The 49,313-nt window shown below is 40.6% G+C and carries 35 protein-coding genes, 1 pseudogene and 1 CRISPR repeat array; of the genes and pseudogenes, 19 read left to right on the top strand and 17 right to left on the bottom strand.

Annotated elements, in window-relative coordinates; translation table 11 throughout:
- Window positions 1–120: 120 nt before the first annotated feature.
- From CDG79_RS19760 to CDG79_RS19750, 3 genes and pseudogenes are all read right to left on the bottom strand, one after another.
- A pseudogene (locus CDG79_RS19760) lies at window positions 121–1,149 on the bottom strand (pyruvate:ferredoxin (flavodoxin) oxidoreductase); the annotation flags it as partial.
- A gap of 962 nt (window positions 1,150–2,111) precedes the next feature.
- The gene (locus tag CDG79_RS19755) at window positions 2,112–3,551 is read right to left on the bottom strand and encodes an MlaD family protein (RefSeq protein ID WP_094343642.1); all 1,440 of its coding nucleotides are present in this window, start codon (window positions 3,549–3,551) and stop codon (window positions 2,112–2,114) included.
- Window positions 3,552–3,804: 253 nt separating this feature from the next.
- On the bottom strand, window positions 3,805–4,587 hold the full coding sequence (locus CDG79_RS19750; protein WP_094329172.1) for an ABC transporter ATP-binding protein: 783 nt from the start codon (window positions 4,585–4,587) through the stop codon (window positions 3,805–3,807).
- 775 nt (window positions 4,588–5,362) lie between these two features.
- Between CDG79_RS19750 and CDG79_RS19745 the strand changes: the two genes are divergently transcribed.
- Entirely contained in the window at window positions 5,363–6,406 is a 1,044-nt protein-coding gene (locus CDG79_RS19745) for a threonine aldolase family protein (RefSeq protein ID WP_094343641.1), read from the top strand.
- Window positions 6,407–6,504: 98 nt separating this feature from the next.
- Here CDG79_RS19745 and CDG79_RS19740 read toward each other — a convergent pair whose 3' ends face one another.
- From CDG79_RS19740 to CDG79_RS19730, 3 genes are all read right to left on the bottom strand, one after another.
- Entirely contained in the window at window positions 6,505–6,945 is a 441-nt protein-coding gene (locus CDG79_RS19740; RefSeq protein ID WP_223278218.1) for a thermonuclease family protein, read from the bottom strand.
- Between the two features lie 82 nt (window positions 6,946–7,027).
- Window positions 7,028–7,591 (bottom strand): HD domain-containing protein, encoded by a 564-nt coding sequence (locus CDG79_RS19735; protein WP_094343639.1) that lies wholly within the window; start codon window positions 7,589–7,591, stop codon window positions 7,028–7,030.
- Between the two features lie 83 nt (window positions 7,592–7,674).
- Window positions 7,675–8,955, bottom strand: coding sequence for a GAF domain-containing sensor histidine kinase (locus tag CDG79_RS19730; RefSeq protein WP_094343638.1), 1,281 nt, complete (start codon window positions 8,953–8,955; stop codon window positions 7,675–7,677).
- 560 nt (window positions 8,956–9,515) lie between these two features.
- On the opposite strand from CDG79_RS19730, the gene CDG79_RS19725 reads away from it, so the two are divergent.
- From CDG79_RS19725 to CDG79_RS19680, 10 genes are all read left to right on the top strand, one after another.
- Window positions 9,516–11,519, top strand: coding sequence for an amylo-alpha-1,6-glucosidase (locus tag CDG79_RS19725; RefSeq protein WP_094343637.1), 2,004 nt, complete (start codon window positions 9,516–9,518; stop codon window positions 11,517–11,519).
- 403 nt (window positions 11,520–11,922) lie between these two features.
- On the top strand, window positions 11,923–13,359 hold the full coding sequence (locus CDG79_RS19720; RefSeq protein WP_094343636.1) for a sensor histidine kinase: 1,437 nt from the start codon (window positions 11,923–11,925) through the stop codon (window positions 13,357–13,359).
- A gap of 52 nt (window positions 13,360–13,411) precedes the next feature.
- Window positions 13,412–14,092: a response regulator transcription factor gene (locus CDG79_RS19715; protein WP_094328596.1), complete on the top strand. Its 681-nt coding sequence runs from the start codon at window positions 13,412–13,414 to the stop codon at window positions 14,090–14,092.
- 50 nt (window positions 14,093–14,142) lie between these two features.
- Complete coding sequence (locus CDG79_RS19710; protein WP_094343635.1) at window positions 14,143–14,355, top strand: CopG family transcriptional regulator; 213 nt, start codon at window positions 14,143–14,145, stop codon at window positions 14,353–14,355.
- A gap of 597 nt (window positions 14,356–14,952) precedes the next feature.
- Window positions 14,953–16,182 (top strand): hypothetical protein, encoded by a 1,230-nt coding sequence (locus CDG79_RS19705; protein WP_094343634.1) that lies wholly within the window; start codon window positions 14,953–14,955, stop codon window positions 16,180–16,182.
- A 72-nt stretch (window positions 16,183–16,254) separates the two neighbouring features.
- Window positions 16,255–20,976 (top strand): response regulator, encoded by a 4,722-nt coding sequence (locus CDG79_RS19700; protein ID WP_094343633.1) that lies wholly within the window; start codon window positions 16,255–16,257, stop codon window positions 20,974–20,976.
- Window positions 20,977–21,235: 259 nt separating this feature from the next.
- Window positions 21,236–21,892, top strand: a complete 657-nt coding sequence (locus CDG79_RS19695; protein WP_094328600.1) for a hypothetical protein — start codon at window positions 21,236–21,238, stop codon at window positions 21,890–21,892.
- 87 nt (window positions 21,893–21,979) lie between these two features.
- Window positions 21,980–24,181: an OmpA family protein gene (locus CDG79_RS19690; RefSeq protein WP_094343632.1), complete on the top strand. Its 2,202-nt coding sequence runs from the start codon at window positions 21,980–21,982 to the stop codon at window positions 24,179–24,181.
- 47 nt (window positions 24,182–24,228) lie between these two features.
- Window positions 24,229–24,753, top strand: a complete 525-nt coding sequence (locus CDG79_RS19685) for a Rab family GTPase (protein ID WP_094343631.1) — start codon at window positions 24,229–24,231, stop codon at window positions 24,751–24,753.
- Window positions 24,754–24,757: 4 nt separating this feature from the next.
- Window positions 24,758–27,160, top strand: coding sequence for an ATP-binding protein (locus CDG79_RS19680; protein WP_094343630.1), 2,403 nt, complete (start codon window positions 24,758–24,760; stop codon window positions 27,158–27,160).
- Between the two features lie 14 nt (window positions 27,161–27,174).
- On the opposite strand, the gene CDG79_RS19675 is transcribed toward CDG79_RS19680, so the two are convergent.
- Window positions 27,175–27,591 carry an ATP-binding protein gene (locus CDG79_RS19675; RefSeq protein ID WP_094343629.1) on the bottom strand — a complete coding sequence of 139 codons (417 nt, stop codon included), beginning with the start codon at window positions 27,589–27,591 and terminating at the stop codon, window positions 27,175–27,177.
- Window positions 27,592–27,741: 150 nt separating this feature from the next.
- Here CDG79_RS19675 and CDG79_RS19670 point away from each other — a divergent pair, with 150 nt between their 5' ends.
- Window positions 27,742–28,932, top strand: coding sequence for a SpoIIE family protein phosphatase (locus CDG79_RS19670; RefSeq protein ID WP_094343628.1), 1,191 nt, complete (start codon window positions 27,742–27,744; stop codon window positions 28,930–28,932).
- A 43-nt stretch (window positions 28,933–28,975) separates the two neighbouring features.
- Here the strand turns inward: CDG79_RS19670 and CDG79_RS19665 are convergent, their stop codons facing one another.
- From CDG79_RS19665 to CDG79_RS19635, 7 genes are all read right to left on the bottom strand, one after another.
- Complete coding sequence (locus tag CDG79_RS19665) at window positions 28,976–29,302, bottom strand: STAS domain-containing protein (RefSeq protein WP_094343627.1); 327 nt, start codon at window positions 29,300–29,302, stop codon at window positions 28,976–28,978.
- 102 nt (window positions 29,303–29,404) lie between these two features.
- The gene (locus CDG79_RS19660; RefSeq protein ID WP_094343626.1) at window positions 29,405–30,112 is read right to left on the bottom strand and encodes a PIG-L deacetylase family protein; all 708 of its coding nucleotides are present in this window, start codon (window positions 30,110–30,112) and stop codon (window positions 29,405–29,407) included.
- Window positions 30,113–30,226: 114 nt separating this feature from the next.
- Window positions 30,227–32,233, bottom strand: a complete 2,007-nt coding sequence (locus tag CDG79_RS19655) for a glycosyltransferase (RefSeq protein WP_094343625.1) — start codon at window positions 32,231–32,233, stop codon at window positions 30,227–30,229.
- Window positions 32,234–32,316: 83 nt separating this feature from the next.
- A complete protein-coding gene (locus CDG79_RS19650; RefSeq protein ID WP_094343624.1) occupies window positions 32,317–33,819 on the bottom strand; it encodes a DUF3131 domain-containing protein in 1,503 nt (500 codons plus the stop codon).
- Window positions 33,820–34,947, bottom strand: coding sequence for a hypothetical protein (locus CDG79_RS19645; protein ID WP_223278217.1), 1,128 nt, complete (start codon window positions 34,945–34,947; stop codon window positions 33,820–33,822). It abuts the gene before it with no gap.
- Window positions 34,948–35,064: 117 nt separating this feature from the next.
- A complete protein-coding gene (locus tag CDG79_RS19640) occupies window positions 35,065–37,869 on the bottom strand; it encodes a DUF3131 domain-containing protein (protein ID WP_094343623.1) in 2,805 nt (934 codons plus the stop codon).
- Window positions 37,866–38,111, bottom strand: a complete 246-nt coding sequence (locus CDG79_RS19635) for a site-specific integrase (RefSeq protein WP_094343622.1) — start codon at window positions 38,109–38,111, stop codon at window positions 37,866–37,868. The genes CDG79_RS19640 and CDG79_RS19635 overlap by 4 nt, the downstream gene beginning before the upstream one ends.
- A gap of 356 nt (window positions 38,112–38,467) precedes the next feature.
- On the opposite strand from CDG79_RS19635, the gene CDG79_RS19630 reads away from it, so the two are divergent.
- Entirely contained in the window at window positions 38,468–38,791 is a 324-nt protein-coding gene (locus CDG79_RS19630; RefSeq protein ID WP_094328612.1) for a hypothetical protein, read from the top strand.
- A gap of 360 nt (window positions 38,792–39,151) precedes the next feature.
- A CRISPR array of direct repeats spans window positions 39,152–39,988; the repeat unit is 37 nt; unit sequence ATTGCAATTACCTAAAATCCCTATTAGGGATTGAAAC.
- A gap of 374 nt (window positions 39,989–40,362) precedes the next feature.
- On the opposite strand, the gene CDG79_RS19625 is transcribed toward CDG79_RS19630, so the two are convergent.
- Both CDG79_RS19625 and CDG79_RS19620 read right to left on the bottom strand, forming a co-directional pair.
- Window positions 40,363–40,686, bottom strand: coding sequence for a DUF1815 family protein (locus tag CDG79_RS19625; protein WP_094343621.1), 324 nt, complete (start codon window positions 40,684–40,686; stop codon window positions 40,363–40,365).
- A 135-nt stretch (window positions 40,687–40,821) separates the two neighbouring features.
- Entirely contained in the window at window positions 40,822–41,331 is a 510-nt protein-coding gene (locus CDG79_RS19620) for a gluconokinase (RefSeq protein ID WP_094343620.1), read from the bottom strand.
- 141 nt (window positions 41,332–41,472) lie between these two features.
- On the opposite strand from CDG79_RS19620, the gene CDG79_RS19615 reads away from it, so the two are divergent.
- From CDG79_RS19615 to CDG79_RS19600, 4 genes are all read left to right on the top strand, one after another.
- A complete protein-coding gene (locus CDG79_RS19615; protein WP_094343619.1) occupies window positions 41,473–42,501 on the top strand; it encodes a LacI family DNA-binding transcriptional regulator in 1,029 nt (342 codons plus the stop codon).
- A 189-nt stretch (window positions 42,502–42,690) separates the two neighbouring features.
- Window positions 42,691–44,127 (top strand): glucuronate isomerase, encoded by a 1,437-nt coding sequence (gene uxaC / locus CDG79_RS19610; protein ID WP_223278216.1) that lies wholly within the window; start codon window positions 42,691–42,693, stop codon window positions 44,125–44,127.
- A 335-nt stretch (window positions 44,128–44,462) separates the two neighbouring features.
- The gene (locus CDG79_RS19605) at window positions 44,463–45,299 is read left to right on the top strand and encodes an SDR family oxidoreductase (RefSeq protein WP_094343617.1); all 837 of its coding nucleotides are present in this window, start codon (window positions 44,463–44,465) and stop codon (window positions 45,297–45,299) included.
- A gap of 2 nt (window positions 45,300–45,301) precedes the next feature.
- Window positions 45,302–46,579: a lactate racemase domain-containing protein gene (locus CDG79_RS19600; RefSeq protein ID WP_094343616.1), complete on the top strand. Its 1,278-nt coding sequence runs from the start codon at window positions 45,302–45,304 to the stop codon at window positions 46,577–46,579.
- 221 nt (window positions 46,580–46,800) lie between these two features.
- Here CDG79_RS19600 and CDG79_RS43845 read toward each other — a convergent pair whose 3' ends face one another.
- Entirely contained in the window at window positions 46,801–46,950 is a 150-nt protein-coding gene (locus CDG79_RS43845; protein ID WP_223278215.1) for a hypothetical protein, read from the bottom strand.
- A 50-nt stretch (window positions 46,951–47,000) separates the two neighbouring features.
- Between CDG79_RS43845 and CDG79_RS19595 the strand changes: the two genes are divergently transcribed.
- Together CDG79_RS19595 and CDG79_RS19590 are read left to right on the top strand one after the other, a co-directional pair.
- Entirely contained in the window at window positions 47,001–47,864 is an 864-nt protein-coding gene (locus CDG79_RS19595; RefSeq protein WP_094343615.1) for an RnfABCDGE type electron transport complex subunit D, read from the top strand.
- Window positions 47,865–47,869: 5 nt separating this feature from the next.
- Window positions 47,870–49,249 carry a DUF2330 domain-containing protein gene (locus CDG79_RS19590; protein ID WP_094343614.1) on the top strand — a complete coding sequence of 460 codons (1,380 nt, stop codon included), beginning with the start codon at window positions 47,870–47,872 and terminating at the stop codon, window positions 49,247–49,249.
- Window positions 49,250–49,313 lie beyond the last annotated feature (64 nt).

The following is a 49,313-nucleotide window of genomic DNA, read 5'->3' as shown; positions in this document are numbered from 1 at the left end:
TCCATCTTGAAAGCTGAACAAAAATCTGAGGCTGATATTTGGGAACAGCGCGAAAGAATAGAACTGTTGCAGCAGAAGTTAGATGAAATTGTCACTTTCGATCCTAACCTCAAATCCAAAATCCAAATACAAAGGCTCCCCGGCGCTACCTGCTTCTTTGGTGCGGTCGAGAACTGCGATCGCCTTTACACTACTTGGCAACGCTGCAACAAACCTTTGCACATCAAAGGGGCGGTAAAGTCGCACTTTCACTACACCAAGTTTTTCACCACGGGCGTTAAGATAATCTATCGTTTCATGGACGGTTTCACAGCCTGAACCCATAAGAACGATAACGCGATCGGCATCCTTTGCACCGTAATATTCATAGATTTTATAATGCCTTCCCGTGCGTTCTCCAAACTCATCCATGATGCGCTGGACAATTTTTGGACAAGCGTTGTAGTAAAGGTTAGCACCTTCCCGTCCTTGGAAGTAGACATCGGGATTTTGGGCAGTCCCCCGCAAGACTGGACGATCTGGGGTCAGCGCCCGGCTGCGGTGGGCGAGGATGAGATTATCGTGGATGAGCGATCGCAAATCTCCATCTGAAAGCAGTTTGACTTTCTGGACTTCATGTGAAGTGCGGAAGCCATCAAAGAAGTGCATAAATGAGACTCGCGTCTCTAAAGTAGCAGCATGGGCGATGAGAGCAAAATCTTGACTTTCTTGCACCGAAGCCGAACACAGCAGGGCAAAACCAGTCGCACGAGCCGCCATCACGTCGCTATGATCGCCAAAAATTGATAAAGCGTGGGTAGCCAAAGAACGGGCTGCAACGTGAACCACAGCGCTAGTCAACTCACCAGCAATTTTGTAGAAATTGGGAATCATCAACAATAATCCCTGAGATGCCGTGAAGGTGGTACTCAGGGAACCTGTTTGCAATGCCCCATGCACGGCTGCTGCGGCTCCCCCTTCACTTTGCATCTGCACAACGCTGGGAATAGTGCCCCAAAGGTTAGGACGACCTTCGGCTGACCAAGCATCTGCCCATTCACCCATTGCTGAAGAGGGGGTGATAGGATAAATGGCGATCGCTTCATTTAATTTGTAAGCAACACGGGCGACAGCTTCATTCCCATCAATGGTTGCAAAGGTTTTGTTCATAATCTGATTTTTGTCCCCGTCTCTCAGTGTAAATAGAAGAGCAGAATTCAGGAGTCAGTCATCAAAGTAATTTTTAATTGATAATGACGCTTGCAGACTCGCTAACACAATTTGTAGTTCCATCAGTGTGACCTTCCGTACTCTCTTAGAGGTTGAATGAACAAGTATTTCCCTGTAGTTTTAGGCACTCTTAGATCCCCTCTAACCCCCCTTTTTAAGGGGGGAATCGGAATCAAAGTCCCCCTTTTTAAGGGGAGCCACTGCGTTGGGCGGGCAATGCCCCACTTAAAGCACGTGGCGTGGATTTAGGGGGATCTAAAACTTTGGATACCGACAAGATGACTTGTTCATTCATCCTCTTAATTACGAATTACGAATTAGTTTTGTACCTTACTGAATGACAAACTGCTGTATAAATAGCCAGAGCTAGGAAGTCAGGGTATTAAAATTTTAAAGTCAAAGAGTTCTCGGTAGGATTTACCATTGTTTAAATGATGATTTATTAATGGCTTTCGGCTCTTTAATTAACTTTAAATAAATACTTCATATATTAGTATCTCATCCTAAATGCTGCATCTATTGATATGTATTAATCATGTACTCAATAGCCAAAAGACTTATTAGATAAGGCTTTCAGTTAATAGATTATTTTTTGTGGGGTATAGGGTCGGGTTTCTGTATCGTTTTCATCCCCGTTAGGGGAAGTGGTTATGTAAAGAGTTACCTTTTGGAAACCTTACCCAGACTGAGTTTCAGATACCCAAATCGACACACCTCTGAAAAATGACAAAAAATCTTCAAAAAAGCATCAAATTTGTCGCCTGAAACCCTTGCTACAAGAGCAATCGACACACCTCAACGGAATTATGCGGTTTTCAAGGATCGGGCGAGGTGTGTCGATGAGTTTCAACACACTGTATAAACAGTAAAATATGTTACCTAAAATTCTCAAGCTGTATTGCTTATTTTCCTGTCTCTAGTTGCTCCCGTTGCTTACCATACTCCCGCAGCTGTTTCAACAGAACTTCTTGGGATGAGTTAGGGATAGACGGACTGGGGGTTGGTTCAAGAGTGATTTCAGCACTTTCAAAATTAGCAGGTGAAGGATTAACTCCATAGACAGGTAGCGACTTGTCATTAGACATCGCCTGTTTGGTTGGTACTGGGTTAGGAGTTAGATTCTTTTGTTTGTTCACAGCAGCTTTTACCGAATCTAGAGTAGTAGCAACTTGCACTTGTTGCTGCATATCTTGTGTAGAAGAGACTAAACCACTTAAACCATTCACCAATTGCCGTAAATTTTTGCGGAAATTAGGATCGCCTGTCAATTCATCTAAATCAGATGTAATTTTTTGGGTATTTTCAAAGGTGACTCGTGCTGAATCTAAAGTTTGTTGCAGCAACACCACATTCTTGGGATCGTTTAAAGTTTTAGAAGCATCGCGTAAATTAGCTGAGGCTTGGGCTGCATTTGCTGAAAGAGTTTCTAAATTGTTGAGTAATTCTCCTTGAGTCAATCGATTGATCGATGGTGATAGGCTACTGACTGTAACACGTAGTTGGTTGCTGGTTTGGGTAATATTGTTTAAAGCGCCAACCAGTGAAGAACGATTTGTTGTCAACAGATTATCCAGATTTTTGATCAAACGATTTGCTTGAGTTGCAGTATCACCAAATTTATTTACTGTTTGATTTGCGGATGTATTAAGTTGATTTGTCGCTCGTTGCACTGAATTAGCAGTGCTTGAAAATGTATTTAGTTGTTGTCGCAAGCTTTTGGTCAAACCTTGTAAATCCTGACTTAGTTCAGTAAAACTCGATGCTGCGCCTGTGGTAGTTTCTAGAACCCTATTGACATTTCTATAAAATTTGGGGTTATTGTATGCAGCAGATAGCTCAGTTGAACTGCGAATTAGTTCATCAACACTGATGCCAATCTGACCTTTTAAGCGAGAGCCATTACAGACAATGAGACTGGTATCACAACTTTTATCTAGGGGTTTAGCAAGCACACCCCCAGTAGGTAATGTTGTTTTTGGTGTGATATCGATAATACTTTCGCTAATTAATCCACTTTGATTAGCTTCCACCAGTACATTTCGAGGCATAATTAAGTCAGTTTGGGCAATTTCAATTTCTACATCGATAGCATTCGCCTTTGGTAAAATCTTGTCAATAGTTCCGACTTTAACACCTCGATAGCGAACTATTGCTCCCTTTTGCATTCCGCCAGCGTTAGCAAATTCTACAATAATTTTGTATGAACGGCCAGCAGCAGTAAATCTATTTAACCACAGAAAGAGTAACCCAAATACCCCTATTCCTAGCAGGAGCAACAACCCCACAGAGCCTTCTCTAAATGTTCGCCCAGACGCGAAGCGGCTTGTCATCAGACCTCGCATTTTTTTCCTCCACCCAATAATTAGTTATGAGTTGGAAGTTAGGAGTTATGAATTGAGAGTTAGGAGTCAGGGGCTAGGAATTGGGATTATGAGTTATGAGTTATGAGTTATGAGTTATGAGTTATGAGTTATGAGTTGAATTTAACCCTCGCTCCTTATTGTTAACTCCTCACTTTTAACTCTTAACTTCTCACTTTTAACTCCTCACTCCTAACTTCTCACTTTTAACTCCTCACTCCTAACTTCTCACTTTCTAACCGACGACTTGAATCGGCCCTTTCACACTTCCACTTATAAATTGTTTGATCAACGGATTTTCTGTGTTGTATATCTCACTAACTGTACCTTGCCACTGCACTTTGCCTTCATAGAGAAATATAAGTCTATCAGCTGTCCGGCGGATAGTGCTGTCTTGGTGGGTAACAACAGCATAGGTACTACAAACTCCATGTAAACATTGCAAATAGCGGATTAAATCTTCGATTACTGTTGAGGCGATGGGATCGAGTCCGGCTGTTGGTTCGTCGTATAGTAGAACTTCTGGGCCTTCTGAGGGATTATCGGGGTTAGACATAATCGCACGGGCAAAACTTACCCGTTTTCGCATTCCCCCAGAAAGTTCGGCTGGGTAAAGGTCACTTATTGATGGCAAACCTACCATCTCCAATTTTTCTCGTACCAAATCTCGAATACGCGATCGCGGCAGCTTTGAATTTTGATAAAGTAAAAATCCCACATTCTCCTCCACCGTCAGCGAATCAAATAGCGCCGCCTGCTGAAACACCATACCAATGCCAACCTGCTGGCCACCATCCTCAATCAAACCGTCTCGCCGCACCCCTTGCACATAAATTTCTCCTTCATCTGGACTAAGTAACCCCGCCATTACCCGTAAAATTGTTGATTTACCAGTCCCTGATGGCCCAATAATCCCCAGTGCTTCTCCCCGGTAAATGGTTAAGTCTACATTATCTAGAACTTTATGGCTACCAAAGGACTTAGAAACACCTTTCAGTTCAATCAATGGTTCAGTCATTAGTTATTAGTCATTAGTCATTGGTGAGCCAGTGCCTTGGGCGGGTTCCCCAATTTGTACTCTTACCAGGAAGCAAGTTACTGGCAGGGCATTGTATAGTACATTATAAGTATATGATTAGCGTTTTAATTAGCAAACTTTATTTTTCTAGCATAATATTTAGTTATTTGCCATTCTTGATGTCCCAGAATCCCCTGACCCCAAGGCTGAGGAATACACCGTAGTAACTTAACGTCTCAGTAAATGCAAACTAAAACTCCAGTTTTCTGTGGACATTAGCAGATTCATTTAATAGTATATTCATCCTATTAGAGGCTATAACTACTCAGAAAAAAGCTACAGAAAAAATATTTAACCATTTGATGTGAGGAGAGCAATTTTGTTTAAAAAATAAAAATTCTCAGACTAACAACTTATCTTAATATAGGAATCCGGTTTGATTTCTGAAAATATCCGTAGGATGTGTTCGCGACAGCGTAACGCATCAAACCCTTGATAATAGTGCGTTACGAACTCCGTTCTAACACACTCTACAATACCTAATTTCGTTCAAAAATCAAATAGTAATCCTATATCTGGGCTGGTATTTATTTGCAAGTAATTTATAACTATTCGATAAAAATTAATTTTATTCCCATCGGAAGTTATTGTAATTAGCATATTCATTATATAACTTAAGAAACTAATAACATTCTTACTCAATCTTAAAGTTGGCAATTCCTAAAATTATTCACTACTATTGTAACAATTACTAAGAAAAATCCAAGTAGAGATTATGAGTAACCACTCAGAGCAGTTTGCAAGTGATAATTCCTCTGGTATTTGTCCAGAAGCGCTGGAATATATGATTAGGGCAAATCAAGGTAGTGTTCCAGCTTATGGAAATGATGAATGGACTCAAAAAGCAACAGATTATTTTCGGGAACTCTTTGAAATTGATTGTGAAGTATTTTTTACCTTTAATGGTACAGCCGCCAATTCTTTATCTTTGGCAGCCCTTTGTCAGTCATATCACAGCGTCATTTGCCATGAAACATCTCACATAGAAACAGATGAATGTGGCGCACCTGAATTTGCATCTAATGGTTCTAAACTGTTACTAGCTCAAGGTAAAAATGGCAAGTTAACATCAGAATCGATAGAGGCAATTGTCACTAGACGGACTGACATCCATTATCCCAAGCCTAAAGTTATTAGTATTACGCAATCAACAGAATTAGGAACTTTATATTCTATTGAAGAACTTCTAGAAATTAAAGAAGTTGCGGAAAAATATAACTTAAAGATTCACATGGATGGCGCTCGTTTTGCAAATGCAGTTGCTGCGATGAATAAAAGCCCTGCTGAAATTACTTGGAAAACTGGAGTAGATGTATTGTGCTTTTGTGGTACTAAGAATGGAATGGCATTAGGTGAAGCGATTCTTTTCTTCAACAAACAGTTAGCAGAAGATTTTGATTATCGATGTAAGCAAGCAGGTCAGTTAGCCTCAAAAATGCGGTTTATTTCTGCTCCCTGGTTAGGTTTATTAGAAACTGGTGCTTGGCTAAAAAATGCCAGACATGCCAATCAATGCGCTGAATACTTAGAAAATCAACTATTAAATATAGAAGGCGTTGATTTGATGTTTCCCAGAGAAGCCAACGCCGTGTTTGTTAAGTTACCTGAACAAGTTATTCACAGCTTAAAAGCAAATAACTGGCAGTTTTATACATTTATCGGTGTGGGAGGAGTACGTTTTATGTGTTCTTGGAATACGACTCAATCAAGGATTGATGAATTGATTGATGATATAAAAAAAGCAACAATAGCTATGTGATTGGTAAATTCGCTTTGTCCAGATATCCGACTTATTTAAAAAGTCGAGTATCTAATATCTATTACATCTGAGTTTGCCCCAAACGACTGTAATTGATATTACTTGGCATGAAAATTTAATTGAACTTTTGATTGCTGCCACAATCCCAGGTGCTTATTTTTAGCATTAGCTTCTGCAATTAAAAACTGGGTTTTGCTCTCGTAGCAATTTTGTAAACATTCTTGGTCAACGACAGCATTACCCGACTCTACCAAAAGGAGATTTACTGACCGATTATCCACGAAAACTTCACCAACTGTAAGACCATTATCGAGTTGTTCTGTGCTTCTAATCACGACAGGAGTTTTAGGTGGTAGTAGCTGTTTTAACCTTTGAGTTGCCGCTAAAGTATACGCCTGTCCAGTCGCGTCTGGTGCTTTAATACACGCTAGTCTGACTGGAATTGTTTGTCCGCCATTATCTTTAACCAAAATTGTATTCCCGTCTGTAACACCAACTACTGTAGCTAGCACCAAGATTAGTTCAAGTAATTCCATCATTTTCTACGTAAGAATTTATGCATGTAGATAATGTTATTGCAGTGCTTAGATTGCTAGTGTGATTTGACTCACAAAAGTCTATTTACTTAATAAACGCTTTGTAATCTTCAATTAATTTTGCCAAGCGGGAAGCAAGAAATAGACTTGCATCCTGCAAAGCTTCATAAATCTGAATACCTTCTTCTCGATATCGAATAATTTTGTCTTGAGTCCAATAATTTGGTGGTGCTTGGAGGTTAGTGATTCTATCTGCTAATTTCACCATCCATATTTCTCGTGGTTGCTCCTTTATCCTTTGTAAACTATCTGTCATTTGGAGATGTTTTGCTAAACTTTCATCTTTAGTCAGTGCAAGTACACCATTAGCTACTGATTCACCAAATTCAGTTTTTATTTCCTCAAAGGTTGTATTAGTATCTTCAATTGTGTCATGCAAAATAGCACATTGAATGGCAAGATTTCCGTCATTTTCTGTTTCTATACTAAGGGCTGCAATTACTTCCCTGCTCACAAGATTCAAGTGCATAAGGTAAGGTATTTCGGAACCTGCCATTTTTTGACCTTGATGTGCGCGTGCTGCTTTATTTAAAGCTTTAATGTAAGTTTCTTGTGACCAGTTTATTGGACTAATTTGATGTCTTTCCATTTATCGATTTTTCTGATGAAGTGATGTAATACTGTATATCATAATCATAAATTATATAGCCGTAGCAGAAGAAGCAGTTGATATCAATTAAAAGCTCCAAAAGGAACTACAGGTAATTGAACACTTACGGTAGTACCTGTTAATAGGTCAGAACAGATTGACAGTTCTCCATTATGAGCATTGACGATGCGTTTGGTAATAGCAAGACCTAACCCAGTACCACCAGGTTTTGTGGAGAAGAATGGCTGAAAAAGTTTAGTTAAAACTTCTGATGGAATTGGTTCACCGCCATTGTGGACATTAATACAGACTTTATTAGTATGGGAAAAATCTACTTTCAACTTAACAATATCTCCTACTATAACTGCCTCACAAGCATTACGAACAATATTGATAAATACTTGTTTTAGTTTGTCCTTATCCCCCAAAATTTTTACCGTAGGCAACACCGGAATAAATTCAATTTGCCTTTCCACAGCTTCTGGCATTTCATGAATGCATAGCAACAACTCATAAATTAGTTCATTCACATCTAATTCATAAAGCTGTAATACTTGGGGCTTGGCGTAGAGCAAAATCTCACTTAGCAAACGCTCCAAACGACTAGCTTCGCTCAATGCCAACGCTAATCGTTCTTGAGCAGATTCAGTTAAAATGGTTTTTCGGAAATACTTTAATCCCATAATCATTGTAGTCAAGGGATTACGAATTTCATGCACAATCATGGCAGCAAACTCACCAATAGCCGCCAGTCGTTCCTGTTCTAAAAGCTTGGCTTGGGTTGTTTGCAGTTCTGCGGTACGTTTCTCTACCTCAGCTTCTAAAATATGATTAAATTTGCACTGTTGTTGATAAAGATGATAGTTGTCAATTGCTGTTGCAGCTCGTTCAGCAAACAATTCCACAATTTGGATGTCTTCTTTTGTAAAATCACGTGGTTGATGATTAAAAGAGCAGATAGTACCAATCACCTTATTTTCAGCAGTCCGCAATGGTATCCCTAAATATGCACAATAACCTTCTGGAGCTTGTCCATACTCTGGGTTTTTTTGAGCATCTTTCACGGCTAATGAGTGACCCATTTTAATAACAGTACCAGTTAGTAAACCATGTAATGAATAAACATGTTCACCCTCGCCCATTTCAAGACTACTAGCTAGAACAGTTTCAAACCCTTCTTGGCAAAAGGTAACAACTGTCCAATCAACTCCAATAAGTTCGCTGACTCCACAGGCAATATTGTGCAAATAGCTGCCCAGTTCGCCAGTTCGATAGTTTAAAGAAGACAAACGTATTATGATTTGTCGCTCGCGTTGCCAAGTTTGATTGTGCAACAATATTTCATCCTCACTAGTTTTGTTCATGGATACTTATTGCATTCGTTCTGAAAGTAATTTCAAAAATCTACTGGATAGTAATTTTGACCAAGCTGTTCTATTTTGAGAGAAAAATTCTACTATAGGACTAGTATTTGATTTTTGAAATATACGTAGGGTGCGTTAGTGTAGCGTAACGCACCATCCCATCATGGTGCGTTACGACGTTCCGTCTAACACACCCTACAAATACTTATATTTTTTCAAAAATCAAATATGATTCCTATAGAGACATTATGCTATTTACATACAAGAAACTGATTACTTTTTTATCGGTAGCAATAAGTGAATATCATCGTTTGCCGTCCCTAATTCCTTGAGGGTGTGGACTTCCACGATAAAGTTAAAAAATCGTTTAGAGGCATTTTAGCCTCTACTTACAGAAATGTCTTACTTAAGATACTAGTATTTAGTATTACTTAATCTCAAAGATTTTATTTAACCGCGATCGCCAGTTAAGATTTTAGAATTCTTAATATCATTCTCAGCACACTAGAGGATTGATAATCGATAATCCAAATATTGATCCCAAGGAAAAGTGTTGACTTATGTGTATGGAATTTGGGCGGGAAATCTGCGGCAATCTTGACACGGCAGAGTCACGGGAATGGTTAGTTAGTAACGGTATTGGTGGTTATGCTTCAGGAACTGTGGCTGGTTTATTGACCCGCTGCTATCATGGACTACTGGTAGCAGCATTGAAACCACCTTTAGGTCGTACCTTAATGCTGGCAAAACTAGATGAAACTGTCCTGTATGACAATCGCTCTTATTCTCTAGACACCAATCGTTGGGCAGATGGGACTGTTAGCCCCCACGGTTATCAAAGTATTGAACGTTTTTCTCTGGAAGGTACAATTCCCTTATGGCGTTTTGCTGTTGCCGATGCCTTGTTAGAAAAACGGGTGTGGATGCAACAAGGTGTTAATACAACTTATGTCCAATATACTCTGCGTCGGGCCACGCAACCTCTGAAGTTGACGCTCAAGGCAATGGTCAACTATCGCGATTATCACAGCGACACCCAAAGCAATGACTGGAAGATGTCTGTTGAGGAAGTGGAACAGGGGATTTGTGTAACTGCTTATCCGGGTGCTGTACCAGTCTATCTACTGAGCGATGGCGGGAGTGCATCTGTTGCTCATGATTGGTATTATGGCTTTGACTTGGCTGTTGAACGCTATCGGGGATTGAGAGATAAAGAAGACCATCTCCATGCTGCGACTTTTGAAGTTACACTGAATCCTGGGGAAGCGATGTCTACGACGGGCTGCGCCTACGCATTTGTAGCCAGTACAGAAAAGCAAGCAAATCTCAATGCCGAAGTTGCACTTAAGTTACGTCGCGCTCAAGAGCAGAAGCTCACAGGAATTTGGAAAACTAATCAACCACTCCAGACGAAGGAATCACCTATCTGGATCAAGCAACTAATACTAGCTGCTGACCAGTTTATTGTTGACCGTCCAATGCCAGAAGACCCCAACGGCAAAACCATCATCGCTGGTTATCACTGGTTTGGCGACTGGGGACGCGACACCATGATTAGTCTACCTGGTTTGACAATTTCGACTGGTCGCCCAGAGGTAGCACGCTCAATTCTCCGCACCTTTGCCAGGTACGTAGACCAAGGAATGTTACCAAATCGCTTTCCCGATGCAGGCGATCGACCAGAATATAATACTGTCGATGCTACTCTCTGGTACTTTGAAGCAGTCCGCGCCTACTACAGCGCTACGGATGATGATAATTTGCTTGCTGAACTTTTTCCTGTACTTGCAGACATCATCGATTGGCACTGTCGCGGTACACGCTACAACATTCATCTCGATCCGGCCGATGGCTTACTTTTTGCAGGCGTTCCAGGTGTACAACTGACTTGGATGGATGCCAAAGTTGACGATTGGGTAGTTACACCCCGAATTGGTAAACCGATTGAAGTTAATGCCCTCTGGTATAATGCTTTACGGACAATGGCCAAGTTTGCCCGTCACCTTGGTAAACCACACCAAGAATATGAGGCTATGGCAGAACGGGCTAAGTATAGATTTTCTCGCTTCTGGAATAAGGAGACAGGTTATTGCTATGACGTTCTAGATAGTCCTGATGGTGATGATGCGGCATTGCGACCTAACCAAATATTTGCTGTTTCATTACCAGAAAGCCCGCTCACACCTGCCCAGCAAAGGGGTGTGGTGGAAGCTTGCGGGCAAACGTTGCTAACTTCTCATGGGTTGCGATCGCTTGCCCCAGACCATCCTAAATATCAAGGTAAATACGGTGGCAATCAGTATCAACGCGATGGCTCTTATCACCAGGGGACAGTTTGGGGTTGGTTGTTGGGGCCGTTTGTCTTAGCACACCTGCGTGTTTACAAAAATCCCGATCGGTCTCGTCAATTTTTAGAACCAATGGCTAATCATCTTACTGCACACGGTCTTGGTAGTCTTAGCGAAATTTTTGATGGTGATGCCCCGATGACTCCACGCGGATGTATTGCCCAAGCGTGGACAGTGGCAGAGATTTTACGCGCTTGGTTTGCAACAGAGAGTTGATGCGGGGAATAACTATGAACTGCTTACCTTTCACCATACCCAAAGTTAAGCAAAACATTCAGCCGTCCATCCGACAATATCTGAATTCAACAGCAAGAGCTATTTTCAGTCATTCTATTCAAACAAGAATACAAAAGTAGAAAATTTAAGGTAATTCTCATCTGAAATTAATTTAATTCATAGTAAATTACCTTAATTTATTATTAGACAATAATTTACCGAGTTGAGAGATCGATTAAAGAAAAATCTTTTTGGAATGGCTGTACTTTTCACTGTAGGTATGCAACAGAGGTAAGTTGAAGTCAGCTATGACTAAAGATGTAGTAGTTAATAGTAACTTTATATTTAGGATTATGATTTTATTAATGTAGCCTGATTCAATACCTAAAATGTAACTATAACAGTGAAGCAAATCATAAAAATTTGGATAATAAATATAGACCCATTTTCATTACAGTCACGCCTCACAATTGGTATCGCTGCATTTTCGGCTTTGGTATTAGGTAGCTTCGCTACATGGACTAGTTGGAAAATGCAGCAAATCTTAGTTGATAGTCATAAGTATGGTATAGAAGAAATTGCCAAACGTTTGCCGCAAGATGTGCAAATTTATAGTGAAATGATGCAGCCTGAGACTGGATTACAAAAGGCCATCAATAACTTGGCAAATACAAACACATTATTATGGCTAAAAAGTCCCGATAATAAAATTTTAGTTAAATCTGCTACTTTGGATTTATTGTCTGATACTACGGTAGCTGAGTTAATGTCCCTGACTAAGATGCCGATTAAACCACAAGTTTATCAAATAAACCAAAGCTATTTTGTTTTATGTGGTAGTTCTGTACAAGTGCAGGGTAAGTTACTGGGTGAGTTATTTGTAGTCAAGGATATTACCCACGAACAGAGAATATTTGTGGTAATGGTGCAGAGTTTAGTTATTATTAGTTTTTTAGCAATTATTATTTTAACTGCTGCGATCGCATTTTATATTAGACGTTCTCTGCAACCTCTACGCCAGCTAAATCAAATGGCTTCTGTGATTTCGGCTGATGACTTAGGACAAGCACAGCTATATCTTGATAATGCACCGAGCGAAGTTAAAGAATTAGCTCAAACTTTAACCATGCTCTTATCTCGCTTATCCCAATCTTGGCAGCAAGAACGAGAATTCGTGAGTAATGTTTCTCATGAATTACGCACACCATTAACTATTGTACATGGTTACTTGCAAAGCGTCTTGCGAAGGCAAAATAACTTAACCCCAACCCAAAAAGAAGCTTTAGAAACTGCTGCATCGGAAGCAGAACGCACTATCCGTCTGCTACAAGACTTACTTGATTTAGCACGAGCCGATAATGGTTACTTATATTTTCAAATGAAATGTTATGTGCTAAATGACTTGGTTGAAGAAGTGGTGATGATGGCAGAAAAGTATAGCGATCGCATAATTAAAATCGATTCAGAAGTTGACCGAATTGAGGTGAAAGCAGACTATAGCCGTCTCAAACAAGTCTTATTAAATTTGATGGATAATGCTATTCAATATTCTGAAGCTGATACACCCATAGTTTTTAAATTGAATCAACTTCAAGATAAGGCAATTATTGAAGTTTGTGACAAAGGTCATGGTATTCCTTTGCAACAGCAAGCACGGATATTTGAGAGATTTTACCGCGTAGATGAATCCCGCTCTCACACTACTGGGGGTTGTGGTTTGGGTTTATCTATTGTCAAGACACTTGTAGAAGGTATGGGAGGTAGTGTCAGCGTGCAATCAAAGTTAGGTGAAGGGAGTACGTTTACAATCAGTCTACCTACATATAGCAGTTCTATCTGATTAGGGAAGTGTGGGTAGTTCAGAATTGCACCATAAACCAATACACAAACTTATGACAGTACATATCCTTTTGGTAGAAGATGAAGTCAAACTGGCACGATTTGTCGAATTAGAACTAAGTAGCGAAGGATACCAAGTAAGTGTAGCCCATGATGGTATTGCTGGTTTAACCTTGGCACGAGACTCATCGCCAGATTTAGCGATTTTGGATTGGATGCTACCAGGACTAACGGGTTTAGAAATTTGTCGCCGTTTGCGAGCAACGGGTAGTACAGTACCAGTGATTTTGTTGACAGCAAAAGATGAAGTGAGCGATCGCGTCGCCGGTTTAGACGCAGGAGCCGATGATTATGTAGTTAAGCCCTTCAGCATTGAGGAATTACTAGCTAGAATTCGCGCTCATCTGCGCCGCACCCAAGAAACAGACGAGGATGTGTTGCAATTTGAAGATTTAAGCTTAAATCGCCGCACTCGTGAAGTTTTTCGCGAAAAACGAAGCATTGAGTTAACAGCAAAAGAGTTTCATTTATTAGAATATCTCCTCTCACATCCCCGTCAGGTGTTTACAAGAGATCAAATATTAGAGAAAGTGTGGGGTTACGATTTCATGGGTGATTCTAATATCATTGAAGTATATATTCGTTATCTACGACTCAAATTGGAAGAGAATAATGAAAAGCGTTTGATTCATACAGTCCGTGGTGTAGGTTATGCACTGCGGGAGCAATCGTAATGACTTGGTGATTTCGACACAAAGCAACATATTAAAGACAAAATAGGATCATGAATAAAAAATGGGCTGTTAAACGACTAACAGTAAATCTCACAACCGAAGAAATGAAGAAACTTGAGAACTACTGTGCTTTGACAGGAAGGCCAGCAACAGATGTAATTCGAGAATTGCTCCGATCTCTTGAGGTTGAAAATTCTGAAAACTCTGAAGTGGGAACAGCAGACTCAAGAATAACAGTTGGCAGTGGATCGATATCACAGTAAATATTCACCAGAATATCCCGCCAAATCTCATCCGGCAGTTTTCTCTTGTATGAAGTACAAAGCTACGGGTTTTGAGGCAGTTATTGCTGGAAGCAAGAGATAGAAGCATCTTTATGCTTTATATCTGATTTTGAGTTGTGCATTTTGTACCTCACTTACTTGCAACCTGCGATAAATCTGCTATGTTGACTTACCGATAGGACTAAAGGCAATACTTCTTGGTTAAAGGGAAAAGGGTAAGGGATGAATTTCAACCCTTCTCGTTGTTCCCTTTAACTTTTTCTAGATCGCTCTCTTGAAGCGCGGGCAAGAACTGAGCGATCAATTCAAGGTGCGTTAAGCTAGGGCACAACATCTCCTACCCTACTTCCAACTTATATTTCTTCATATATATCAAATTCTTCTCGCTCACTACTTACTCGCCAAAAATACTAATTAGACAGTCAGGGAACAGCCCTATAAAAATAAAGCCTTTTTTCTTGGCGATGTCTTAACAAGCATCTATTTTGGGCATCATAATCCCAAGCCGAATACATCAGCTAGCAGCCAGAAACTCTTTGGCAGCAATTTTTTTATTTACAACTATAGTATCGACCAATGGCAGATAGTTTTATAGTTTATCTCTTTATTTCTCAACATAGGTCGTACACTGGGTTGATTTGGAGATGCCTACAGGTTCAATTGGGAGTAATCTGTAGCGTAGGGATTTGGACATTCTCAGAAGCTAAGTTACATGCTGCCCAAGCACATCAGATATGGAAATCACCTTCAGAATTGACTGAGGGAGTCACCAAAATAAATCCTGAGTCAACACCTATTTTGATGGCGGCACCCGAAAACTTCAATCCTGATTTGCAATTACCACCAGCGTTACCCGAACCACCCCAGAATTCTAGCCCACCAAAAACTTCCACCGAACCAAGAACGCCGGATGCAGTTTTGGAAAGCATTGATACAGACTATAGCTATGAGACAGATAACTTTGGCCAAACCAACTTCTTTTTTGAACCAACGGCTCAGTTTCGATTGAGTAATGGCAATAAAATATTTTTTAAGACAGGTTTTAACTTCTTTGAGCAACGTGGTGTTGAATCAATTACAAATTTCCCCTTGCAAGTTGGATGGCAAGGAAAAATTGGGCAAGTGACTCTGCAAACAGCAGCTGGAGTCGATGTCTTCAATCGTTTACCTACAGCTATTAATCTGAATGCTAAGGTGGAGGCTCCCATTTCGCCGCCGCAAGTTTCGTCATCTGGCCAATTGCTCTCGGTAGTAGTACTATCAGGTAATTTAGAACAAGGGCCTTATAAATCCAATGCCCGAACTTTAGAAAATCAAATTACTGCTTGGCGATTTGGGCCTGATTTATACTGGCAGATTGACCGTAAAACCAGTTTCTTTTCATCATTGCGTTTGGGTAGTTACAACGATGGTAATTCTGAGGTGCAGTCATTTAGTCGGCTAGAGCGCAAGTTCGGACAGTTTTCTCTAGCAGCTAACTTATTCACTTGGAATTTCGATCGCGATTTAGAACGCACAAGTGGCTATTTCTCCCCACCTGATTTTCTAGTTTACAACGCTGAGGTGGCTTGGGAAGGAGATATTGCTAATTTCTTATGCTGTCGCCTCGCTGCCAACTTAGGACAGCAGCGACTTAAAGGAGAATTTGACAACGCCAATACCTATCAAACGCGCTGTACGGTAAAGGTTTCACCAAGTATAGAGGCAGACCTTGGTTATAGCTTTAGTAATGTCCGAAATCAAGAAACCGGGGGAAGTGCATACGGTGGTAATTCCTTGACAGGACAATTGCGGGTCAGATTTTAGGAGGCAGGAGTTAAACCCTATAAATAATCTAAAATCCAAAATCTAAAATCCAAAATGGGATAAGGCTGAAGAATGAAAGCACCATTACCTGATAATGAAAAACAGCGAATCGAATCTCTTTTGGAGTATAAGATTCTCGATACTCGCTCGGAAGCGGCCTTTGACGATCTCACGCGTCTCGCCTCATATATTTGTGGAACTCCTATTGCCCTAATCAGTTTAGTTGATAGCGATCGCCAGTGGTTCAAGTCTAAAGTTGGTTTGGATGCCCTAGAAACCCCGCGAGATATGGCATTCTGCGCCCATGCGATTCTACAACCGGAGGTTTTTGTTGTACCTGATGCCACACTTGACGAAAGATTTGCGACAAACCCCCTAGTCACCTCTGATCCAAATGTTCAGTTTTATGCTGGTGTACCACTAACTAACCCAGAAGGATATGCACTAGGAACGCTTTGTGTAATTGACCATGTGCCAAGAAACTTGTCGCCAGAACAAGTTGAAGCATTACGAATTCTAGGTCGTCAAGTAATCAAGCAATTAGAAATGCGGCGCAATTTAGCAAGCTTAGTATTGGCGAATCATACACACAAACAGGCACAGAAGGGACGGAAACAATTTTTTAAAAGAGTAGCTGGAGGGTTTGGGTTAGCATCAGCAATTTTAGTTTTGATTGGCGTGATTTCTTATCAAAATACACGTATATTGATTAATACTAGTAATCAGGTACAAAAAACTCAACAGAAGATCAATAAACTGGAAGAATTACTGTCCGAGATGAAGGATGCGGAGACTGGACAACGCGGTTATATCCTTACTGGACAAGAAATTTATCTGGAACCTTATCAAGCAGTAGTTGCAAACATCGATCCAAAAATTGCCGAACTGAAGGATTTAATCGCAGATCAACCTAGCCAAGAAAAGCAGTTTGCGACCCTTGAATCTCTGATAGCTGCAAAGCTTGCCATCCTCAAGCAGACTATATACCTGCGTCAAAATCAGGGATTCGAGGCAGCATTGCAGGTAATCCAGACAAATCAGGGAAAATATCTCATGGATGATATCCGCAAAGTCATTAATGAGATAGAGAATGAGGATAAAAGGTTGCTTCAACAGCAATCACAAGCTGCAAAAGCTAGTGCAAACAACACAGTATTGACACTTGCGATCGCTATTTGCCTAAGTTTTCTGATTCTGGCCATAGTCTACTACTTCATTTATCGGGAGGGAAAAGAACGTAAATTAGCAGAGGAAACACTCAACCAAGAACGCAACTTTATTTCAGCAGTCCTTGATACAGCCAGTGCTTTGGTAATAGTCCTGGATACACAAGGGCAAATCGTTCGCTTCAATCAAGCTTGCGAACAAACAACTGGTTACTCATTTGATGAGGTGAGAGGAAGGCATTTCTGGAACCTGTTTCTAATTCCTGAAGAAGTAGAACCAGTTAAAGCAGTTTTTGAGCAGTTGCGAACTGGTGAAGGACTTAAAGAATATGAGAACTATTGGGTAGCAAAGGATGGCAGTCGGCGGCTGATTTCATGGGCTAACGCTATTTTGCAAGATGAAAATGGTAGCATTGAATACATTGTTAGCACAGGTGTTGACATCAGCGATGTCTACGACGAGCTTCGTCTACGCAAACGAGCAGAACAGCATCTCAAAGCTCAGTATTCTACAACACGCGTCTTAGCAGAGTCCACTACAATCAACGAAGCCATGCCCCAAATCTTGCAAGGAATCTGCGAGAGTTTGGGATGGGATTTCAGTGAAATTTGGATGGTAAATCAGCGAGTAAATCTACTGTATTTACTAAATTCTTGGTATAAACTATCTTCAAATATGCAAGAATTTGAAATCCTTAGTCAGCAGACCACCTTTGCACCAGGAATTGGCCTACCTGGTCGTGTCTGGGCAAGTGCTGAACCTGTTTGGATCGTTGATGTAGTTAAAGATAACGATTTCATCCGCTCTCAAATCGCTGCCCAAGCAGAATTGCACGGGGCTTTTGGTTTTCCGATCCATAGTGGTAAAAACATTCTTGGTGTCATTACCTGCTTTAGCCATGAAATTCAGCAATCCGACCCAGATTTGGCTAAAGTGATGAATTCTATTGGCGAACAAGTAGGGCAGTTTATTGAGCGCAAGCAGGCAGAAGAAGAACTCCAACGCCAAAATTTGCGATCGCAACTATTTACTGAAATCACCCTGAAAATTCGTCAGTCTTTGCAAATCAAAGAAATTCTCCAAATCAGTGTTACGGAAGTCCAAAAAATTCTCCATAGCGATCGAGTTTTGATTTATCAACCCTTGGCAGATGGATCTGAAAGCACTGTGGTTGAGGCAGTACTTTCTGGCTGGCTAGCAATTAAAGAGAAAAAGCTCACCGATGCTTACTTTCAAGCGGAATATGCACAGCAGTACTATTTACAGCAGTATCGTCAAAAACGCAATCTGGGGCTTGCTGACTTAGATATAGTAGAAGTCCAAAAAAGGCATGTAGAATTACTGGAACAATTTGCGGTCAAATCCAATTTGGTTATACCCATTCTTGTCAAAGAAGAACTCTGCGGTTTGTTGATTGTCCATCAGTGCGGCAATTCCCGCCAATGGTCTAGCTTTGAAACTCATCTTTTACGGCAAATAGCCGATCAAGTCGGTATTGCCTTAGCCCAAGCCCAAATGTTATATGCAGAAACTCAACAGCGAAAAGAACTCGAAGTTGCCCGCCAACAAGCTGAATTAGCTTCTAAAACTAAAAGTGCCTTTTTGGCAAACATGAGTCATGAAATTCGGACTCCGATGAATGCTGTGTTGGGGATGACAGGCTTAATGTTAGAAACTCCCCTAAACGCGGAGCAACAGGATTTTATCGAAACAATTCGCATTAGTGGAGATGCTCTTTTAAGCCTAATCAACGAAATTTTGGATCTGTCCAAGCTTGAAGCTGGGGAAATGGCACTCGAAACTCTAGATTTTGACTTATCTATCTGTGTAGAAGAGGTGTTGGAATTATTGGCTCCCCCAGCCCATAATAAGGGATTAGAAATTGCAGCATTTATCTATCCCAACGTTCCCACCCATCTCCAAGGCGATGCCGGCCGCCTGCGGCAAATTCTCATGAACCTGATTAGCAATGGGATCAAGTTTACCAGCAATGGAGAGGTAGTAGTCCGAGCAGAATTGCATTCGCAAACTTCTACTACAGCCACCATTTATTTTTCCATTACAGATACCGGTCTTGGCATTACCCCTGAAGACCAATGCAAACTCTTTACCCCATTAACCCAAGTAGATGCTTCCACCACTCGTAAATATGGCGGCACAGGTTTGGGATTAGCCATCTGCAAGCAACTAGTCAGCTTGATGGGAGGAGAAATTGGCGTAGAAAGTCGATTGGGGAAAGGATCTAAATTTTGGTTTGAAGTAACTCTCCCCCAACAACTTGACCCGATTCCCACAGAAAGGGATCGCTTTGCTACCGCCAAGGGCGATCGCGAACTTTTGCTGAATCGACGCTTGTTAGTTGTGGATGATAATGCCACTAATCGCAAAATCATCTACCATCAAGTTACCCGTTGGGGGATGTTGGTAGATCAGGCTGCTTCGGCTAGTATTGCACTCATTGCTATTCAGGAGGCTGCCAAGCAAAAAAACCTCTATGACATTGCTGTAATTGATATGCAGATGCCTGAAATAGATGGCATGACTTTAGGAGAACAAATTAAGGCAAATTCAGCGATCGCTGGGCTACCGATGATTATGCTTACTTCTACTAATCAACGCGATGAAATCCAACGGGCGCTAAAAATAGGATTTGCGGCTTATTTGGTCAAACCGGTTAAACCGTCCCGACTCCTCGATACCATCATGACTATTTTAGGAACGCAGTTGGCACAAGAGGAATCAGAATTGAGGGGTCATAAGTTAAAACTGAAAAATTACGAAAACAACAGCAACAATAATTCTCTTAGCTACCGCCTTCCGACTTATGACTCTCATAAATTAAGAATTCTCTTAGCTGAAGATAATCTGGTGAATCAGAAAGTTGCCTTGAAGCAACTCGAAAGCCTGGGTTATAGCGCTGATGTTGCTGGTAATGGGAAAGAAGTTTTACAGTTATTAGAAAAAATCCCCTACGATTTAATTCTGATGGATTGCCAAATGCCAGTTCTCGATGGTTTAGAAACCACAAAAGAAATTCATCGTTGGCAAGAAAGCAGCTTTGTTAGTGGTCGTCGTCCTGTAGTAATTGCGATGACAGCTAATGCTATGAAAGAAGACCAACAAATGTGTCTAGATGCAGGAATGGACGACTATCTGAGCAAGCCAGTAATCAAAGAAAAATTGGCGGCGGCGTTACGGCGTTGGGGAAGTATGATATTCATGGTAAAAGAAACAGATACCTTAGAGCAGACAGTTTATCCAACAGATATAAGTTCAGTTGACCTCCCAATTGATTGGGAACGTTTGCATCAACTCTCAGAAAACAATCCCGAATTTGAATTGGAACTACTGCAAATATTCGTTGAAGATATTCAACCTCGGCTAGAGGTAATTAAAATAGCGTTCGCAACTCATAATTTTGAGCAAATAGCGCAAGAAGCCCATCAAATCAAAGGTGCTAGTGCTAATGTTGGAGCTACAACTATGCATCTGGCAGCAGAAAAACTAGAACAATTATCTTACAATCAAGAGCGTCGAGGTAGTACTAACTTAATCTCGGAATTAGAAGAGTTTGTGAAACGCATCCAAGAATTTTTGAGCGGCGAAGATAATAACCCAAAAGTCTGATAAGTTAATAATATTTATTAACTTATCAAAAATGATATTTCTCTATGAGTAAGCATGAAAAATACTTATTCTAAATTTCTCATTACCCATTTCCTATTTTTAAGATAGAACTTGTGAATAATTGGGAATAATAACTTTGATGTACCAAATATAGGTTCGGTGAGTTAGCTGCATCTTATGCTGAGAACCTTTAGCCTAAATGCCAGTTCAATTCATACCTCCTATCCCCAATAAATTCCCGAAAAGTGAGGTTTTTCTGATGAGTCAGATGAGTAAAGACGATGTCCGAGAACGGCTTGGCAATATCGATCAGATCCGCGATATTATTTTGGGAACACAGCTAAGAGAGTACGAAAATCGATTTAGCAAGCTGGAGTCAGACATATCTCTGTTGCAACAACAAATGCGATCGCATGTCGAACAACTCAAATCTAACTTTTCGGCTGAACTAAAAGCAGGGTTTGAGGCGCTGGATAAAAAGCTGAAGTCACTCAACCTGACAACTCAAGAAGAAACTCTTGACTTACGGCAACAGGTTGATAGACTCAATAAAAAGTTCTCTAGCAGTGTTCAGTCCCTTGATGAAACATTAGATAACCAAACTAACTCAATTCGAGATGAAATCTTTCAAACTAAAGTCCATTTACAAGATGATGTCACAGCATTACGGGATCTGATTTTAGAAGAAATAGATCGACGCTTCTCGCAGTTAACAGACACTAAAGTTTCTAAAGACGATATGGCTGAAACTTTGTTTGCCTTGGGAATGCGCCTAAAAGAAACTGAATTTATTCCTAAATTACGAGAAGCAGCCGATGAACACAACGACAACTATACTGCTGTACCGCTTCTAGAAACTACAAAGTTGTCAAAAGTGTCAACTCACTCTAACAGTACAGCAGAATTACATTCGTAATCCACTCAAGAGGCAAAGGAAGATGAAAGAGACAATTCTTCACTCCTAACTCTCAACTCAGCACTTTTAAAGACAAAACTTACTGATATGACTCAGGTGGAAAATTCAATTTCTCAATCTGTTGAGTTAAAGCCAGAAGAAGCTATACAAATTGACAATTTAGTGCATCTACTTGTCGAACTCAAAATTATCGAACCACCTGAGCAATCTTTTTCTTCATTTTCATCTGAAACCGATCGTGGTGATGAGCATCTGACTACAACAAAATTTGAAGCATTGCAACTCACTCCAGTGACAATAGAAATATGTGAGGCTTATTTAGAATCGACTTTTAATTCTCGTCAAAATGCACCTAATTCAGCAAAATTTGTCGAAGACGAATTAGAGAAATCTATTGAGCTATTTGCAACTTTTGAGGAAAATACAGATAATTCAGATGATGCATTGCAAAAGTTAAAAGATATATTAGTCGGAGATGAATTATCACAAACAAATAATATTGTAGCTAAGTTTGAACAAAATTTAATAAAAATAGAGAATCAAATTTACGAACCTAAAGAGCTAATAAATCTACTCCTTCCATGTATTTCTGAGCTTTTAAGGCTGAAGATTGCAGAGTCTAGAGAGGAAATTGTACAGATAATTGCCCCGATTATCGATCAAACTATCCGCAGTCGCACTGAGCAAGATAAAATTAGCATGAGTGAAGCGATCGCACCTTCTATTCCCCTAGCTATTACTCAGCAGATTATTGTTGCTCCAGAGGAAGTTTCAGATGCGATCGCTCCTGCAATGGGACGAGCCATAAAAAAGCAAATTGAAATTGAACAGAATATTGTTGTGGATGCACTCTACCCAATTATTGGTAGTACCATAGCCAAATATATGGCAGAGACAATCCGTGCCATTAACCGGCAAGTTGAAGAAACCCTTAGTGTTGAAGGGATAAAACGTAAAATTCGTGCCAAATTACAGGGAGTTTCCGAAGCAGAATTAATTCTTAAAGAAGCTCTCCCATTTACAATTAAAGCAATTTTCTTGATTCATAAAGCATCTGGTTTAGTTATCTCAGATATTCAGCGCTCTGATGCACAGCAGCTAGAGGCTGATATGGTAGCAGGAATGCTGACGGCGATTCGCAGCTTTGCCAATGATTGCATCAATCAATCTGGAACCATAACAGAATTAGACGCAATTGAATACGGTACATCCAAAATAATTTTAGAAGTTGCCGGATACTGTTATTTAGCGCTCGTTGTGCAAGGAGACACTAGCAAAAGCTTTATTCTAAAAATGCGGCAAACTTTTAGTCAAATAGTTAAAAAGTATGGCGATCTAATTGAACAATTTGACGGCGATCCAGATACAATCCCTATTGAAATTCATACAGTCTTAGAAGAACTTAAAGGTACAGATGTTCCGCCGGAAAAGAAAAAAAATCAATTATCACCGTTAGCAATATTAGGCTTAACAGTTATCAGCAGCATTCTCATTCCTTGGGGCATTTGGCAACACCATAGTGGAGTCATCCGTTCTATTGAAAGTAAAACTTCGTTGGCTCTAACTTCTGTTCCAGAACTAGCCGTATATCGGCTAAACGTGCAGGTAGAACACAATAAATTAAAATTAACAGGACTATTACCTAATCAACTTCTTCGCCAGAAAGCCGAGCAAATTGTTAAAGTAACTTCCCCCCATTGGTTGATTGACAATCAAATTTTATTAGTAGAAGTACCAGCAGATCCTGTATTAGCTGCTGCTGAAGTTAAACGAGTCACAACCGTTTTAAATCAGACGAATGGTACAGCTATTTCCGCTCAATACAGCGCGGGGAAAGTAGTTGTTGAAGGTACTGTCAATCGGATTACAGATGCTCAGATTATTGCTCATGCATTTGAGCAAATTCCAGGCGTAAAATTTGTATCTAGCACGGTGCAAGTAGAACCTCTGCGAATTGAAGTTCGATTTTATTTTCAACCCGACTCAGCAAATTTAATCAAAACGAATTTAGGGTACAAGGTTCAACAGGTCAAATCTTTCCTCAATCAGCACCCAAATCAACATTTAAAAATTATTGGTTATAGTTATGACCATACTGGTACAAACACATCTCAAAATTTGGCACTTACGCGAGCAAAAGCTGTACAACAAGCACTGATTAAATTAGGTATCGAGCCATCTCGTCTACAGGTTATTGGTAGGACAAGTTTACCACCAGGAATTGATCCAACTCATCCCTTATGGTTAAGCCGTTGTGTAGTTCTAGAAGCGATAAACAAGCAACTTTAAGTTAAAATAGCTCTGATTTATATTATACTACCTACGTTTATTCAATTATGTCTACATTTTCTAAAAAAATTTGCTTATTTGGTGATTTTGGGGTTGGCAAAACCAGTCTAATTCGCCAATTTGTAGAATGTCAATTTAGCGATGAATATCTTTCAACTGTAGGGGTAAAAATTTCTCGTAAATTAGTTAATGTTTCTACAAAAGACCTGGATAATGGGCAAAATTTACAGTTGCTAATTTGGGATATTGAAGGCAGTAATAAGTTTAAGGCAGTTGCTCAAAACTATTTTCAAGGTTCTAAAGGTGCTGTGATAGTTGGTGATGTCACACAACCAGAAACACTCAATCATATAGGGGAGCATATTCAAACTTTTTTAGCTGTTAATCCTAAAAGCTATATTGTTGTTGCACTGAATAAATCAGATATGATTGCGAGTGAATACTTAGAAAATATTCGTAAAACGTATCAATTTACCAATCAAACTAATATATTAGACACATATATAACTTCAGCTAAAACTGGCAATAATGTTGATGAGATATTTAAAACCTTAGCCCATCGTTTAATTTAGTAAAATGAACTCATTGTTGATAAATATATTATCTGTATGCAAGATTGAATATTTGATACTTGATGAAGACCTTAAAATTGTAGAGATATCTGTTGGACTAAATCATTTTGCCAACATTCCTGATGAAGTCAAGCAAGGTGAGGATGTTCGGATTGCGTTTCCCGAATTAGAGGGACTTGAAGATATTTTTGATGCAATTCGATATGGCGAGCAAGATAATTTTGAATTAAAGGGAATTATGCGCTCACAAGATGCGGCTTCTCCTTTGTATATTGATATTCGCATTACTAAGAATATACAAGAAAATTCTTCTATCAATCCCCTCATCATTATTGTAGAAGATTCGACAGAAAGGATGGTTCTTGAGCAATCTTTATTTCAAGGTGCAAATGAAGCAAATCTTTTATTACGTAATTTAAAGGCTTCTAAACAATATATTGACCAAATTGTGACATCAATGGCAGATGCATTGTTGGTAACAACACTGTCAGGAAAGATAAAAAAACTGAATCTAGCTGCACAAGTATTGTTAGAATATGACGAAATAGAACTCATCGGTCAACCTATCACCAAAGTTATTAGAGAAGTCGATAGCTATAAATTAGAGATAGGAAATATTGAAAATATTGAGACATTCCTAAATCCAGACCAAAATCCTTTACTAAAAGAGGTAGAAACTGTTTGTTATACCAAAAGTAGAAAAACAATTTCCGTAGCTTTTTCCTACTCAATTGTTAAGACAGAAATTGAGCATTTTCAAGGCTATGTTTACATTTTGCGAGACATGACTGAACGCAAACAGGCAGAACTTGCTAAACAAGAATTCTTAGCGATGATTAGCCATGAAGTTCGGACTCCGATCGCATCGGTAATTGGGATGGCCAGTTTGTTACTAGATTGTGGATTGATTGGTCAGCAGAAAGACTTTGTTGAAATCATTTACAGCAGTGGAAATTCCTTACTTAAAATTATTAACGATTTTCTTGATTTCTCTAAAGTACAATCGGGTAATTTGGAACTAGAAGAGGAACCTTTTATTTTGCAAAGTTGCATTAATGAAGCTTTTTATTTACTTGCGCCTCAAGCTAGAGAAAAAGGTTTACAAATTACATTTTTAGATACTCTTAAACTTCCTACTACGATTGTGGGAGATATCACCCGACTACGCCAAGTCTTGATTAATTTACTCAGTAATGCTATTAAATTTACCCAGACTGGAAGTATAGAAGTTTCAGTTATCATCCGCAAGAATAAGGATATTAATCGTTCTTCTGCTGCTGCAAATACTGACGAGATTCAGTTTAGTATTAAAGATACAGGCATCGGTATTCCGAGCGATCGCATGGAACGTTTATTTAAAGCCTTCAGTCAAGTAAACTCCTCCATTACTCGACAGTATGGCGGTACTGGGTTAGGTCTTGCTATTTGCAAGCAACTGTGCGAGTTAATGGGTGGCAGAATTTGGGTTGAAAGTGAACTCAATACAGGTAGCACATTTTACTTTACGATTGCCGCTTCTGTTATTCCAGAGGAATCAGCAGGGGCGCAAGTCCTTGCGTCAGTACAGGAGTTACAAGTGAGAAATTCTGAAAATAACTGTGATTATCGTCCTTCTGACTTGCCTAAATTAAGAATTCTCTTAACTGAGGATAATCTGGTGAATCAGAAAATAGCCTTGAAACAACTCCAAAGCCTGGGTTATAGTGCTGATGTTGCAAATAATGGCAAAGAAGCGTTGCATCTGTTAGAAAAAATTCCTTACGATTTAATTCTAATGGATTGCCAAATGCCAATTCTCGACGGATTAGAAACCACAAAACAAATTCATCGTTGGCAAGAAAGTAACTTTGCTAGCGGTCGTCGTCCTGTGGTAGTTGCGATGACAGCTAATGCGATGAAAGAAGACCAACAAATGTGCCTAGATGCAGGAATGGATGACTATTTGAGTAAGCCAGTAATGAAAGAAAAATTAGCGGCGACTCTAGAGCATTGGGCAAGGATGATATTCAGAGTAGAAGAAACAGATATCTTAGATCGGACAGTTTCTACAACAAATATAGGTTCAGTTGACCTCCCAATTGATTGGGAACGCTTGCATCAACTATCAGAAAACAACCCAGAATTTGAATTAGAACTACTGCAAATATTTATTGAAGATATTCAACCTCGGCTAGAGGTAGTTAAAATAGCGATCGCATCTCATGATTTTGACCAAATAGCGCTTCAATCACATCAAATTAAAGGTGCTAGTGTCAATATTGGAGCTACAACGATGCATCTGTTAGCAGAAAAACTAGAACAACTAGCTTATAACCAAGAGGATCGAGGTACTAATAACTTAATTTTAGGCTTAGAAGAGTTTGTGAAACGCATCCAAGAATTTTTAATCAGGACTCCTAACTCCTAATTACTGTTATAACTTTAGTAAGATTTACTAATAAATAAACAGCAACGATTATCCACTGTCGGCTCATAACTCAATTTGTCGGCAATGGCGGACATAATTTTTAAACCCCGCCCTCGCTCTTGCTCATTTTCCTCAAATTCAGATGTTTGTTGCAATTGCTGCTCTAAGTCAAAGGGTTCACCTTTAGACCAAATGCGAATTTCTATAAATTCATTTAACCGCACAGCTTCTATCTCAATAGGAGTTTCAAGAGGTAAATTTCTGTGTGCGTGTTCAACAATATTAGTAAAGCCTTCCATCATCAGTGTTTGACATTGCCACCAAATTTGTCGATCGGCAATAGGTGGTTGATTTATTTGCTCAAACCAAGCTAAAACTTGAGGTGAAGCTGTCAGGTCTGTATTGACTTTTAGATAAATTTTGTTTTTCACTTCTTAACCAAAAAAATATTTTGAAATCATCATATTCGTTCATTAGTTTATTTAATTTGAGTATTTCTACTATACATTAAAAACTAAATTGCATATAAGTTAAATTAAAGCAACTATTTACTGCTCATTTTACTTAGTCAACTGTAATTTATGTTTAAAATTCTGGTTATTGATGATGACCCTATAGTGCGAGCAGTACTGAAAAGAACACTCCAAAATCAGGGTTATGATACCACTGTAGCTAGTAATGGCGAGGAAGGAATTACACAAGCACAATTACTACATCCGGCTCTGATCGTCTGTGACTGGATGATGTCCCAGGTAGATGGGTTAGAAGTGTGTCGTCGAATTAGAACAGATCCAGAGTTGGCAACTACTTTTTTTATTCTATTGACGGCTAGGGGGGCAGCTCGAGGAGAAGAGGAAGATAGAGTTAGAGGACTTGACGCTGGAGCAGATGAGTTTATCTCTAAACCTATAGAGATGAATGAATTGAAAGCACGGGTAAGAGCAGGACTAAGATTACACCAGCTAAATCAGGATTTACAAAGTCGAAAAGAAGCTTTGGAGACACTAAATCAAGACTTACAAACCCAAAAGCAAATTTTGGAAGCAGAATTAGCTGAGGCTGCTGATTATGTGCGATCGCTTTTACCCTCGCCGCTTGTAGGAACAGTAACTACAGAAAATCTGTTTATTCCCTCAGCCCAGCTAGGGGGCGATTGCTTCGACCATCATTGGATCGATGAGGATCATTTGGCAATTTATTTGTTGGATGTATCAGGTCACGGGGTAGGTTCAGCCCTCCTATCTGTATCCGTCCTAAATGTTTTGCGATCGCAATCTCTACCGAATACTAACTTTTGCCAACCCAGTGCAGTCCTAAAAGCGCTCAATCACGCCTTCCAAATGACAAAGCACGGTGATAAATACTTCACAATTTGGTATGGAGTTTATCACCGCCTTAAACGTCAACTTATTTATGCCAACGCCGGACATCCACCAGCTTTACTGTTATCTAATACCTCTACAACAAGCATTCAAGTTAAACAGCTAAGTTCTTTAGATTTACCAATTGGCTTTTTACCTGATGTGCAATTTGAAGATGCTGTTTTTGATATCGAAGAAAACAGCACTCTGTACATCTTTAGTGATGGTGCTTATGAAATTAATCAGTCAGATGGTAAAATTTGGGGTATTGATGCTTTCATTGACTTGCTAACGAAATATAGCCAGAAAGATACCTATAACCTAAATGAACTCTTAGCGAACATTCTCGCCTTAAATGCTCAAGATAATCTTGATGATGACTTATCTTTGGTAAAAGTTAACTTTTCTTAGTATATTCAAGTCTGCACATTCAAACTTAGTATTGTGTCATAGCTTATTGCGTTGCCAATACTTGGCGGTTGAATTCATCTTGATCGGCAAAGGTTTGAAAAATTCTATCCATTTTAGTCAGTTCAAACAACATCCTGACTTGATCGCCGATCGAACAGATAAAAAGTTTAGTATTAGCATTTCGCGTTATTTGCATTGCTGATACTAAAGCACCTAAACCAGAGCTATCGATAAATTTTACTTCTTTCATGTCAATTAACAAAATATCGGCTCCGTTTGCCACAATACCGCTAACTTCACGACGCAGTTCATTACCTCTAATACCATCTAAAATCCCAGATAATTCTAGTACTTTCACACTTAAACTCATGATTTTGTCCTATTTATTGATTAAAAAAATGTAATTCTATTTTGGCATTGACATTAGAAAAACTGCAATAGAGACAGCAATTATTTTGTGATTTTTATGCATTTAGCTGTGTTTAATTGCTTGATGATTATTAGCTATTGCAGTAAAAAAACTAGCATCAACACATTGCCTAGAAATTTCAAAAGCTTCAAAATAACCATCTTTTTGACCTAACTCGCGTGCCCAAAAACGAGATAAAACTAGTATGGCATCAAGTTGCATAAATGTTTTATTGAGTTCTGATTCATAACAACCGATAGCTGCAACTTTTTCCTCAATTACAGAAGTAATATCCACAAAAAAATTGGGTTCAAAACCACGCAAAAAAACAGGTGGGGCGGAATACCACAAAGTTATGTTTTTGCGGGTAGCAACATTAGAAACTGCGATCGCACACACTTCATGATCTCTATGTCCATATTTTTCTGGTTGTGGTGCATGAGTAATAATCAGATCGGGTTGGCAACGCCTAATAGCTTCTTCAGTAACTTTGATAACTGCTTGGGTTGAAAAATTATATTCCTCCAGTGCATAAAACTCGTAAGTTGCACCGATGATTTTACCTGCTGCATCCGCTTCTTGATGACGTGTACCCTTAATAGACGAACTGGAAAGACTGCCATCAGTCAAAATTAAGCAACGAATATTCCATCCTGCCTTGGACATGAGACTGAGAGTGCCAGCAGCGGGTAGAACTTCATCATCAGCATGAGCATAAATTGTTAAGACGGTTCGTTGACCAAAGTTTTTTGAGTCTGAATCAGTGTTCATTGCTGTTTTCTTTTGAGTTAGGAGTTAGGAATTAGGAGTTAGGAATTAAGAGTTAGGATTAGAGACGCGATTAATCGCGTCTCTACAGTTATTCTCCTTTTCCCTGTGTCCCTCTTAGACTTCTTTTGGAGGCTGCCAAACAGATGCACGGATAATAGCCCACAAAAGTAATAAGTTATAGATAGCCCATGCACCATTTATTAGGTGAAGCCAAGGATTATTTAGATTACCAATTGCAAATTTGTAAAGGCTCCATAACATTCCTAGAATAGTGAGGGTAAAGATAAGTATTTGGGGCCAAACTAGTTGGATATACATTCCAGATTGCCTCAGCTTAGGTGTTACTTGAAATTTGAGATGGCTCCCAAAAGATACGGTTAATATGGCTTGAATAAATAAGGGAAATAAAGAGATCGTGTATTGTTCGGATCGCCAAATTTCTCTAGCAGGAATGCCCCAAGTCGCAGTCATGGCAGTCAAACGGTTGATAATAAAAACGGGGAAAAAGTGGATGGCAAAATCATATCCATAGCTTTTAACTGGAACGATGTCTGTGAAGAAATAGATGATTGGGCAACAAAGAAAAACAAGAGTAGAAAAACCACAAAAATAGCTATACATTGTCTTAAAGTAATGCAATCTTTGCCAAAATGTTAGCCCTGATTTTGTGAATGGATTTTCTCTCAGTAGTACTTGGATAGTACCTTGTGCCCAACGTAATCGCTGTTTTAAGGTAGATTTTAAGTCATCTGGTGCTAAACCTTCTGCTAAAAGTTCACGGTGATAAATAGATTTCCAGCCAGCACTATGCAGACGCATTGCTGTATTCATATCTTCTGTAATACTGTTGCTGGATAGACCACCAATTAATTGAAATTCATCTAAACGTTTTTCATCTTTGGCAAACTCATCAGCAAAATGTTGTAGTCCAACACTAATAAGTGCTTCCCGCCTCAGAATCGCATTTGTGCCTGTATAAAAAGCGGCATTCATGCCATCTTTGCCTTGCTGAAGTGGCCCATAAAATAAATTTGCTCGATGTCCAAAGGGATCGCCCGTAGGAATATTGTAAAAATCTTGGGGTGTCTGTACAAAAGCAATTTGATTTTGGTCGTATTTCCCTATGAAAAGATTATAAGTAAAGAAATAAGGCAGAACTCGCTTGAGAAATTGTGGCTTGGGAATATGGTCAGCATCTAGGGTAAGAATAAACTGTCCTGAAGTTTCTCCAGAAAAAATCGCGTAATTGAGGTTCCCAGCTTTAGCGTGGTGGGGTACACCAGCTGGTTTGGGACGAGCAATGTAGCGAAAACGAGCGAGTTCAACTAGTTCTAGTTCTTTCTTGCGAATCGCTTCTTCTAAGGCTTTCCGTTCGGTAGTTAGGCGATCGCGTAGGGTCTTTGTAGGAGAATCCTTAATAGTACGATCTTCTGGTGGTAACCAAAGAATAAGCGATCGCAAACTTTGCACAAATCCAGCCGCCGGCTCATTAACTACTGATTCTGATGACGCTTGCAGCCATTGTTCCGCAGCTTGAGTATTAGGTGTCAGATTTTCCAGTTGCTTTAAGCGCTCCAACAAACAAGAATGTTCTCCATCAATCCGTTCCGCTTCTAGCTGTAATTGTGGTGACTGCAAATCCTCAATACACAATCTTTCTGTCATTGCTCGCATATCAGCCGAGTTACCATCATCCAGCACATAAACACGTAACTTTATTGGCGGATAATCCATTGCAAGAGCTGCTTTGACAGTTTCTTCGACAATTTCCGGCGGCTCGTTGTAGCAAGTCACAAAGACATCCACAGTTGGCCAGTCGGATCTGGGTAGAGGTGGGGTCATCTGGTCGAGAGACTTAACCTGTCGCTCTAAAGGTCGCCATAACCCAATCACAAACATCACACCGCCGAAATAGCTATAAATTTCTGCTATTAGCAAAGGAATAGAGATCCACAGCGCATCAAAATTGATGGAATGGGTAAGGCGCCATTGCAAATACCAGATGCCAAAAATTAAATTGATTTCTGCTAGATAACGAAATAACAGCGTTCTTTTTTTGAGTGATGAGCGACTGTTACCAGAAAAGTTTGAGGAATTATCGCTAATAGAAACTGAAGTCATTTTAGTACTAGTAATTAATGTGAAAGGATAGTGTAATGGTAAAAAATGCTGAATTGGGAGTTAGAAGTTGTTAATAATTTTCTTTATTTCTGCTGCCTCCCCTGGCTCTTGGCTTCAAGTATTAGTGGATGTCTGCCTCTGGCTTGGTAAAGCAAACTTTCTAAAACGATCGCATTTGTATTAATGTCAACTGAAGCATTAACACCTAGTTGGGAATTTTCATATCGTCCTGAAAAATAGCCGCGATTTTTATCGGATAAATTTTGAGCAAAGTCTCGTAGCCTTTTCGTGTAAGGATCGTCTGGCATGAGCGCAAACCAAGAAAATGCTGCTTTCGTACTCACAAACCGCAATTGGGGATAGGCTTTTCCGCTAGTGTTAACGGCTTGCCAAGATTGACCATTGGAGTAGACGCTGTAATACAGAAAGTAAGGGAGACGATCCAAGGAATCTTCATTTACAGCAGTTAAAATTCCAGTGCGCTGAAATCGTTGTAATTGCACTTTGAAAAGATTTTGCACTTGAGGTTTAACAGCATCATTCCAACCCATTTCTAAACCCCAGAGTAAATAAGGATCGTTCGTTAGGTAGTTAGTAGCCCCAGAGCTTTTTAGATTCCGTCGATCGACTTGGAGAGTAATGCCATCGACTTGAACCGTCTTTACTGGTGGATTAGAGAGAGCATTAGTAGCTTGAATATTCCACAGCTTTAAACTCTGGGCAGCATATTGCTCGTAGCCTAATCGCCCTTCCTGCACTTCGAGAAGTTTACCTGCTCTAGGGATAGCACCATTTAACCAACCATCTTTGACAAGTTTCGATAGATTCCAGCGAGCGACGATGCGATTAATGCGTGAAGCGAAGCTGTCGCCTTTAGGCGAATCGCTATATTCTGGATAATGCGATCGCATAACATGCAATGCTAATAAAAATCGCGCCATATCCAAAGCTGACCAACCACTTATACCCTTGGGATCGGGGGTGTCATTGAGTTGGCGCATTTCGCCAGTCCGGGTGCTATAAGCTTTGTTGGGTAAACCAGTTGGTGGTAGCGGCAGTTTTTCCAACGTCTCTAGCAATGTGTTCATCCGCTTTTGGAAAACGTCTTTCGGCAATAACCCTAATTGGTAAGCTGCATGAATTCCCAATAAGGCGCTACCCTGATCCCACCAAGTTGTCCACGGTAAGTTGTCTCCCGAATTTACTAAACCTGTTTGGGGATTCCAGTTACGCTCAAAATATTTCCAAGCCTGTTTAGCAGCAATTCGATCCGCTTTTTGGGTCAATCGTGGTAAAGAGGTTGTGGGCGTTGGAATAATAGGTTTTTCTGGTGTAGCTGTTGGTTTTGGTGGTGTCGGTTTTGGTTTTAGCGGTAGTGGTGTGAGTGTAGGAGCATTCGATTCTGGAACGATTTGTGGCGATGGTGTTTCGACATCAGGGTTAAAGTTATCAGGGGCAGCAATAATCGTAGATGGAGTAGGAGAGCATTGCCACGTCGCCGTAATTGGACAAAGCAGGGGTTGTTGATTTGTCGTTGCGTACAAAACTGATTGCAAAATCATGCTTTTGATGCCGCTTGTTGCCATTTATATCTTCTTTGCCAATTCCGTAGGCGATAAATAGCCGAAAGCCGGATTATTTACCGCGTCTTTATAACCAGCAGATTTACCGCTATTACTGTTAATTGCCCAATCACATTCCTTATTAATATTGAAGTAAAGGATGGCTCTTACACCCATCCCAGCAAGTTGAGTATAGGAGTCTTGTAACCATCGATCTTTGGCACTCTTTTGTAAACCATTTTGCGTATTACTCGTACTTGCTGTTTGAGCGATGAAAATCGGCTTACTGCCAGCCATAACCTTCATCCGCTTGATATATGGTTCAAAAACTTCTTTCGGAGTATTCCAGTGTTTCCAAGAAGAATTACTACAATACCCCCAGTTGTACGAACTAAAGGCAACAACATCTACCGACTTGTCCCCAGGATAGTAGTTTTCAAAGCGATTTTCATTGTTTTCACTCCAACCATTAGGTGCAAATACCCAACGTATTGCCTGTGAAGATACACCAGCCTCTTTAAATATCTTTTGGATGCGTTGATAAGCTAACTTGAAGTTCTGCGGGTCTTGGCTGTATGCTTCTCCAGGAATGTTCATCTCTTGGAACGGCGCGATAAACGCCATCCGGCCCTCTCCTTTCTTTGCCCAATCAGCGTAGGCTTTTGCTACTTTTTGTAGAGAACTATCTACGTCTCCCCTAGCAATCTGCGCTGCTGAACGAGTAGATTTGAGATTAATAAAAGCTGTGTATCCGTTGTGCTTCAGTTGTTCTAGGGAAACTGGAATGTTGTAGCCAGGATTTGAGTCCTCGATATCCAAGAACAATCCAGCAATAGAATGGCGCTTACCAACCCATTGATCGACTTGACGTAATTGGCTGTCAATTGTACTTTGATTTCCTAGATAATCTGGGGCATATAGTCCCAGTAGTACAGGAGTACTGGAAGATGTTTGGTTGTGAACTTGCTTTAATTTCAGGTTTTCGAGTTGCTTTGAGGCATCAGCAACTGCCAGATTTTTATTCGCAAAGATGCTTCCTAGTAAAATTAGCATCATCAGCGCCAGCCGTACCTTGTCCATAGATTTGAACGAATAAACAGGGATTTTATTTTGAATCCAGATGTCTGTTGCTTGTGAAAGCCACTGCATCATGTAGTAAGTATTCCCAAATACAACTGATTAATAACAAACACGACTTGGTAATTAGAGAAAGTCGGCGTGAAAGCCCATCCCTTCAAGGGATGAGCTGAAAGTAAATTGCGTTTCAACTTACTCTATGACTTTTGTACCAGTTACTAGTGGAGTCTTTTCGCTACCTGAAATCCAGTAACTTCCAGAACTATCAGAAATTAACTTGGTTTGTTGTCTGGTAGTGTTGGGTAAACCTCGCCCAGAATCTCCTTTACTAACTTCTTGCCACCAAGGAGATTTCATGTTGACAGTCGGACGAATTAAAGGTTGTTGATTCATCACTTTGTACAGCAAGGATTGCAAAATCATACTGTTGGTGCTATTGGTGAAACCAACTGCCGTTTTACCCGTGGTTTCATAGAAGCCCTCATAAAATCCGGCTAATGGATTGTATAAATCAGTGGTTCCTTGCAGTAACTCTTGACTGTACTTATTTTCTGGAAGCAGGGCATGATAGGCAAAAGCGACTGCTGTACTTACCAATCGTCCCTTTGGTACAATTTGCCCATTATCTGCTAAAGCTACCCAAGGCTCACCTTTTCCAGTAATTGTGCTGTGGACAGTGTAAGGCTTGCGATCGATTAAGGTGGTAGCTGAGGCTGTGAGGTTGCCGGTGCGACGGTAACGTTCAGCTTGCGCCTGAAAGATTGGTTCAAAGAGTGATCGCATTTGTGGATCTAATCCAAACTCCAGCGCATAAAGTAAGAAAGGATTGCTAACTGTATATTGGTTAACTTTTGAGTTGGTATCTGGGCGGCGGCGTTGAATTGGTACTTTCACTCCCTCTACTAAGGCAGTTTGATATTCACCGCCAACCGCAGAATGTTCAACATTAAATCCCCACAATTGAAAAGCTCTAGCTGCATATTCTTCATATCCCAAACGGGTTTCGGGATTGACGCGGGTAAGCGATCGCCCATCTTGCTCTTTGGTAACGGTAGCACTAGAAAGAATACCTTCGCGCACCACACGCAAGTATGACCAATCCAGCACAATTTTATCTACCGCAGTCGTATATTCTGGATGACAGGTTTTTAAGTTGTAAAGCGCTGCTAGTATCCTGCCTAAATCTAAAGCTGACCAACCGTTACCTTCTGCAATTGGATTTCCACCATAATCTACTGATTGCAGCGATCGCGTATCGTAACCCCGACCCGGCAATTCTTTACCAAATAATGGTAATTTTGTCAATACAGCTAAAAGATGTCGAGTGCGTTGGTCAAATTCCTTCGGGGTAATTATATCGAGCGATCGCGCTGCATGAAGGGCTGCGAGATAATCTCCTAGTCCCCACAGGGTTGCACCTTTGAAATCACTGCGATCGTCTATCAGCCCATTTTTGGAGTGATAATTTGCTTGAAAGTATCGCCAAGCGGCTTCTGCATAACGCCGTTCAATCAACGTCAGGGGTCGATCTAGTTTGAGGTTAGATGATTGGGGACTATCGACTGGTGGAATAGGTGCAACGGCCACTTCTACAATTTTAGGAGTATCTGTAGGGGTTGCGGTAGGAGGCGTAACAGGAGAATTCCCTTGATTTGAGGGTGTTTCAGGAGAAGCATTTTCACTGGGCTTACCAGTAGACACACTCGCAGAACTAGAAGTAATTAAAGGGTGATTTCCCTTAGCTTTGTAGTATAAAATCTCCAAAATCAGCCCATTAGTATTACCTGTCAAAGCTTTATTGGGTTGTTTTGATTCTTCATAGATCCCAGCATAGTAACCACTATCATCAGGACTGCGGAGATCCTTGACTACATCAAAGACTTTTTGAGCATAAGCATTATCTGGAAAAAGATAGCGCCAGCCAAAAGCCGCTTTGGTACTGATGCTGCGAAACTGGGGATAAGGTTGATTGGCATCGGTGATTGTTGCCCAGTTTGCACCGTTGGCATAGACAGTGTTGTAGAGAAAATAAGGCGCTCGATCGATATTATCTTCTGTGACAGCAGTCAACTGACCTGTGGTATCAAAACGCCGTTTTTGCACATCTAAAACCCTGGCAGCAAAATCAGCTAACTCACCTTGCAAGCCAAACTCAATCCCATCAAGGATGTAAGACTCACTAACAACGTAATTATTAGCGTTGGTGCTTTTAAAGTCACGGGTATCAACGGGAATTTGCACGCCATTAATTTCAACGAACTTAAATGGTTCTAAAGAAATAGCCTTGGGTGCAGAGAAACCCCAAAGTTCATAACCTCTAGCGCCATATTCTTCGTAGCCAAGTCGTCCTTCTTGCACCAGTAAGGTTTTGTTGTCTGGGAGAACAGTAGCGCCAAAAAGTTGTCCATCTTTGAGCGATCGCGCCACTTGCCACTTTGCGACAATTCCTTTGAGCCAATCGTTATATTGTGGATGACAAGTGCGGATGACATCAAATGCCGCAAGTATTCGCCCGACATCCAAAGCAGACCAGCCAATACCCCGTTCAAGGGGATTGTTGCCATAATCAACCATTTGTGCATTGGCTGCGTTATAGACTTTATTAGGCAAAGTATCCTCAAATAACTTCAGGCTGTTGAGAGTCGTCAAAAACTTGTTGATGCGTGTGTCAAAGTCTGCTTGGTCAGTAAGATTCAACCAGCGTGCAGCATTCAACGCCATCAGGTAATTCCCCATGTCCCAAAGTGTACCAGAAGGATAACCCCCTGTAGAATTGGTAAATCCCGTTGCTGGCTGATAGTTTTTGACAAAATACTGCCAAGCACCACGAGCATAAGTTTGTTCTTCAGGTGTCAGAGGGGCTGTAATATTGCTACAGCTATTGGAATTTTGGGATAAGACTGGTGTTGGGATATAAAACAACAATTGCAGAAATGTTCCAACTAGGAACAATGCAATCCATCTCAACAGCTTTTGTTGATTGGGTTTGTATCTCATAATAATGCAAAGCTCTTTAACGCTTGATTTTGAGTTAATGCAGCAACGTTTTTTTTCACAGTTAAATGTGTTAAAAAGGCTTCTATTTCCGCACTCACCATATATTTGGGATGGTAGCGATCGTAAAAACAGATGTAATGCTTAATCCAGTCAGTGTCACTTCTTTCTGTTTGGTAACAATAATGTTGAAGCCGGATTTGATCCTGTACCTGTTCTAAGAGCTTTTTTTGGCGTTCTTCCATAGAGTAATATCTAGAAAATTTACGTATAATGTCCTGATTCGGATGTTATCTGGAAAAATCCTGAATATCACCAAGGAATATACTTAAAGTCAGGTGTTTAAAACCAATGTTTGGTATTTATACGTAACTATTCGGTCTAATATCTATAAGGAGGGTATTAGATATAAAAATTCTGCGTAACTACGCCAAACCAGATACTTGCACGTAAAGTTTCTGGATAATTAGGCGTTATTTAGTGGTAATTCGTTTCTAAGCGACAGCGATTATTGGAATTGGTGCAAAATATCAGATTTTTCCGGTTGAGCCAAAATATAAGTGAATAATTACTTTACATTGAATATGTATAGCTAAACCTCATGGAAATACCCCAGCGCGTATCAGTCCGCTACAAAGATGCGTCCTTCAATAGTAATGAAATCCGCTTAAGAACCTTCCGGCTTGGGTTACAAATATGGGAAGAACAAACCAAGCCTAGAAAAACAGAGCTTTATCAGTTTATATCGTCTTGCTTGAAACAAGTCGATCGCCAAGATCGTTTTATGTTCTCTCTGTTATTCATAGAATTAACAGACCTGATACGCAATTCTTCGCTGGAAAGGGGAACGAAAGAGGTTTTGATTAAAACAGCTTTTAGAGAGTTTGCTTGTGCAATAACAGACTTTGAAGACGTTGCCAAATAAAGTTGGTCATGGGGGTGCTGGTATTGGGTAGGCGTAGCCCAACCCAGGCATCGCCCTAGAGTTAGCTAAACTAATCGAGTAGGATATTTTTATGAGTAATCAGCTTTTCAATGAGATTAGTTTTTTCGCTAAATGCGCGGATGGGTAGGTGTTGGAAAAAGGGTAACTAGAAAAACGGCTGAATTGCCCTATATGCAACAATTTCAGAGCGATCGCATTTCTAAACTATCCGCGCACCTTATGGGGACTAGCTTTCAGCCATTTGCCTCTAACCAAATTCCGACTCCTCGTGTTATGATTTCTCTATTCGCGCAACCGAACCTTGAAAACCAAATAAGACAAGGCTTTCAGAAGCCAGCGATTGCAATTACCTAAAATCCCTATTAGGGATTGAAACCAAGCTAAATGCACTACCAGTGCCGTTGCAACATACAATTGCAATTACCTAAAATCCCTATTAGGGATTGAAACATTGCATCATAGGAAGGTAGTTTCCCAGTGAACGGGAAATTGCAATTACCTAAAATCCCTATTAGGGATTGAAACGATACCTATCTTGCGCATCAAGCGCTAGCAAATCATTGCAATTACCTAAAATCCCTATTAGGGATTGAAACACTTAAAGTGACACTTTCAAAAACAGGTATACCCATTGCAATTACCTAAAATCCCTATTAGGGATTGAAACTCTTCGGTTGGCTCATCCCCAAGGGATCGACGAGAGATTGCAATTACCTAAAATCCCTATTAGGGATTGAAACATTTGAGTTTGAGACTAAGTTGCCTAAATCCCAGTATTGCAATTACCTAAAATCCCTATTAGGGATTGAAACATCACGATCTTTAATATATTCTCTAACAGCATCCAAATTGCAATTACCTAAAATCCCTATTAGGGATTGAAACCAATAACCTCGACATCAACATCGATGTAACTCATATTATTGCAATTACCTAAAATCCCTATTAGGGATTGAAACTGATGCTGAATCTTATAGTCATGCTGATGATATTCGCATTGCAATTACCTAAAATCCCTATTAGGGATTGAAACGAAGGCCGGGTTTGAAAACAGACCTAATCCAAAAATTGCAATTACCTAAAATCCCTATTAGGGATTGAAACTTATTCAAACGCTGCAAGAACTCGGACGATTCGAGATTGCAATTACCTAAAATCCCTATTAGGGATTGAAACACAAAATACAAGGAAGTAGTGATATCACGAAAAGGTGACATTGCAATTACCTAAAATCCCTATTAGAGTACTCTAAGTAAAAAAATGCCCAATTGTCATTGCGAGCGAAGCGAAGCAATCACAGCCCTTGGGATTGCTTTGCTTCGCTCGCAATGACGGGTTTTGGATCATTTATTTTTTGGAACACTCTTAGGGATTGAAACCAGTAGATTTTAATTGACTAAAACCTGTGTAATATATACTTTCCGTTGTCTTCACCGACTGAGAATCAGCGATGTCTACGACGGGCTACGCCTACGCACACTCGATTTAGCTTATAACCTGAGTTCAAGCCAGATTCAGTTCTCTTTAGATTTATATTTACGAATTAGCTTTTAAGTCGTCAATTGTATTGCGGGCGAATGCTTGACAATATTAGCTAACTCTTGTACCTGTTTTACTGCTTCAGCACCCTCCAACTTCATTAATTCGCGATCGTCCCACAATTCCATCCAAGTAATCCCGTAATCAGACACTACAAAACGAATCAGATGCTTTTCTCGCAGGCTAACCATGAATGAAGCACTCTTCATTTGGTCGCCGCACGTATAACAGGAGGCAGAATATCCATGCTGCTCAAGTACAATTGTCAAAGCTTGCAGGTTCATTACCAAGTCTTGAACGAATTCTTGATGTTGTTGCGCTAATCTTAGAAACACTAGTTTTCTCCTGCTACTACAGTTATGTGGTTGCTTTTAAAACTTCTTTAGACTGACATCCGACGTATTTAGTTGCCAAAAGTTGGTGTTTTTTTTAGACGTGATTAATCTTAATCTTGCGGTGTAAACAATAAGCTAAACGCTCAAAGCCGTTCTAATGTTCTGCACAATTATCTGGGGTGGTTGTGCAACATCCATAGATATGGTGTTCAATGGTTCTTCAAGAGTCTCAAACTGGCTATTGAGAAGTTTTGCACCCATGTAATGATTGCTACGCTCTTGCAACCGTATTTGAATCAACTCATAAGACCCTTTGAGGTAGACTAGTTTGATGCGTTCGTCCTTGATGTTGGCGCTGCGATCGCTATCCGATACCAAAAATTGCCGATAGCTGTCTTTTAAAGCCGAACAGGCCAGCACGACATTTTTATTTTCTTGTAGCCAATGTTTTATCGCTGTTTGCAAATCTTGCAGCCAAGGTATCCTGTCAGCTTCACTCAACGCAATACCGCACCGCATTTTCTCAACATTCTCTGCTGAATGGAAAGCATCAGCGTCACTAAACTCCCAGTCTAATGAGTCTGCTAGCAGTTTTCCTATGGTGGTTTTACCAGAACCAGATACACCCATGATGATAATAATCATATTTTTCTGAGGAAAAGTTAAGTTATTGAAATGAACGCAGAGCAAAATGTGAGTTGTATTAAAATCTCTTGACAAATAACGATTATTTTCTATAATACATACAAATGCACACGTGTGCAGGATTTAAAATCTCAGATAAAAATGAATAAACGAAGAATTTCAATTGAAGATATTGCTCGGAAAGCAGGTGTTTCTCATTCCACAGTTTCGCGGGCTTTGCGAGATAATACTCTCATTAGCCCGAAAGTGCGAGAGGAAATTAAGCAACTGGCGCAGGAGATGAACTATGTGCCAAATGCGATCGCTCAAAGCTTGCAAAACAAACGTACTAATACCATTGGTGTAGTAGTAACTTCCATCGCAGATCCCTTTTTTGCTGAGGTAGTAGACGGAATTGAACAGATAGCCAGACCAGCCGGCTTGAGTGTTTTGTTAAGTGCTTCACACCGAGATTTTGAGCAGGAAATGGCAGCTATTGATACTTTTCATCGCCGGAGAGTAGACGGTATCTTAGTAGCTGACTCCCGAATTAGCAAACAGCATACAAAGCAGCTAACCCAAATTGCTATACCAACAGTTCTGATTAATAGCCAGACTGAAGATCAATCCGAAATATTTCACTCAGTGGCAATAGACGATCGCTTAGGTGCTAGATTAGCCACAGAGCATTTAATAAGTTTGGGACACACCACCATTGGTTATCTGGGTGTAGGCGATCGCAGCAGGTCAAACCGCGATCGCCTAGAAGGATATAAAATGGCTCTTGCTGAAGCTGGTTTACCACAAAATCCTGATTGGGTTTCAATTAGTGACGAATATAATACCAGAATTAGCGATGTCGCCACCGGACAAAATATGCTATCTAAACTATTGGCTGCTGAAGTAACAGGCATCTTTTGTTACAACGATATGGTGGCGGTTGGCGCTCTATTAGCTTGTCAAGAACTAGGTATTTTAGTACCACGAAATTTAAGCCTAGTTGGATTTGATGGTATTGCTTTAGGTAGTTACGTTACGCCAGCACTTACAACAGTCAGCCAGCCAATGTTAGAAATTGGTGGCTATGCCATGCAAATGTTACTCGATTTATTAGAAGAAAAAACTGTGGAAAACCGCGTTTTATCTCCTTTCCTAGTAGAGCGTGGTAGTAGTGCAACATTAATAAAGTAATTTTAAATCGTGTCTAAGTAAGTTGGTAAAAATAAATCAAATTATACGAAACGTAAACAGGCTTAAAGTCCTTACTAATGACAAATGACCAATGACAAATGACAAATGACAAATGACAAATGACCAATGACAAATGACAAATGACAAATGACAAATGACCAATGACCAATGACAAATGACAAATGACCAATGACAAATGACAATATGTTAACCAAAAAACCGATTTTATCTCCCGATCGCTGTTTTTCTCCAGAACCAGTTCAAAGACGACTAGCCCATCAATTTTTTGACAGCATATCTGCATTACCTTTGGTCTGTCCGCACGGTCACGTAGATCCAGCCCTGTTAGCTAATCCAGCAGCGCGTTTTGGTTCACCAACAGAATTATTTATTATCCCTGACCACTACATTTTGCGGATGCTTTATAGTCGAGGTCTATCTCTGCAAGCTTTAGGCATAGCTACACATGATGGTTTACCAGCAGAAACTGACCACCGGAAAATCTGGCAATTATTCGCCGAACATTTTTATCTATTCCAGGGTACTCCATCAGGGTTGTGGCTCAAAGACGAATTAACTAATGTCTTTGGAGTAGATGAACCTTTAAATTCTCGTAATGCTGGACGTATCTATGATTATCTAGAAGGTTTATTAGCCTTATCTGAGTTTTCCCCTCGTGCTTTATTCAAACGCTTTAACATCGAAGTGCTTTGTACTACCGATGCAGCCAGTGATAACCTAGAGAATCAGCGATCGCTCCACCAAGAAGGTTTTACTCAAATTAGACCGACTTTTCGACCAGATGCAGTAGTTAACCTAGATGCTCCTGGTTGGCGAGAAAATCTGACCAAATTGGAAAGCAGTGTCGGTAAAGAAATTAGCACTTACGCTAATTTTGTCCAAGCTTTAGAAGAACGTCGGGCAATATTTAAAAAAATGGGTGCAACAGCTACCGATCAAGGTGCAGCTACGCCTTATACTACACGTCTTTCCGAGCAGGAAGCAGAAGCTATCTTTGCTAGAGCATTAAACGGCAAACTAAATCCAGGAGATGTGGAGCAGTTTACCGGTCATATATTCATAGAAATGGCTCGGATGAGTGTAGAAGATGGTTTGGTGATGCAAATGCATTGTGGTGTTATGCGTAACCATAACCCGGATCTATTTGACAGATTTGGGGCTGATAAAGGTGGTGATATTCCCGTCAAAATAGAATGGACTCAAAATCTGCGCCCGTTGTTGTCAGCTTATGGAAACGACGGGCGCTTCCGGTTAATCATTTTTGGCATGGATGAAAGCACTTATAGCCGAGAGATGGCTCCCTTAGCAGGTCATTATCCTACTGTCTTGCTCGGGCCGCCTTGGTGGTTTCATGACAGCGTAAATGGCATGGAACGCTACTTCAATCAGGTAATGGAAACTGCTGGAATTTATAATACTGCTGGGTTTAACGATGATACCCGCGCTTTCGTTTCTATTCCGGCTCGTCATAATGTTTGGCGGCGGGTAGCTTGTAACTGGTTAGCCGGATTGGTAACACGGGGATTAGTTGATGAAGAGGAAGGGTATGATATGGCCCGCGCTTTAGCTTACGACCTTGCTAAGAGTGCTTACAAATTGGACTAAGGGACTTCCAACAAATAAATTACCCAATTTTGTGGGGTGGGCCGAAAAGCTATTTGTGTCAAGTTAACGTGAAACCCTTATAAAAACTGGATATTGAGTTCACTGACTTTCGATTGCGATCCGCGTTACCCCACCCTAACCCTCCCCTTATAAAGGGGAGGGAACCGGATTTCCTGTTTCCCCCCTTTATAAGGCTCTACAAAAGGAGAAGTCGAGAATAGTTTATGAAGTGGGAACCGGATTTCCTGTTTCCCCCCTTTATAAGGGGGGATTAAGGGGGGTAATACGACTTGTGTACACCATAGGATTGATTTTGAATTACGAATTGAAACAAGATGTCAGATTTTATTTTAAATAAACTTTTTAGCGTAAAAGAGCAGGTAGCAGTAGTTACAGGTGGTTCAGGCGTACTTGGTGGAGCTATGGCGCGAGGTTTAGCCCTTGCTGGAGCGCGAGTAGTGGTTCTGGGTCGCAATCAAGCACGGGCGGAAGCGGTAGTGGCTGAGATTACTGCTAATTGTGGAGAAAGTATGGCTGTATTAGCAGATGTTAGCGATCGCTCCCAACTAGAAATAGCCAGAGATAAAATTATACAGCGCTGGGGTCAAATAGACATTCTGGTAAACTCGGCTGGCGGTAATATTACAGCTGCCACAATTACCCCTGATGCGACTATTTTTGATATGCCACACACAGCTTTTGAAGAAGTAGTTAGCCTCAACTTACTCGGTACTTTACTTCCCAGCCAAGTTTTTGGTCAAGCAATGGTTGAAAAAAAACAGCCCCACGGTTGTATTGTCAATATATCTTCTATGTCTGCTATCCGAGTAATTAGCCGCGTGGTTGGCTACTCAGCCGCTAAAGCCGGAATTGATAACTTTACTCGTTGGTTAGCCGTCGAACTTGCCCAAAAGTATGGGGATGGAATGCGAGTAAATGCGATCGCGCCAGGTTTCTTTATTGGAGAACAAAATCGAGATTTACTCCTAAATGCAGATGGTAGTTTGACCGGGCGCGGGCAAAAAATTATCGAGCATACCCCCGCCGGACGTTTCGGAAAACCGGACGAATTACTCAGCACCTTGATTTGGTTATGTAGTTCTGGTTCTAGTTTCGTCAATGGGGTGGTCGTGCCAGTAGATGGTGGGTTTAGTATCTACAGTGGAGTTTAATTATGCATTCACTGGCTGTAACTAACGGAACACTTTCCGACGAGCAAGTTTCCGGGCTAGTTCATCAAGCTTTAGCAGATCGTCAGTTAGATGGACAGCGTATCCTAGTCTTAATTCCAGATAGCACCCGCACTGCTCCCATCCCGCAAATGTTTCGATTGCTGCATCAGGAGTTGAGTAAAAGAGTAGCGGCTCTAGATTTTTTGATTGCTCTGGGTACACATAATCCCATGAGCCAAGAGCAAATCAATCACCTAATAGGGGTGACACCAGAGGAACGAGAGACAACCTTTAAAAAAGTTTGCATCTTTAACCACCTGTGGAATGAACCAGATACCTTTATTTCTTGTGGAGTAATTTCAGCAGATGAGATAGCAGAGATTAGCCGGGGAATGCTACATCAGTCCGTTGAAGTTCGTGTTAACAAGCTTGTGACACAGTATGATTTAATAGTGATTTGCGGCCCCGTCTTTCCCCACGAAGTTGTCGGTTTTTCTGGTGGAAATAAATACTTTTTTCCCGGTATTGGTGGTCAAGAAGTAATTGATATATCCCATTGGTTGGGTGCTTTAATCACCAGCTATGAAATCATTGGGACATCAGGAATAACACCAGTTCGACGCTTAATTAATCGAGCCGCTAACCTAATTTCTATGCCAAAACTTTGCTTGGCGATGGTAGTTGCACCTAAAACAAATCAGCTAGCTGGACTTTACATAGATAAACCAGAGCCAGCCTGGGAAGCTGCGGCAAAATTATCCGACAAACTGCATATTACTTATGTAGATAAGCCTTTTAAACAAGTGCTTTCAGTAATGCCCGAAATGTATGATGACATTTGGACAGCTGCTAAAGGAATGTACAAGCTAGAGCCAGTAGTGGCCGACGGAGGGGAAGTAATTATATATGCTCCTCACATTACCGAGTTTAGCTATACCCACGGCGAAATCCTGTCCCAAATTGGCTATCACGTGCGTGACTACTTCCTCAAACAGTGGGATAAATTTAAAGCTTATCCCGGTGGAGTGCTGGCTCATAGTACTCACTTAAAAGGTATGGGTACATTTGATGCTACAGAAGGCGAACAAGCTCGGATTCGCGTCACTTTAGCGACAGGTATTTCTGCTGAACGCTGTGCTGCTCATAATTTAAACTATCGATATCCGGCTACCATTCGACCCACAGAATGGGCTAACCGTGAAGATGAAGGGATCTTGCTTGTGCCTAAGGCTGGGGAGATATTGTATCGGATAACTGACTCTGTAATGGGATTAAAATAATTCGTAATTCGTAATGACGCTCGCGGACTCGCTACCGCTACGCTAACGTAATTCGTAATAAAAACGTCATTACAGCCATTTTCACAGGATTTATGCAAAATACCTGTCAAACTATTACTCCGTGTTCTCTGTGCCTCTGTGGTTCGATTTTCCGGTACCTGTGCGTAAGTCTTATTTCAATTAAATAAACCACGCGGTAGGGGCACAGCAATGCTGTGCCCTTATGTCAGATGTGCTTCAAATCCATGAAAACTGTAAATTGAGTCAATTTTTAACGTAGATGGAAAGTGGCTTGCTGACAGGGCGATCGCAGAAGCACAGAGGATGCTTTGTAACAAAATCTGTAACAGCATTACTATTTGAGCTAGCACTCGTATAGATTGATGAAAAATCTACGGGTAATCCCGGAATTTAAGGATTAATGCTGCTCAAAGATATACGAGATTATCAAATTCTTTTTCTCGGCTTATTCCTAGTCTTGGGAATTGGTACACGAGACTGGACGCTGCGACCAGAATTAATTGGAGTAGCGATCGCCACCAGTCTAGCAACCCAATGGATATTGTCATTAGTTACTGGCAAAGAACAAATGGCAAATCTTCGCAGTGCTTTAATTACCTCCTTGGGACTAAGCCTTTTATTACGGGCTGATTGCTGGACGACAATGGCAATAGCCGCAGTAATTGCGATCGCTAGCAAGTTTATCTTCCAAGTCGGCGATAAGCATTTCTTCAATCCCACCAATTTCGGCATCATATCTGCCTTGATTCTCACCCCCGATGCCTGGGTTTCGCCGGGACAATGGGGTGAAGAGTGGTGGTATGGGCTATTATTTGCCGGCACTGGTGGCATGATTTTGCAGCGCGTTGGTCGCTGGGACACCACAGCAGCTTTTTTGGGTTCCTACTCCTTACTAGAGGCGATTCGCAATCTCTGGCTGGGTTGGACTTGGGATGTTTACTGGCACAGATTAATGAGCGGATCTTTGCTGCTGTTTGCTCTATTTATGATTACAGATCCGCGATCGATTCCCAATTCCCGAATTGGGCGGGTAGTTTGGGCAATCTGCATCGCCGGATTAACTTTTATTCTGCGAAATTATTTCTTTATTTCCACAGCAGTTTTCTGGGCGCTGTTTGCCCTTGCACCATTGACCATCCTGTTAGATGTTCTGTGGTTAGCCCCAAGGTTCTCTTGGCAAGAAGCAGATGAGGAAGCAGGCACAGAACTGCTTCTTGTACAGACGCGATTCATCGCGTCTCTAATTAAAAATGCAGAGGTATAAATAAAATGAGATTTTTTCGACTTTTAACGCCATTATTGTTGGCAATTGTAGCTGTTTTATGCTTTGCACCCGCAGCTTGGGCATTTTGTGGATTTTATGTAGCTAAAGCTGATACAAAACTGTATAACAAAGCTTCTCAGGTGGTAATAGCACGAGATGGCGATCGCACCGTCTTAACAATGGCAAACGACTTTCAAGGCGAAGTCAAAGATTTTGCAATGGTAGTACCAGTGCCAACGGTGCTGCAAAAAGAGCAAGTTCGCGTCACTGAACCCAAAATTATCGAACGCCTAGATGCTTTTAGTGCGCCACGATTGGTAGAATATTTTGATCCAGATCCTTGTCTGGCAATAAATAATAGCGCTGAGATGGATGCAGCACCAGCGCCAGCAGGAGCGATAAGTGAGGCGAGGAGAGCAAGGGGCGATGCTAGTTTGGGTGTAACAATCGAAGCACGTTTCAACGTTGGCGAATACGACATCCTGATCCTTAGTGCTAAAGAATCTGGCGGACTAGAAACTTGGCTCAAACGCAATGGCTACAAAATCCCCAGAGGTGCGAAACAGTTACTCAAGCCCTACATTCGCTCCTCAATGAAATTCTTTGTTGCCAAAGTCAACTTAGATAAATTCGAGAAATCTGGCTACCAGTTCCTTCGTCCGCTACAAATTTCCTACCAGTCACCCAAGTTCATGCTGCCAATTCGTTTGGGCATGATCAATGCCACGACAGAGCAGGATTTGATTATCTACATCCTCTCACCCCAAGGACAGGCAGAAATCACCAATTACCGGACGGTAAAAATCCCCTCCGACGCAAACGTTCCCTTGTTTGTCAAAGATAAATTTGGTGAATTTTACAAATCAATGTTTCAAACTGCTTACACCAAAGAAGACAGGAAGGTTGGTTTTTTGGAATACGCTTGGGATATGGGTAGTTGCGATCCTTGTTCAGCCGATCCTCTAAGCCAAGAAGAACTCAAGCAAGCAGGCGTATTTTGGCTAGATGATAATTCTGGAAGTAATGTACCAGTATCTCCAAGCTTTCGTCGTCCCTCTCCTAGAAGCAGCGTCTTCATCTCCCGGTTGCATGTCCGCTATACCCGCGATAAATTCCCTGAAGACTTGATTTTCCAACAAACTGCTAACAGTGAATCTTTCCAAGGGCGTTATGTTTTGCAACATCCGTTCCAAGGGGAACTCAAATGTCAGGCGGGTAGAGAATATAAACGGTCTTTGCCCAAGCGTTTTGAACAAGAGGCGCAAACTCTGGCTAAACTCACCAACTGGAATATCCAAGACATTCGCAACAAAATGAAACTGAGTGTTGGTAATCTGACATATTCCTGGTGGGAAAATTTCTTTTCTTGGCTGGGATTATATTGAGGGGACTAGGGATTGGGGATTAGGGACTGGGGACTGGGGGCTAGGGGACAAAGAGAATTAAACC

It is taken from the genome of Nostoc sp. 'Peltigera membranacea cyanobiont' 232 (assembly GCF_002245985.1).
Taxonomy (GTDB): Bacteria; Cyanobacteriota; Cyanobacteriia; order Cyanobacteriales; family Nostocaceae; genus Nostoc.
Note: the sequence above shows the minus strand (reverse complement) of the source record. Positions and strands in the feature narration are given on the sequence as shown.

Bases quoted from the DNA above. Each gene is read 5' to 3' on its own strand.
- CDG79_RS19755 (WP_094343642.1), bottom strand. From the start codon at position 3,551: ATGCGAGGTCTGATGACAAGCCGCTTCGCGTCTGGGCGAACATTTAGA.
- CDG79_RS19750 (WP_094329172.1), bottom strand. From the start codon at position 4,587: ATGACTGAACCATTGATTGAACTGAAAGGTGTTTCTAAGTCCTTTGGT.
- CDG79_RS19745 (WP_094343641.1), top strand. From the start codon at position 5,363: ATGAGTAACCACTCAGAGCAGTTTGCAAGTGATAATTCCTCTGGTATT.
- CDG79_RS19740 (WP_223278218.1), bottom strand. From the start codon at position 6,945: ATGATGGAATTACTTGAACTAATCTTGGTGCTAGCTACAGTAGTTGGT.
- CDG79_RS19735 (WP_094343639.1), bottom strand. From the start codon at position 7,591: ATGGAAAGACATCAAATTAGTCCAATAAACTGGTCACAAGAAACTTAC.
- CDG79_RS19730 (WP_094343638.1), bottom strand. From the start codon at position 8,955: ATGAACAAAACTAGTGAGGATGAAATATTGTTGCACAATCAAACTTGG.
- CDG79_RS19725 (WP_094343637.1), top strand. From the start codon at position 9,516: ATGTGTATGGAATTTGGGCGGGAAATCTGCGGCAATCTTGACACGGCA.
- CDG79_RS19715 (WP_094328596.1), top strand. From the start codon at position 13,412: ATGACAGTACATATCCTTTTGGTAGAAGATGAAGTCAAACTGGCACGA.
- CDG79_RS19710 (WP_094343635.1), top strand. From the start codon at position 14,143: ATGAATAAAAAATGGGCTGTTAAACGACTAACAGTAAATCTCACAACC.
- CDG79_RS19705 (WP_094343634.1), top strand. From the start codon at position 14,953: ATGGCAGATAGTTTTATAGTTTATCTCTTTATTTCTCAACATAGGTCG.
- CDG79_RS19700 (WP_094343633.1), top strand. From the start codon at position 16,255: ATGAAAGCACCATTACCTGATAATGAAAAACAGCGAATCGAATCTCTT.
- CDG79_RS19695 (WP_094328600.1), top strand. From the start codon at position 21,236: ATGAGTCAGATGAGTAAAGACGATGTCCGAGAACGGCTTGGCAATATC.
- CDG79_RS19690 (WP_094343632.1), top strand. From the start codon at position 21,980: ATGACTCAGGTGGAAAATTCAATTTCTCAATCTGTTGAGTTAAAGCCA.
- CDG79_RS19685 (WP_094343631.1), top strand. From the start codon at position 24,229: ATGTCTACATTTTCTAAAAAAATTTGCTTATTTGGTGATTTTGGGGTT.
- CDG79_RS19680 (WP_094343630.1), top strand. From the start codon at position 24,758: ATGAACTCATTGTTGATAAATATATTATCTGTATGCAAGATTGAATAT.
- CDG79_RS19670 (WP_094343628.1), top strand. From the start codon at position 27,742: ATGTTTAAAATTCTGGTTATTGATGATGACCCTATAGTGCGAGCAGTA.
- CDG79_RS19665 (WP_094343627.1), bottom strand. From the start codon at position 29,302: ATGAGTTTAAGTGTGAAAGTACTAGAATTATCTGGGATTTTAGATGGT.
- CDG79_RS19660 (WP_094343626.1), bottom strand. From the start codon at position 30,112: ATGAACACTGATTCAGACTCAAAAAACTTTGGTCAACGAACCGTCTTA.
- CDG79_RS19655 (WP_094343625.1), bottom strand. From the start codon at position 32,233: ATGACTTCAGTTTCTATTAGCGATAATTCCTCAAACTTTTCTGGTAAC.
- CDG79_RS19650 (WP_094343624.1), bottom strand. From the start codon at position 33,819: ATGGCAACAAGCGGCATCAAAAGCATGATTTTGCAATCAGTTTTGTAC.
- CDG79_RS19645 (WP_223278217.1), bottom strand. From the start codon at position 34,947: ATGATGCAGTGGCTTTCACAAGCAACAGACATCTGGATTCAAAATAAA.
- CDG79_RS19640 (WP_094343623.1), bottom strand. From the start codon at position 37,869: ATGAGATACAAACCCAATCAACAAAAGCTGTTGAGATGGATTGCATTG.
- CDG79_RS19635 (WP_094343622.1), bottom strand. From the start codon at position 38,111: ATGGAAGAACGCCAAAAAAAGCTCTTAGAACAGGTACAGGATCAAATC.
- CDG79_RS19630 (WP_094328612.1), top strand. From the start codon at position 38,468: ATGGAAATACCCCAGCGCGTATCAGTCCGCTACAAAGATGCGTCCTTC.
- CDG79_RS19620 (WP_094343620.1), bottom strand. From the start codon at position 41,331: ATGATTATTATCATCATGGGTGTATCTGGTTCTGGTAAAACCACCATA.
- CDG79_RS19615 (WP_094343619.1), top strand. From the start codon at position 41,473: ATGAATAAACGAAGAATTTCAATTGAAGATATTGCTCGGAAAGCAGGT.
- uxaC (WP_223278216.1), top strand. From the start codon at position 42,691: ATGACAAATGACAATATGTTAACCAAAAAACCGATTTTATCTCCCGAT.
- CDG79_RS19605 (WP_094343617.1), top strand. From the start codon at position 44,463: ATGTCAGATTTTATTTTAAATAAACTTTTTAGCGTAAAAGAGCAGGTA.
- CDG79_RS19600 (WP_094343616.1), top strand. From the start codon at position 45,302: ATGCATTCACTGGCTGTAACTAACGGAACACTTTCCGACGAGCAAGTT.
- CDG79_RS19595 (WP_094343615.1), top strand. From the start codon at position 47,001: ATGCTGCTCAAAGATATACGAGATTATCAAATTCTTTTTCTCGGCTTA.
- CDG79_RS19590 (WP_094343614.1), top strand. From the start codon at position 47,870: ATGAGATTTTTTCGACTTTTAACGCCATTATTGTTGGCAATTGTAGCT.